This is a genomic window from Rhizobium sp. G21, from assembly GCF_014158035.1.
Taxonomy (GTDB): Bacteria; Pseudomonadota; Alphaproteobacteria; order Rhizobiales; family Rhizobiaceae; genus Rhizobium_E.
Genome location: NZ_JACFXW010000001.1, coordinates 965505 through 1023175 on the forward strand (window position 1 = coordinate 965505; position 57671 = coordinate 1023175).

Below are 57671 nucleotides of genomic sequence, written 5' to 3' on the forward strand. Positions count from 1 at the left end.
GTGGTGATCGTGACGGGGCGGTCGTCGCTCGGCGAAACCGGCGCGTCTTTGACGATCGGCGAGCGCGATGTCGGAACGCTGATCGCCGTCTCCGGCGCGCAGGGGCTCGCGGTGGCTCGGATCGACAAAGTCGGCGCAGCCCTGGCGGCGCAGCAGCAGCCGACAGTGGGCGGACAGGCAGTCGCCGTGTCCCTGCCTGACTGGAGCGGACTGGACTGGCCCGCCGAGGCCGAAGACGCCCAATCATGATCGAGGCGCCTTCTCCTTCGCAACGCGCCTGGCAGCGGATGCTGTCGGGCCGCAGGCTCGACCTGCTCGACCCCTCGCCGCTCGACGTCGAAATCGTCGACATCGCCCATGGCCTGGCGCGCGTCGCCCGCTGGAACGGCCAGACGCATGGCGACCACGCCTTTTCCGTAGCGCAGCACAGCCTCATGGTGGAGGTCATCTACCGGCATGCGCATCCCGACGCCAAGCCAGCCGAACTGCTGATGGTTCTGCTGCACGATGCGCCGGAATATGTGATCGGCGACATGATTTCCCCTTCAAAGCCGTGGTGGGGGCGGCTACAAGTCGGTGGAAAAGCGGCTGGAAGCGGCGATTCACATTCGTTTCGGCCTGCCTCCGCATCCCTCCGCCACGTTGAAAGCCGAGATCAAGAAAGCGGACAAAGTATCGGCCTATTTCGAGGCCACGCAACTCGCTGGCTTCACGGCGGCGGAGGCGCGAAAATTCTTCGGCCAGCCCCGCGGCCTCACCGCCGACATGCTGCCGATCGACCCCCTGCCCGCCTTCGAGGCGCAAGCCGCCTTCATCGCGCGCTTCGCCGAAATCGATTCGTCGAGGAACGGATAATGCCCACCATCATCGTCTCTCCGCTCAAGACGATCGCCGAGATGGCCGCGCGGCATCAGGCGACGGAAATGATCAGCCTGATCGCGGAAAAACAGGATTTTCACCGCCCGGGCATCGTGCAGGCGTCTCGCCATTTGAAGCTTGCGATGAACGACATCGCCTTCGCCGGCAAGGATGGACTGATCGCGCCGCAAGAAAGCCATGTCGAGGCGATCATCGACTTCGCGCGGGGATGGGAACAGTCTGCGCCGTTGCTCGTTCATTGCTGGATGGGCGTGTCGCGCTCGCCCGCGGCCGCCCTGATCGCGGCGTTGGCCGTTTCGCCCAGCCTGGACGACGACGCGCTGGCGCAACAACTCAGAAAGGCCTCGCCACAAGCGACGCCGAATTCGCGATTGATCGAGATCGGCGACGCCGCATTGTCACGAGATGGTCGCCTCGTCGCAGCCGTCAGAAACATCGGCCGCGGAGCGGAATACAAAGGCGATGCGCCATTCGTTTTTTCTTGGAACGACGATTGATACTGCACTCCTTTTTGTTTAGATGAGCGCGCATACGTTGCAACGAGTAGTATTAATGCACCCTTATACAAGCCTTCCTGCATCTTCGTTCTGGCGTCCCTCTGTTGCCGATCTCAATGCGTTCGAGATAAAGGGCCTGTGGTCGCCAAAATTCAACATCAAGCCCCAGCACAAAGTTGCGACCTATGGTTCGTGCTTTGCCCAACACATTGGAAATGCGCTGCAAAGTCGAGGGTTTAATTGGCACATTGCTGAAAAACCCATCAGCAATATATCTCGTGAGCTTTCCAAGAAATATAATTATAACATTTTCAGCTCGAGAACGGGCAATATTTATACGACTTCCATTCTCAATCAGTGGGTTTCTTGGGCGAGTGGAGACGCTTCGCCGCCGGAGGAATACTGGAGTTCCGAGGGTCGAATTTACGATCCTTTTCGACCTACTGTCGAACCCGGTGGTTTTGAGTCCGTGGAAGAGATGCGCCTTTCGCGGGAAGAGACCATAAAGCGCTTCCGCGACTCGATCGTTCAATCTCAATTTTTCGTATTCACTTTGGGGTTGACCGAAAGCTGGGTGAACGCGGAGGGCGGCTATGAGTATCCGCTTTGCCCCGGCACGGTGAAGGGAGAGTTCGACGCCGACCGGCATGTATTTCGCAATCAGGATTACATGACAGTCCGCAACAATCTTGTTCAGGCGATTACCGCAATGCGGTCCCTCAACCCAAAATTGCGTTTTATCTTGACGGTTTCGCCCGTCCCATTGACTGCGACAGCCTCTGGGGAACATGTCGTCACGGCGACTATGTATTCAAAGTCTGTCCTGAGGGCCGTTGCGGGTCATATTTCAAATGTCCGACCCAACGTCGACTATTTTCCCTCTTATGAAATCATCAACAGCCCCGTCTTCAAGGGCGCTTTCTTCGAACCGAATATGCGAAGCGTCAGCGCCTTCGGCGTGGGTTTCGTGATGGACTCGTTTTTCCAGTCACTCTTCGAAAAATTCGGTGAAGTGGTCACGACCGCTGAACAGGACACGCGCGAAACAATTTCTGCCGATGTCGTTTGCGAGGAGCAACTGTTGAGCGCCTTCGGGGACAAGAAATGAAAATCGCTATCATCGGCAACAGCCATATCGCCGCGCTGAAAATGGCTTGGACCGAAGTGTCCACGGAATATGGCAAGCACAACATCACGTTCTTCGGCCATCGCGGCAATCGGATCGCCAATCTCGTTTTGCAAGACGGGATGCTTGTCGCCGAAGAGCGGAGCTTGCGACGCGGGCTCAAATTCACCTCCGGCGGAATCGGCCGCATCGATTTGAAAGCGTTTGACGCGTTCGTCGTGCATGGTATCGGCGTAGAGCCGTTTTATCTTCCTCCGGATCAATTCTTCAGCAACGGTTTCCGGACGCAAGCGGCCCATGACGTCATGGATAAAGCGCCGGCCATGAAACTCATTCAATCCATCCGCTCCGTGAGTGACCGTCCGGTTTTCGTCGGCCATGTTCCGCTCGCTGTCGCATCCGAGATTTCGGGAGACCAAAGCCCGGACGCCTTCTTCAACGGCATGAAATTCGCGGAAGACACGGTTTTCTCGAAGCTGAAGGCGCGACTGGTTTTGCAGCCGCCGGAGACGATCGTCAACGGACGAAACACCGATCCGATCTACAAGCAGGGATCGACCAGCCTCGCCGTCGGCGACGCCTGGGACAACACGCCTCATCGCACCATCGACCGGTTCCACATGAACGGCGAATATGGAAAGCGGTGGCTGGGAGCCTTCTTCGCTATGCTGTGAGCATGGCGTTATCTGCCAAGAAGGGAACCCGAAGGCTTCAAGAGCCGCGAACGAATTTATGGAGACGGTTGCCGGATCGTCCGGCTTCCGGCCACAAGCCCTACGGACCGCCCAGCAAGTTTCGGTCAGGCGACGATAAGGTCGTTTCCGTAACTCTCGGTGACGCGCGGACCACTCGCGAGCAATTGCTGCACGATCCTTCCGTGATCCAGCAGCATCAGGCGGATTTCGCGTTCGATCATCCGCACGGCGAGTTCGGGACCGATCACGGCGTTGTCGTTCATCTCCTCGAAGCGTAGTTGCGAGACGCTGACTAGACGCAAGTGTTCGTCCGGCAGTCGCTCGATCCGTTTCAGGAGCGCGAGACGCAGGAAGTCGTGGATGAACTTGTCGCCGTAGGCGGTGTCGCCTTTCAGCATGCCGTAGCAATAATAATCCCAAGCGCTGATCTGTCGTTCACCGGCATGGATCGTCATGCGAGAGAAACGCTTGCGGCCCATTTTGATCACCTTGCCGGCAATGGTCTTGACCGAATGCTGGGCGAAATCGTCCACAAGGCCTTGTAGACGCAGGCGGCGAATTCCACATCCTTCAATAGGAAGGTCGACAAGTGATCACTCCTTTCGCCACGCCCGTCATGATTCGCTCGTTCGAGCTTGATGAATTTATGACAACTGGCGGTGTTCGTTGACAATCCTCGATCAATCCTGCGCCAAGCCTGTGCACTGGCCTCAAATCTCATTTTGTTTCGGCCGCGGCGGGATAGCGGTCCTTCAAGCCAACGGCCGCCAGAACCCTCATGCGTCTCGTCAGCTGTACAGGCGAAGAATGTTCTGTGGTTGCTCGTTGGCGATCGACAGAGCGGACTGCCCCAGTTGCTGCCGCGTCTGCAGCGCGCTCAGCCGCGCCGAGACTGCATTCATATCCGCGTCGACCAGTTTGCCGACGCCGCGGTCCATCGCCTGGCCGAGATCGGCGTTGAATTCCGTCTGCAGATCGATTCGCTGTTGAAGCGCGCCCAGCGTCGCGGCGCGGCCGATCATCTTTTTGGTCATCGCGTCGACGACCGAAATCATATCGTCAATGTCGGCGTCGTCCGTCGCATTGATATCTCGATTTCGGCATGGCCCGCGCTGTTGACGCCGTTGAACAACACCCAATCCGTCGCGAGGCCCAGGCTGTCGGCGAATGCCGAATTGGTGACGATTCCACTCTCGCCCGTGACGTCGTCGACGATGTAGAACACCTGTTCCGTATCGGGCGCAGACGTCATGTCGTAGTCGATGGTGTTGACCGAAAGACCCATATTCAGGCTGCGGGTCAGCGATGCGATCACCTCTTGCGGCTCGTCTTGCCCCGCTTGGGTCATGTGCAGCCAGTTTTCGCCGGCGAAGGAGGATGCTTCCGCGATGCTGCGTACCTGGGCGCGCAGTTCGGACAGTTCCGCATTCACCTTGTCGCGATCTACGCCCGGTTCTCGCGCTGCGACGAGCTTCTGTTTGATGACGTCCATCACCTCTATGGCCTGCGCAAACCCCACGGACGCCGTATCGATCACCGCCGAACCGAAACCCAGTCCCTCCTGCACCGCCGTCAGGGCCCGGTTGTCCGACTTGATCGTGGTGGCGATCGACCAGTATGCGGCATTGTCGGACGACGTCGAGATTCTCAAGCCGCCGCTGGTTTGCGACTGCGCTCGCGCCAGGTCGACATCATTGGTTCTCAGCGCCCGCTGCGCGCCGATGGCGGCAGTATTCGTATGTAAGCTATACATGTTTTACTCAAATAATGGCGACGAAATACATTATGCTCGTAGTAAATTTTTATCGTGAATACCGTCTTAACGGTGGATTGCGATTAATCATATCCATTGGCCGTTTGCGCCGTTAAATGCGTGAATTGTGGGAATTTTGCCCCGACGCTTCCATTTTGCCCGTTCATGACTATGGTCCGCCCATCCCAAATAAGGACGAGAACACGCCATGCCCGCAGACATGAACCGCCTAGCCGCCACGATCGCTTCCGAGATCAACGCAAGGCCGCAACAGGTGCAGGCAGCCGTGGGTCTGATCGACGAAGGGTCGACCATTCCCTTCATCGCCCGCTATCGCAAGGAAGTGACGGGCGGGCTGGACGACACCCAGCTCCGCACGCTTTCCGAACGGCTGGTCTATCTGAGGGAAATGGAGGCGCGACGCGACACGATCCTCGACTCCATTCAAACCCAGGGCAAGATGACGGACGAACTCCGGCTCAAGATCCTGCAGGCGGACACCAAGGCGGTGCTCGAGGACATCTATCTTCCCTACAAGCCCAAGCGCCGCACCCGCGCCCAGATCGCCCGGGAGCGCGGCCTCGGTGCATTGGCGGAAGCGATCCTCGCCGATCGCGCGGCGACGCCCGCCAAGCTTGCCGAAGCCTTCGTCAAGGACGAGGTGACGGATGTGAAAATGGCGCTCGAAGGCGCGCGCGACATCATCGCCGAAGACCTGTCGGAAAACGCCGAACTCATCGGCCGGCTCAGGGGCCATATGCAGGCCCGCGCCGTGCTGGTGTCCAAAGTCGCCGACGCCAAGAAGGATAATGCGGAAAAATTCTCCGACTATTTCGACCACAAGGAACCCTGGGCCAAGGCGCCCAGCCATCGCGTGCTCGCCATGCTGCGCGGCTGGAACGAGGAAGTCTTGTCCGTGACGCTCGAGGTCGACGCCGACGATCTCTCGCCGATCAAGCCGGCTGAAGCGATCGTGGCGGCGGCGCTCGACACGCGCGGCAGCGGGCCAGGCGACCAATGGCTTCGCGACGCCGCGGGCTGGACCTGGCGCGTGAAGCTGTTCTCCTCGCTGTCGCTCGAACTCATCCGGGACATGCGCGAGCGCGCCGAGGAAGAGGCCATCCACGTCTTCGCCCGCAATCTCAAGGATTTGCTGCTGGCTGCGCCCGCAGGCATGCGCCGCGCCATCGGGCTCGATCCGGGCATCCGCACCGGCGTGAAGGTGGCGGTGGTCGACGAGACGGGCAAGCTGCTCGACACATCCACCGTCTACCCGTTCCAGCCACGCAACGACTTGATGGGCGCGCAGACCGAGATCGCCAGCCTAATCCGCAAGCACAAGGTCGACCTCATCGCCATCGGCAACGGAACGGCAAGTCGCGAGACCGAAAAGCTGGTGGCCGACCTGCTGGGAAAATTGCCGGCGCCCAAGCCGACCAAGGTGATCGTTTCGGAAGCCGGCGCGTCGGTCTATTCGGCGTCGGAACTGGCGGCAAAAGAATTTCCGCAGCTCGACGTGTCGCTGCGCGGCGCGGTCTCCATCGCGCGGCGCCTGCAGGATCCGCTCGCGGAGCTGGTCAAGATCGAGCCGAAATCGATCGGCGTCGGCCAGTACCAGCATGACGTCGACCAGGGCAAGCTCGGTCGATCGCTGGACGGCGTCGTCGAAGACGCGGTGAACGCCGTGGGCGTCGATCTCAACACCGCATCGGCCCCTCTGCTCTCGCGTGTATCCGGCCTGAACCAGACGCTTGCGACACTGATCGTCGCCCATCGCGACGAGAACGGCGCGTTCAAAAGCCGTAAGGAGTTGATGAAAGTGCCGCGGCTCGGCGCCCGCACGTTCGAGCAATGCGCGGGCTTTCTCCGCATCGCCAACGGCAAGGAGCCGCTCGACGCCTCCTCCGTGCACCCGGAAGCCTATGACGTCGCCCGCAGGATCGTCGCTGCCTGCGGCCGCGATCTGCGCAGCATCATGGGCGACAGCGCAACGCTGAAAAAGCTCGATCCGCGCCAGTTCATCGACGACAAATTCGGCCTTCCTACCGTCAAGGACATCATCGCCGAACTGGAAAAGCCGGGTCGCGACCCGCGCCCGGAATTCAAGACCGCGACATTCGCCGACGGTATCGAGGAAATCAGCGACCTCCGGCCGGGCATGATGCTGGAAGGCACGGTCACCAATGTCGCCGCCTTCGGCGCCTTCGTCGATATCGGCGTGCATCAGGACGGGCTGGTGCATGTGTCCGAACTCGCCGACCGTTTCATCAAGGATCCGCATGAGGTCGTAAAAGCCGGCGACATCGTCAAGGTGCGGGTGGTGGAGGTCGACGCCAAACGCAAACGCATCGCACTGTCGATGAAGAAGGAGGCGAGCGGCCCGCGCGAACCGCGCGAAGACCGCAATCGCGGCGGTTCGGCCGGCGCCAATTACCGGCAGGCTGCGCCGAAGCAGCCGCAGCCGAGCCAGGGCGCCTTCGGCGCTGCGTTGATGGAAGCGATGAAGAAAAATGATGCCGGAGCGGGCGGCGGCCGCGCCGCCCACCCCGGAAAGTTGCCGGCCGCGCGCACCTACACGGGGCCGTAAATGTTCCGAATTATTGGCGAATCGTCGTCCTCGCTGCGGAACGATCAGCCGACGTCGTGCGTTTCCTCGCCGTCCATTAGCGGACACTTAAGAGGAGATTTTTCCATGGCGGACACGATGACCCTGCACACATATAGGGACGGAGACGGCATTGTCGCCGCTCAGCCCGCAATCAACAAGGTTTCCTGGGGCGCGGTTTTCGCAGGCGTGGCGATTGCCCTGACCGTGCAGTTGCTGATCAATCTCCTGGGAGCCGGCGTCGGGGCGGCGATCATCGACCCCACGACGACGGACAATCCCGGCGCCGGCGCATTCTCGACCGGCGCGGCCGTCTGGTTTGTCGCCAGCGGCCTGATCGCCTCCTTCCTCGGCGGTTATGTCGCAAGCCGCATGTCAGGACGCTCGCTCCGCTCGATCGGAGGCCTGCATGCCCTGACGAGCTGGGCCGTGACGACGCTGGTGATCGTCTATCTGCTGACGACCTCGGTCGGCGCCTTGATCGGCGGGGCGTTCACCGGGCTGAGCTCGATCGTCTCGGGCGCCGGCTCCACCGTGTCGGCGGCGGCAGGGGCCGCGGCTCCGGCAGCGCTCAACACGGTCGCCAATCCGATGGCCGCGATCGAGCAGCGCATCCGCGAGGCGAGCGGCGGCAACGATCCCGCAGCGCTACGCGACATGGCGGTGACCTCCATGCAGGCGCTGTTGACGGGTGATCAGGCCAAGGCCGAGGAAGCCCGCGAACAGGCGGCGAATGCCTTGGCCCGCGCCCAGAACATCCCGGTCGAACAGGCCCGCCAGCAGGTGCAGACCTATGAAACCCAGTACCGGGACGCCATGGCGGCCGCCAAGCAACAGGCCGCGGACGCAGCCCAGACGGCGACCAAGGCGATTTCGGCCGGAGCGGTGCTCTCGGTGATCGCGCTCGCCCTCGGCGCCCTCGCCAGCTGGTTTGGCGGGTTCATCGGCGCCGGCGCCAATCGTCGGCTGGAAAACGACATGGTCGTGGTTCGCTGAGAGCCTGTCCTGATGAGGGAGGCCGCGCTCGTCGCGGCCTTTCTCTTTATATGGAAGATATGCAGATCAGCGCCGCCAGACGCCTTTGCCGGAAAGCCTGACGCGGTCATGCGGTCGGGTAAAGTCAATCAGCGGGCCCTTCGGCACTATACGCGTCGGATTGACGTGGGCGATGGAATAATAGCCAGCCTTGATGTCGGTAATCGACACGGTCTCGGCAATGCCGTCCCATTGATAGAGTTCGCGGGCATAGGCGGCGAGGTTGGGATAGTCCTCGATCCGGCGCAGATTGCACTTGAACGCGCCGACATAGGCGACATCAAAACGGATCAGCGTCACGAACAGCCGAATGTCGGCCTCGGTCATAAACTCTCCGGCCACGTAACGATGTTCGCCGAGATGCGCTTCCAGCTTGTCCAGCGTCTCGAACAGCGCCGTGACGGCGGCGTCGTAGGCGCTCTGCGTCTTGGCGAATCCCGCTTTGTAGACGCCGTTGTTGACGGTGTTGTAGATGAGCGCGTTCCAGCGGTCGATCTCGGCCCTGAGCGGTTCCGGATAGAAATCCAGGCGATTGCCGGTCAGCCCGTCGAATGCGGTGTTCAGCATGCGGATGATGTCGGCGGATTCGTTGTTGACGATCCGGCCTTCCTTGCGGTCCCAGAGCGCCGGCACCGAGACCTTGCCGGAATAATGGGGATCGGAAAGTGTATACAGCTGGTGCTGATAGGAGATGGCGGGGCTGCCCTCGCCCGTATCCTGCGGTTCGGGATATTCCCAGCCATTGTCAGTCATCGCGCCTGCGGCGATCGAGACCGGCATCAGTTGCCCGAGACCTTTGAGATTGCGCATCATGAAGGTGCGCGACGCCCAGGGGCAAAGCCGGGAGATGAACAGCTGAAACCGGCCCGGCTCGGCTTTTACGCCACGCTGCCCTTCCGGCCCCGGTCCGCCATCGGCGGTCAACCAGTCCCGAAATTTGGTCGGTTCGCGATGGAAGACGCCGTTTTTCATCTCGTTGGCGGCGACGTCGTCATTGACCCATTTTCCGTCGATCAGCTGCGGCATGATCCAATCCTCGCATCGGCGCACGGCGCCGTTGATGATACCAGCCTGCAATGGACGCAAATGCACCGGCGGACAAGCCGGCGGACGGTTGACGCTTCGTTGCGAAAAGCGAGGCTTATGGGGTATCGGGAGGGTAGAGCTGGGCGGCGTGGAGGAGGTTGGCGATAACGACAGTGGCGCCATCGATTCTGTACACAACGATATAGGACGTTCCAGTGACACCAAGTTCCCGGGTGTCGCGCGTTTTGCCATTCGGTCCCAATTCAGGAAAATGCCGAAGCTGACGTACTCCTTAATATTCTGGCCCTCAGCCTAAGCGCCGCGGCGCGATCAATGCGGTAAACATACGCGGTGAGTTGGGGAAGTTCCGAAGAAGCGATATCGGACCACCGAATACTCACTTCAATCCGGCTCCACGATCGAGGCGGTCAATCAGTTCTTCAACCATAGCCTCGACTTCTTCCTGAGTATGGAAAATCGCATCGGGACGGCGAATGTAATCCAGCCCCTCGTGCACTTTGCGCCGGAACCAGGCGTCATATTCCGCCTGCTCCTCGGCGGTCAGCGTCTCCTGCGGCCCCCACACGGCTTCATCCCAGGCCTCGTCATCCTCGGCAGGCGCGCGCGAGAGGCGATTGCGGTTCTTCGTTGAAACCATCGGACCGGGCATGGCTTGATCTCCCATTCGGCCACTATAAGCCATCATGCAGCGGAGGCAAAATACGCGCCCAGATTGTCCCTGGCGCTATTTGGTGAAGTCGAGACCCATTTCGCGGAAGCGCTCGGGGTCGTCGCCCCAGTTTTCGCGCACCTTGACGAACAGGAAGAGATGCACGGGCTGTTCGAGGATTTCGGAGATCTCCTTGCGCGCCGCCGTCGAGATGGCCTTGATGGCCTCGCCGCCCTTGCCGAGCGCGATCTTCTTCTGGCTGTCGCGCTCGACATAGATGACCTGCTCGATGCGCACCGAGCCATCCTTGCGCTCTTCCCACTTCTCCGTCTCGACATGCGAGGCGTAGGGCAGTTCCTGATGCAGGCGCAGGAAGAGCTTTTCGCGGGTGATTTCCGCCGCCAGCTGCCGCATCGGCAGGTCGGAGATCTGGTCTTCGGGATAGTACCAGGGGCCCCTCCGGCAGCGCCGCGGAGAGATAGTTCATCAGGTCGTCGCAGCCGGCGCCTTTGAGCGCCGAGATCATGAAGGTGGCTTCGAAATCGACCATTTCATTGGCGGCCTGGGTCAGCTCGAGAAGGGCTTCATGGCGGACCTGGTCGATCTTGTTGAGCAGCAGGATTTTCGGCTGTTTGACGTCCTTCAACGCTTCCAGGATCTTCTCAGCGTCGCCCTTGATGCCGCGTTCGGCGTCGATCAGGAGCACGATGATATCGGCGTCCTTGGCGCCGCCCCAGGCGGTGGTCACCATGGCGCGGTCCAGCCGACGACGCGGCTTGAAGATGCCGGGCGTGTCCATGAAGACGATCTGGGCATTGTCATGGATGGCGATGCCGCGGATGATGGCGCGGGTGGTCTGGACCTTGTGCGACACGATCGACACTTTGGCGCCCACCAGGCGGTTGACGAGCGTCGATTTGCCGGCATTGGTGGCGCCGATCAGGGCGACGAAGCCGGAGCGGGTCGGGGCGGCGGTCTCCGCAGCGCGTTCAGAGTCTTCCATTATTTTTCCAATCCGTTGAGAGCGGGCTCCGGAGCCCAGACGCCTTCACGCTCCAGCATTTTGCGCGCGGCGACCTGTTCGGCGGCGCGCTTGGAGCGATCCACGCCTTTTTCGGGAGCGAGATCGCCGATTTCGACGAGCACCGTGAATTCGGGGGCATGATCGGGGCCGCTGCGGTCCTCGATCCGATAGGTGGGGGCGAAACCGAATTTCTGATGCGCCCATTCCTGCAACTCGGTCTTGGGATCGCGGCGCATGGGTTCGGCGCGCGTCGCCCGGTCGCTCCATTGCCGCAGGACGAAGCCGCGCGCGGCCTCCAGTCCCCCATCGAGATAGATGGCGGCGATCAGGCTCTCCACCACGTCGGCGCGGACGTTCTTCATCCGCTCCCCTGTGATCTTCTTGAGGTCGGCGCCAGTGCGGATATAGCGGTGTAACTCCATGAGATCGGCGATTTCGGCGCAGGCTTCGGCGGAGACGAGTTTGTTCAGCCTGACCGACAATTCGCCCTCGGCGGCAGTCTTGTAGGTGGTGAACAGCAATTCGGCGATGCACAGGCCGAGCACGCGATCGCCGAGAAACTCCAGCCGCTCGTAATTGCCGCCCTTGGCGACGCGGGCGCTGGAGTGGGTCATCGCCCGCTCCAGCCGGTTCTTGTCGTTGAAGCTATAGCCGATGAGGGCTTCCAGCCTGTCGCGTTCGTCAGGCGAGATGACCGACTTCCGGCTCATTTGATCGCCTTGAAGAAACGTTCGTAGCGGAGATTGGCCGGCCATTTCCAGACATGCAGGAACGGGGTGCGGTTGGCGATGGAGAAGATGATGAAGCTCGCGCGACCGACCAGATTTTCTTCCGGCACGTAGCCGACGCCGAAACGGCTGTCGGCGGAGTTGTCGCGGTTGTCGCCCATCATGAAATAGTGCTTGGCGGGAACGGTGAAGACCTGGGTGTGTCGCCCTCGCCGGTCGGCGTCAGGTCGAGCGTATCGAAGCTCACGCCGTTGTCGAATGTTTCACGGAACACCGGCACGCCCTGATAATCGCGGCTATACTGCACGCCCACGCCTTCGGTGTCTTCCTCGTCGGTGGTGAAGGTGCCGTCTTCCTTGCGCTCCACCGGCTTGTCGTTGATGAAGAGCACATCGCCCTTGACCTGGATACGGTCGCCGGGCAGGCCGACAACGCGCTTGATATAGTCGATCGACGGATCGCTCGGCAGGCGGAAGACGACGACGTCGCCGCGCGCCGGCTCGCCGCCGAACAATCGTCCCTCGAACCAATCCGGGTTATAGAGCGGCAAGGAGTAGCGCGAATAACCATAGGAAAATTTATTCACCAGCAGGTAGTCGCCGATCAGCAGGGTCGGCATCATCGAGCCGGAGGGGATGGTGAAAGGCTGGAGCAGAACCGTACGGATGACGCCGGCCAGCAGAAACGCCTGGAACAGGACGACAATGGTTTCCCAGAAGGCGTTTTTCTCTTCCGGCTTGCGATGTTCGGTCACGCTCATTCATTCCTCTTGACATCCGCCCGCCCAAACCTGGCGTCGGTTTTTGCTCTGTCTAGCTCTTTCCCCCGGCGGCGGCAAGCTTTGCACCCCATGGCGGCGCGTTCAGGCTGCTTCCGGCACGGCTTCGATGATCACGAAGGCTTGAGCCAGGGGAAAATCGTCGGTGATGGTGATGTGGATGACCGGTGTGTGTCCATTCGGCACAAGCGTCGCAAGTCGTTCGGCCGCTCCGCCGGTCAGCTTCATGGTCGGCTTGCCGCCGGGAAGGTTGACGACGCCCATGTCTTTCCAGAGAACACCCTGGGCGAGGCCGGTGCCGAGCGCTTTCGAGCAGGCCTCCTTGGCGGCGAAACGCTTGGCGTAGGACGCGGCGCGATTCTTGCGGCCATCCGATTTCGCCCGCTCGATATCGGTGAAACACCGTTTGACGAACCGCTCTCCAAATCGTTCGAGCGTCTTCTCCACCCGCCTGATGTCGATCAGGTCGCTGCCGATGCCGATGATCATTGTCCGTCCTTCTTGCCGTTCGCGCGGTGTTTCCTCGCGACAGGACATAGGCGCGGAACGGGGCGCATGCAACGCGCCGGCAATTTCGAACGGCGAAATTCCTCACGCGACAGCCGATCGGACAAAAAATAAGGCCGGCGCGGGCGCCAGCCTGATGTCGTCGGGAGACTTGCTCCCAGCCTCGAACTTCACTCAGAGGAAGTTGACGGCGCGGTTGCGGAACATGCCGCGGTCCACCTGGCGCTGGCGGTATTCGAGATCGATGCGGTCCGCCGCAGCATTCAGGTAAGCCATTTCGCGATCTTCCACCGAGGGACCACGCAGACGATTGGCAATCTTAGACATATAGCCGAACATTGGAAACTCCTTTGCTTCCCGTTGTTCCTCCCTATCGAAGACTAAGATAGTTCATCTGCTGCAGCGCACAAGTTTCCTTTCATTGACGCTGCCATGCAACAAAAGCATGCCTGGTTAAAACTGATTAAAATACGCGCGATATCCGCTCGACAACGGGGCAGAATGCCGGTTTTTCCGGCGCTCCGCCCTGTATCTCAGTCGAAGACCCGCTTGACGGTCGAGACGCATTGAAGATCCTTGAGCTGCGCCAGGAGATGGCTGAGCTGCCGCAGATCCCAGACCTCGACGTCGATCGCCATTTCGGTGAAGTCGGAGGCGACGCGGACCATGGACATGGTGCGGATATTGACATCCGCCGTGCCGATCGCTTGGGCGATGGTCGCCAGCGTGCCGGGCTCGTTGATGGCGTTGATCAGGATGCGGGCGACGAAGCGCGCCTTGTTGGCTTCGTCGAGATCCCAGCGGATATCGATCCAGCGCTCGGGCAGTTCGTCGAACTTCTGAAGCGCAGGCGACTGGATGGGATAGACGGTGATGGCGTGATCGCCGTCGTGAATGCCGACGATTCTATCGCCGGGCACCGCGCCGGATGGCGCAAAATGTACTTCGATGTCACGCGACAGACCCCGGAACAGTTCCGGACCCGGCTCGTTGCCGTCGGATGCGGCGTCCACGCGTTTCTTCTGACCCTCCGGGATCTTGAAGATCATGCCTTGGGCGCTGCGAACGTTGAACCAGCCTTCTTCGTTGCTTTTGACGGTGACGCGTTCGTCCTGGTAATCCGGGAAACAGGCCTTGAGCACGTCGAGCGACGACATCTCGCCGCGGCCGACGGCGGCGATGGCGTCCTCGACCTCCTTATGGCCGAGGCGATGCAGCGACGGCTTCATCACGTCGCGCGAGAAGACCTTGCCGGCGCGCTCGAACGTGCGCTCCAGGATACGCTGACCGAGACCCGCATATTGCTTGCGAATGGCGAGACGCGTCGCGCGGCGGATGGCCGAGCGCGCCTTGCCGGTGACCACGATCTCCTCCCAGGCGGCGGGAGGAACCTGTACGCCCGAGCGGATGATCTCGACCTCGTCGCCATTGGCGAGCCTCGTCACCAGCGGCATGATGCGGCCGTTGATCTTGGCGCCCACGCAGGTGTCGCCGATATTGGTGTGGACCGCATAGGCGAAATCGATGGGCGTCGCGCCGCGCGGCAGGGCGATGAGCTTGCCCTTCGGCGTGAAGCAGAACACCTGATCCTGGAACAGTTCGAGCTTGGTGTGCTCGAGGAACTCTTCGGGATTGTCGCCTTCCGCCAGCGATTCGATCGTCAGGCGCAGCCAGGAATAGGCGTTGGACTGGCGATTGGCGCCCTCCCCGCCCTGGCTGTTGGCTCCGTCCTTGTAGAGCGTGTGCGCGGCGATGCCGTATTCGGCGATCTCATGCATCCGCATCGTGCGGATCTGCAGTTCGATACGCTGGCGGGCGGGACCGACGATGGTCGTATGGATCGACTGATAGTCGTTCTGTTTGGGCGTCGAGATATAATCCTTGAACCGGCCCGGCACGACGCGCCAGCGCGTATGGACGATGCCCAGCGCCTTGTAGCAGTCCGGCACCTGATCGACGATGACTCTGAAGCCGTAGACATCCGACAGTTGCTCGAAAGACAGCGACTTCGACTGCATCTTGCGGAAGACCGAATAGGCCTTCTTCTGACGACCCTTGACGTAAGCCTTGCCGAGGCCGTTGACGTTGAGGAGTTCCGTCAGCTCCTGTTCGATGCGCTGGACGAGATCGGCATTGCGTTCCGACAGTTCCTCCAGTCGCCGCGAGATCGTCGCATGCGCTTCCGGATTGATATGGCGGAAGGACAGCTCTTCGAGCTCTTCGCGCATGTCCTGCATACCCATGCGGCCGGCCAGCGGCGCATAGATGTCCATCGTCTCCTCGGAAATGCGGGCTCGCTTTTCCTGGGTCATATGGTCGAGCGTGCGCATATTGTGCAGGCGGTCGGCCAGTTTGACCAGCAGAACGCGCACGTCGTCGGAAATGGCGAGCAACAGCTTGCGCAGATTTTCCGCCTGCTTTGCTTTGCGGGAAACGAGATCGAGTTTCTTGATCTTGGTCAGTCCCTCGACCAGACGACCGATGTCCTCGCCGAACATGCGATCGATTTCGTCACGGGTCGCCGAAGTGTCTTCGATCGTGTCATGCAGAAGCGCGACCGCGATGGTCGATTCGTCCAGATGCATGTCTGTCAAGATGGCGGCCACTTCGAGCGGATGCGAGATATAGGGATCGCCGCTGGCGCGCTTTCTGCAGGCCATGCTTCTGCATGGCGTAGACATAAGCCTTGTTCAGAAGCGCTTCGTTCACATCCGGCTTGTATTTCTGGACGCGCTCGACGAGCTCGTATTGGCGCATCATGAAGGGCGGCTCCCGCAAAAACAAAGATAGCGCCGATCTCGAGACCGGCGCCTGATTCTATAAACACAACGCATGTCGCACGGGCCTTTATTGCAGGCCGATGGCTAGCGAAGGATTAATAGTCGTCGTTCTTCTCCGGCGGGACGAGACCTTCGATGCCGGCGAGCAGCTCTTCTTCCGACATCTGGTCGAAATTCAGCGTATCGGGCTGATCCTCGTCCTCATCGCCGACATCGGCGGCGCTCTCGGTCGACAGCAGCGACGACGCATCGGGTTCCGGCTCGTCGACTTCCACATGCTTCTGAAGCGAATGGATGAGATCTTCCTTCAGATCGCCCGGAGAGAGCATCTCGTCGGCGATTTCACGCAGAGCCACCACAGGATTCTTGTCGTTGTCGCGATCGATGGTGATCGGCGCGCCCTGAGAAATGAGGCGGGCGCGATGGCTCGCCAACAAAACCAACTCGAAACGATTGTCGACCTTGTCGATGCAATCTTCTACCGTGACGCGGGCCATTGCCTGTCCTTATTCGTTTTCCACAGATGTCAAGCCCGTGGCGTTACAGTTTTTACGCGGCGATTTCAAGATGGCCGGTTGAGGACGCCGCATATTTTGTGAAATCCTAAAAAAGCTCGATTCCAGCGCAATCAAGGTTCAGGTCAGGTAGATCTCCTGTTTTTAGACCTGCATGAGATCTTCAGCGCCCCGACGAGAAATCTCTTTTCGCCCGATACGCCGACGCCGTCGTCTCCACCGGGAAAAAATACCAATATAACGGAGAATGAACCACCACCCTTACTCTCGAAACAATGATGATTTCATAACCCGGAGGCCTCTATATTTTAGTTCCTATCTGATTTGCGATGGAGTATTGTGAAAGAGACACGACTTGCGGGTCTGCCGTTTTCTCAGCTCGCGCAGTTCACAAAACTGCGTCTTCCGGATTTCGCGCGCCAAGAGCAAAAGAAAGGATGCTCTCGGCCCGGCATAGGCCAAAAGTTTATCGAACCCAGTTCCCCGACGCCAAATAATCCTTGGAAAGCGGCTGTTAATAAATTAAAAAGACTCTTATATGAATGATTCATAAAATACTTGAATTATTCAGAGGAAGCTATAGGGCTGCGGTCTATCAGGTAGATCGTTGCGATGCTGCAACCGAACAGGAATAAACATGTTTGATCCGCGCGAAAAAATTGCGTTATTTATCGATGGAGCCAACCTTTACGCCGCCTCCAAAAGTCTCGGATTTGATATCGATTATCGGAAACTCCTCAAGGCTTTTCAGAAACGCGGTTACCTCTTGCGGGCCTATTATTATACAGCTCTGATCGAGGATCAGGAATATTCCTCTATTCGCCCGCTGATCGACTGGCTCGATTACAATGGCTACAAAGTGATCACGAAGCCGGCCAAGGAATTCACCGACTCGCTCGGCCGACGCAAGATCAAGGGAAACATGGATATCGAACTGGCGATCGACGCCATGGAGCAATCCGAAGTCGTCGATCACCTGGTGATTTTTTCCGGCGACGGCGATTTCACCACGCTGGTCGAAGCCCTTCAGCGCAAGGGCCGCAAAGTTTCGGTCGTTTCGACCATGTCCACCCAACCGCCGATGATCGCCGACGATCTTCGCCGCCAGGCCGATCATTTCATCGATCTTGTGACGCTGAAGGCCGAAGTGGGCCGCGACCCCTCCGAACGCGCGCCGCGTCCGGCTCCGGAGCCGGTCAACGAGGATGTCGACCTCTAAACCGGACACACCGTGTCATGACGAAAGGGCGCCGAGGCGCCCTTTTCCATTCCTAACCTATGCGCGACGATACGGCGACGGGAAGCTCACCCGATCAGCCGTGATCGCGCAGCAGACGGCCCTTCTGACGGTCCCAGTCCCGCTGCTTTTCGGTTTCGCGCTTGTCGTGAAGTTTCTTACCCTTGGCCAGCGCCAGTTCCAGCTTCGCCCTGCCCTTGTCGTTGAAATAGACCTTCAACGGAACAAGCGTCATGCCCTCGCGAGTAATGGCGATGCGGAGCCGGTTGATCTCCTTGCCCGACAGCAGGAGTTTACGCGGCCGGCGCGGCGCGTGATTGAAGCGATTGGCTTGCAGATATTCTGGAACGTAGGAATTGATCAGCCAGATCTCGCCATTCTCGTCGCTGGCGTAGGATTCGGCGATATTCGCCTTGCCCTCGCGCAAAGACTTGACCTCGGTGCCGGTCAGCATCAAGCCCGCTTCATAGGTATTGACGATCTCGAAATTGAAGCGGGCCTTGCGGTTCTCCGCCACGATCTTCTTGATCGGCGTGGGTCTGCCTTTGTGTGTCATCTCACGCCATCAGATCGGCATGCCGCAGCGCGTTGTCAAGGGCAGCTTCTGTGGCCGGTTCGAGCGTCGGCACCAATGGCGAGCGCACGGCGCGGCTCATGCGGCCGAGCTTGGACAGCGCATATTTTGCGCCGCAGACACCGGGCTCCATGAAGATGGCCTTGTGCAGCGGCATCAGCCGGTCCTGAAGCTCGAGCGCGCGGGCGTAATCACCGGCCAGCGTCGCCGCCTGGAACTCGGCGCAGAGCTTCGGCGCGACATTGGCGGTGACGGAAATACAGCCGACGCCGCCATGGGCGTTGAAGCCGAGCGCGGTCGCGTCTTCTCCGGACAGTTGGATGAATTCCTTGCCGCAGGAGATGCGCTGCTCGGACACGCGTTCGATCTTGCCGGTGGCGTCCTTGACGCCGACGATGTTGTCATAGGCGCCAGCGAGATGGCCCATGGTCTCGGGCGTCATGTCGATCACCGAGCGGCCGGGGATATTGTAGATGAAGATCGGCAGGCTCACCGCTTCGGCGATCGCGGAATAATGCGCGATCAAGCCTTTCTGGGTGGGCTTGTTGTAATAAGGCGTGACGACGAGAAGCGCGTCGGCGCCGGCCTTTTCGGCATGACGCGCGAGTTCGATCGCCTCGGTGGTGTTGTTCGATCCCGCTCCGGCAATGACCGGAACGCGGCCCTTGGCGATCTCGACACAGAGTTCCACCACCCGCTTGTGTTCCGCATGGCTGAGCGTCGGCGATTCGCCCGTCGTGCCCACGGGCACGAGGCCGGCGCTGCCTTCGGCGATCTGCCATTCGACATGCGCTGCGAAACTGGCTTCATCGACGCCGCCATCCTCAGCGAACGGCGTCAAAAGTGCGGGAATGGAACCCTTGAACATCTACTGAACTCCTCATCGGCCGACCGGCCCATTCTTTAGCCGCAATCGCTTTTTACGGGTTGTCGGACCATATAGAAGCTGGCACATCGCAGCAAGACGAATAGGCGCGCCATAACCGGCTTTTGATGTCGCAGAAAGTTGATTTCATCGGCATTAACCAAGGATTTACCAGACTGACGGCTGATAGATCTCAGCAAGTCCGATACGGACGTCGGACGCGGCGGAGCCAGTGACATGAAGCGCGCCTTCATCGCCATTCTCGTTTGCACGGCCGGCGCCGGCGCCGTGGCCGGCCTCATCGGCGGGCGGGTGAAACCAGCGGCCGCGCCGCCCGACGAGATTTCGACGACGCTTTCGCTCCCTCATCCCAAGACAACTCCGCCGGCGGTGAAATCCGAACGCATCGCCCCGGCAAACCCTCTCCCGCAGATCGATGAACCAGCAAGCGCGACGGCACCGGACCTGTTCGTCGGGTCGGCCAGCGACATGTTGCGCGCGGGCTTTCGCGCCCTGCAAACGCGCGACACCCTTTCGGCCATCGCTTTTCGCGACCGCCTGGCCACCGGCGGCGTCGAGTGGAAGACGCTGACATGGGCCATTGCGGTGTCCGGCCAGACGGCGACGCCGAGTTCGGAACTGGTCATGGCGAAGTCTGCGCTGAAGGGATGGCCAGCGCTGGACGACATCGAAGAAAACCTCGAAAAGGCGTTGTTTCGCGAGAATGCTCCGCCTCGACGGGCGGCCGAGATGATCGGCGCGGAAGGTCCGAAGAGTATCGAGGGCGACATTCTGGTGATCCGAGCCAGGATCGAGGCTGGCGACGAGGCAGGAGCACGGACCCGGCTGCAGGCTTTATGGAGCGACCGTGTTTTCGATGTCGAGACGGAGGATCGACTTCTCAGCGAATTCGGCGACCGTTTGAACGTCGGGGATCACAAGGCCAGGCTGGTCAGGCTGCTCTATGCGGAAAAATTCGGCCAGTCCGCCCGCTTCGCCACCTTGGGAAAAGCGGAGCCGCTCGCCAAGGCGTTTATCGCCGTGATCCGGCGCGACAAGAAAGCGGGCGACCTGCTCGAACAGGCGCGCGGCGGCTTCGACAAAGAGCCAGCGTTTCTGTTCGTGGCCGCCAAGCAGGCTCGGTTCGAACGCCGCTTCCGCGAGGCGGCCCGCTTTTGTCCACCGCGCCGAAGGATCAGGCTCGCCTGGTCGATCCCGGCGCATGGTGGGTGGAGAGGCGCATCGTCAGCCGCATGCTGTTCGAACAGGGCCGGCCGGCGGACGCCTATGAACTCGCCGCGGCGCATCCGTCCGTACAGCCAACCGATATCGTCGAGGCGGAATTTCATGCAGGCTGGTACGCCCTACGGGGACTGAAGGACGCCCGGAAGGCAAAGCCGCACTTCAACGCCATTCTCGCCGCCAGCCCGAGAGCGCATGATCAGGCGCGGGCCTATTACTGGCTCGGACGCGCCGCGGAAACCGCCGGCGACAGCGACGCCAAAACCCTGTTCGCAAAGGCGTCCGACTATCCGGCAACTTTTTACGGTCAGTTGGCCGCCTCACGCATCGGCGTCGCCATACATCCCCAGCAGCGGTATCGTCCGCTGGCGGACATCGTGTCCCTGATGAAAAGTCGGCCCGAAATGCAGGCGATCGACCTCATGCTGCAATGCGGCCAGGACGGGAGGGCGCGCCGGCTCTATCTCGCCTTGGCCCGGACGCTCGAAAGCCCGACCGAATTGCAGGCGTTGGCCGACTCGGCATTGAGCGCGCAGGGGCCGGTCTTGGCGCTGGCGATCGGCAAGGCGGCGCTCAATCAGGGGCACGATCCGGGAATGGCCGCCTTCCCGCTCGGCGCCATTCCCGACAGCGCCGATATCTCCGGGGCCGGAAAGGCGCTCGCCTATGCGATCGCCCGCCAGGAAAGCGCCTTCAACCCCAAGGCCGTCTCGCCTGCCGACGCGCGCGGACTGTTGCAAATCCTTCCGTCCACCGCCAAGACGCTCGCCGCCCGGCACCAACTCGCCTGGGCGGAGGAGAAACTGACCGAAGACGCAGGCTATAACGCGACGCTCGGCTCGCATTATCTCGGCGAGCAGATTGACAAGTTCAGGGGATCCTACATTCTCACTTTCGCCGCTTACAACGCCGGCCCGGGGCGAATTCCGCAATGGATCAAGCGTTACGGCGACCCGCGCAAGATGAAGCTGGACGAGGTCGTCGACTGGATCGAAGCGATTCCATTTCAGGAGACGCGCGATTACGTGCAGAAGGTGATGGAGAACTATCAGGTTTACAAGGCGCTGCTCAACCAGCCGGCGGATATCGGAATCGACCTCACGGCGGGTCGAAAATAAGGCCATCGCCAACTGTGGCGCCCGGCTAAACTCTCGCGTTTCTCTCTCGACCAACAGCTTCTGGCCTGCATGAACAACGGGCCATCGTCCTCGGCGATGGTCTTCATACGAAACACGCTTCAGACTCGTATCAAAGCAGGTCAGGTGGAGGCCGGCTGATCGCCTCTTTGCGGAGGCTGCCATCCTCTTGCAGCATATCGGCATCCACAGCGCCTCGGACCTATGTCCAATTCAATTCCGGATGCATGACGCGCACGACCGCGGCCTCACCGCTCCGCCCATTCAAAAAAACAAAAACCCCGGCGTGAGCCGAGGGTTTCGAGACCGACCTTGCGGCCGGCCTGAAAGTCCAATCCCAGAAGGATTAGAACGTGCGCTGGAAGCGGATCATGCCGTTCCACTGGTCGCCGTCGGCGAGACGGTTGTCGAAGGACGTGTAGGTGACTTCCGGCTGGATCAGGAGACCAGCAACCGGGTTCCACTTGACGTTGGCGGCGATCGCCAGGGTGTCCTTGTCGGTGCCAGCAACCTGAGCGTTGAAGCCGAGGTCGTCGGAAACCTTGTAGCCGACGCCGGCCCAGGCAGCCCAGTCACCCCAAGAAGCGCCGGAAGCGTCGCCAGGAGCGTAGTTGTTGACGTTCTTGCCCGAAGACGACCAGGCGGCCATCACGAAGGCAGAGAAGGCGCCGAAGTTGCCGTCGACACGACCCTTGATCGCACCTTCGTCACGACGCTCGTCGTAACCGCCGACCACGGTGACGCCGAAGGAGCCAGCCGAGTAGCCGACGCCGCCGGTGACGTTCGGGATGTAGTCTTCGCCGTTGCGAACGCGAGCGCCAACCAGGATGTCGTCGGCTTCGAGACCGAGGCCGACCTTGAGGCCAGCGCCGTTGTCGTAGACGTAGTTGATCTGGTTGACTTCGAACTGGCCGTAGGAGACCACGTCGTCGTTGATGATGTCGCCAGCGTAGCCGGTCATCGTCGTGAAGAGCGAGTCAGCCAGACCGACGGTGAAGCCGGCGATCGAGATGTTAGCGGCAACGAGGCTGGTGTTGGTGCCGACGCCGTCATTGTAGGTGCCGTCGAAGTCGAGGCGACCAACGAACTGGGTCTTGAGCGGGCCGTATTCGGTGTCCGAGGCGGAATCCATGTAGATTTCGCCGCGCGAACGAGTGCGCCAGCCCTTGTCGCTGTTCAGAGCGTAGGAGTTGGCAGCCTGAAGGTCGAAGCGGACGCGGCCGCCGATCTTGAGGCAGGTTTCGGTGCCGGGGATGTAGAAGTAGCCGGTGCCGTAAGCATCGCAGACCTTCACGTATTCCATGGGTTCCGGTTCGGCGGCGACGACAGCGTCGGCAGCCTGAGCGCCGGAAACAACTGCCAGAGCAGCTGCGGAGCCGAGAAGAAGGCTCTTAATGTTCATTTCTGACCTCCAGTCAAAATGTTTCATTCGGGTGTGGGTTCTATCGCCTGAGGCGTTCCCTGCCCCACTCCCATTCAGAAGACATCGGGCATCCCCGCCGCTTCGAGGGTGATCATAGTGACAGGCGCAGCCGACGCAATCGGGAAACGCCCCCGACAGGTTTAATCGGTCGCGTTCAAATTCCGTTGTTACAGAAAAGACACACAATCGACAGCGAGCCCGTCATAATTCTATAGAATTTTAACAAACCTTACCCAAACCTTAACAAAGTCAGACACATAGAAGCTGCGCAATAGTCTTCAGCGAAGCCGAAGCCGGTCTGCTTTCCCCGTCTCCGGCGTGAAAATGGCGGCCTGCGCACCTTATATGCTGGAGCGGTCTTGCCTTCGGCTCCACGACAGCCGCGCCATGCCGGCCGGTTCGAGAGCGTTTTGGAGCAGAATCGATCAAACGATTCGAGAGCCCGGCTTGGGTCGTTCGTCACACGCTTGGCCATCGCCCTTCGCTCTGCGCGTCGAAATCTCAAAAATTCGAAATCTGAAAAAATGTGCGGCAAGGCGGAATACGGCTTGATCAGCCCCATCATTGTGAGTATCCACGCCCTCAACGGAGAGGTGGCCGAGTGGTCGAAGGCGCTCCCCTGCTAAGGGAGTATACCCGGAAGGGTATCGTGGGTTCGAATCCCATCTTCTCCGCCATATGACCTCACCCAAATTCCACCAGATCACACTCCCGGTCGTTCATCGCCTTCGCGCGATCGGTCTTATCGCATCCGTCAGGAACACGCCTCGCGCGATGGCGTTTAGCCGTCATTGCCGCTCTTCGGAGAGGCGAGAGCGCGAGGTCGGATGGAAAAGCGGGTTTCACTTCTGGTGTTCGGTCTGGGCATCGCGATCTTGACAATTCTGGCGCCTGGGGCGTTGTTCGTGGTTTTCGCGGGCGTCCTGCTCGCCATTCTGTTTCGCGCCTGCGGCGATGCGTTGGCCGGCGCGGCGCGGATCGCGCCGATCTTCGGTCTCGTCGTCTTCTTCGCGCTGCTGCTTGCTGCGCTGGCGCTTGCCGTCATATCCGCCGCGCCGGCCATTTCCGAACAGACTGCCGCCATCACCGAAGCGCTGCCGAAGGGTCTGGCCAAGCTCAAGGAGCGGATCGACGGTTTCGGCTGGGGCGAAAGGCTGCTCGATCGCGATTTTACCGAAGCGATTCGCTGGCCCGCAGCCACCAATGTCACCACCGGCGTGCTGTCCACGACGTTCGGAGCCTTGGGCGACCTCGTGATCATTCTGTTCATCGGGCTCTACGGGGCCTTCGATCCGCAGCGCTATCGAGCCGGACTGATCCTGATGTTTGCGCCATCTATTCGGCCCGACGCCGAAGAGGTGCTCGACCGGTCGGTCGACGCCCTGCGCAACTGGCTCGTCGGTCAATTGATTGCCATGGCGCTCATCGGCCTCCTGACCGGCCTCGGCTTGTGGCTGATCGACATGCCCCTTGCTCTGTTGCTCGGGCTGATCGCCGCCTTTTTCGCCTTCGTGCCCAATATCGGGCCCGTGCTCGCGGCTATCCCGGGCATATTGATCGCGCTGCCAGACGGCATGAACAAGGCGTTTCTGGCGATCGGCATCTATGCCGGAGTGCAGGCGCTGGAAAGCTATGTCGTCACCCCGCTCATTCAGCGACGGCGCGTCAAGTTGCAGCCGGCCTTCGTGATTTCCACGCAGATCCTGTTCGGATCTCTGTTCGGACTCATGGGCCTCGCTATCGCCACGCCTTTCGCCGCACTCGTCAAGACGCTCACACAGGAGCTCTATATAAAGCGGTACCTGGAGCGAGAGCCCGCGCCGAAGCGGGGGAAGACGACCGGCCCGCCGCCTTGGCGCGTCACGCGCCGGTCCGCGACGCGCGGCGCTGATTGAACGCGTGTGATCTCTTTCGTCCCCTCTTCTGTAGAAGACGTCGCGAAACACGGAGACGGCGGCATGGAAATTTATGGCGTGGACTTCACCTCCAGCCCGAGCCGCCGCAAACCCATCGTCGCCGCCCGCTGTAGGCTGGACGACGCGCTCGACGCCTTGATCGCTGCGGCGCAGGCCTCCTGGAGTTGGCTCGAGCGCGACAATGCCTTCGGCATCCCCGCCGGGACGGATTGCCTGGAGGGATGGATTTGCGCCTATCCACCGTCATAGCCAGCGCCGCTCGGCCGATCGCTGTGCGGCAAGCGGTGGAAATACAGACTTTCGCCGTTTTTCTTAATGCCCTTTTAGTCCCCCTGATGCATTATCCAGTTACCTTTCGTCGGGAGCCTGCATGCTACAGACGCTGCAAAACACGATCCTGGAACTCATCGCGACCGGAGCGCCGCTGAAGCCGACGATCGATCGGCTGTGCGTCATGGTCGAAGACATGGTTCCCGAGGTGGTGTGTTCGGTCGTGGAAGTGGATGCGGAAGGCCGCCTCCGTCCGCTGTCGGCGCCGTCGCTGCCGGATCATTACTCGCAAGCGCTCGATGGCATCCAGTCCGGCCCCAAAGTGGGCTCCTGCGGCACCGCCGTCTATCGCAAGAAGCCGGTCATCGTCACCGACATCGCCACCGACCCGCTGTGGGAGGATTACAGGGCTCTGCCCCTGCCGCTCGGCCTGAAAGCGTGCTGGTCTTCGCCGATCTTCAGTCAAGGCGAGGTGGTCGGCTCATTCGGCTTCTACTTTCGAGACACGAGAGGGCCGACCGATTTCGAAATCAAGATCGTCACCGCCTGCACGCATCTCACGGCGATCGCGCTGGAGCGCGAAGCGCGAGTGCGCGAGCGTCAGCGTCTGGCCTTCACCGACGCGCTGACGGGCCTGCCCAACCGAGCCTGTTTCAATGCACGCTTCGACGACATGCTGGCGCAATGCGATCGCGATTGGGGCCTCATCCTCGTCGATCTCGACAATCTCAAGCTCGTCAACGATACGTTCGGCCATTCGGCCGGCGATGCGTTGATCCGCGCAGTGGCCTCGCGCACCACCCCGATCGTGGGCGACGGCAAGCTCTTCCGGCTCGGCGGCGACGAATTTGCGGTGATCGCGTCGCTCGACGACGAGGGCGGCCTGCATACCTCGGCCCATGCCATCATCAACGCCATGGAGGCGCCCTGCGATTGCGCCGGCCATGTCGTCCATCCCTCGGCCACGATGGGCGGCGCACTGATCGCGCCAGGCCAATCCCCGGAGACCATCCGGCAGAATGCCGATCTCGCGCTCTATCACGCCAAGGAGAGAGCGCGGGGCGGCTTCATCACCTTCCAGGACGGGATGGGCACCGCGATCAGCGAGCGTTACCGCGCCGTGCGCGAGGTGACGGCAGCCCTGGCGGAACAACGCATCGAAGCATTCTACCAGCCGGTCGTCGACATGAAGACCGGCTTGGTGGCCGGGCTCGAAGCGCTGTGCCGCATGCGCAACCCCGACGGCTCGATCACCCCGGCCGCAGCCTTTCACGAGGCGACCAAGGATGCGCGGGTGGCGGCCAAACTCACCCGCGTCATGCTCGACAAGGTCGCCGCGGACATGGCGAACTGGAGCGGCATGGGATTGAACGGCTTCAATGTCGGGGTCAACGTATCCAGCGCCGACTTTCACAACGGCAATCTGCGCAACGGGTTGAACGAGGCTTTCGCCCGGCCCGGAGCCTCTCGCGAGCGGCTGGTGATCGAAATCACCGAATCCGTCTATCTTGACCAACGCGATCGCGCCATCGCCGACGAAATCGGCCGGTTGCGGAGCGATGGCGTCAAAGTCGCTCTCGATGATTTCGGAACGGGTTTCGCCTCGCTGACGCATCTGATGTCGATCCCCATCGACACGATCAAAATCGACAAGTCCTTCACCCGCGGCGTCACCGAACCCGGGCCGAGCCGCGTCATCACCGAAGGGCTGGTGCAGATCGCGCAGCGCTTGGGGCTGAAAGTGGTCGCCGAGGGCGTGGAAACGGTCGAACAGGCGGAGCAATGCGTCGAGATCGGCTGCTGTTACGGTCAAGGATATCTCTATGCCCGCGCCGCGCCTTTCGTGATCGTCACGGAGATGATCCGTCGACGCGCCTTCGATCTGTCGATGTTGCAACGCAGCGCGTAGAAATTTTCGCGACAATTCCTCATCCTGCGGGTTACCCATCGCAAGCGAGTCGGCGGCGCTCATAACCGTCTGCAACGCGCCGATCGAGCGAGATCCGAGGAGCATCATGAAAGCCTACGCCCGCGAAGAATTCATCCTCATCGTGCCGGCGCTCGCCGCGGTCGCGGCATTTTCCGGAGAAAGCTGGTTTCTCGGTCTGGGTCAGGCGGCGAGCCTGATCATGGCGGCGCTGCTGGTGGCGGCGATCGTCATGGCTTCGGTGCGCGTCGCCAAACATGCCGAACACCTCGCCGTGCGCGTCGGTGATCCCTATGGCACGATGATCCTGACTTTGTCCGCCGTGGCGGTCGAGGTGATCATCCTCGCGATTCTCATGCTTGATTCCGGCTCCAAGACGCTGGTGCGCGACACGATTTATTCGGCGGTCATGCTGGATATCAACGGCATTCTCGGGCTGGCGGCGCTGCTCGGCGGGTTGCGCTACGGCGAACAACCCTACAACAATGATTCCGGCCGCACCTATGGCGTGATGATCCTGACCGCCATGGGCATTTCCATGATCGTGCCCGAATTCATCCCGGCGGCGAAATGGCATTATTATTCCGCCTTCACCATCTTCGCGATGGTGACGCTCTATGCGCTGTTCCTGCGCATGCAGGTCGGCCAGCATTCCTATTTCTTCAGCTACGCCTATACATCGTCGGACCGCAAGCAGGCGCAGCCCCACGAAGAAGAGCATGATGGCGACGGCGTGCCGATGGCGTTTTCCATCGGCGTCATCATTCTCGGCGTGGTGCTGATCGGCGCACTGGCCGAGATCATGTCGGCCTTCCTCGATCATGGTCTCGAAGGCACGGGCGCGCCGCCGGCCCTGATGGCGGTGCTGGTGGCGGCGATTTCGGCGGCGCCGGAAATCCTCACCGCGCTGCGGGCGGCGCTGCGCAACCGGATGCAGGCGGTGGTGAACATCGCCATGGGCGCCTCGCTCTCCACCGTCATTCTCACCGTGCCGGTGATGGAGGCGATCGCGCTCATCAACGGGCAGCCGCTGACCATGGCGATGACGCCGGTGCAGACGGTGATGGTGGCGATCACGCTGATTGCAGCCGCCATCAATCTCAATGACGGCGAGACCAACGCCATCGAGGGCATGACGCATTTCGTGCTGTTCGGCGCTTTCGTGATGCTGACCATGCTGGGGCTGTAGAAGACGGATGAGCGCTTGCGCTGGAAACATCGCGCGCCCATCTGTGTTCTGTCAGTTCCTGAGCCTCGAAAGCCGCCCCATGCTCGATTTCGTCAACACCTATGCCGCCCTGCCCGACCGGTTTTATGCCCGGGTTCATCCGTCCGGCGCGCCGAGCCCACGGTTGATCGCCTATAACCGTGATCTCGCCCGCGAACTCGGGCCGTCCTGGGAAGCCATGGACGAGGCGACGGCGGCGGCGGTGTTTTCCGGCAATCGGGTGCCGGATGGATCGATGCCGATCGCCATGGCCTATGCCGGGCATCAGTTCGGCGGCTTCTCGCCGCAACTCGGCGACGGCCGCGCCATCCTGCTCGGCGAGACGGTGGACCGTGACGGCGTCAGGCGCGACATCCAGCTCAAGGGCGCGGGCCGCACGCCCTATTCGCGCGGCGGCGACGGCCGGGCGGCGCTCGGCCCCGTCATCCGCGAATATATCGTCAGCGAAGCCATGCATGCGCTGGGCCTGCCGACGACGCGGGCGCTGGCGGCCGTCGCCACCGGCGATCAGGTCTATCGCGAGACGTCGCTGCCGGGCGCGGTGCTGACGCGGGTGGCCAAAAGCCATGTGCGGGTCGGCACCTTCCAGTTTTTCGCCGCACGCGGCGACACGGACGGCGTCAAGGCGCTGGCCGATTATGTCATCGAGCGGCTCTATCCCGATCTCGCCGGTGAGGCCAATCCTTATCTCGGTCTGCTCCGGCGCGTCGCCGATCGGCAGAGCGCGCTGGTGGCGCGCTGGATGCAGATAGGCTTCATCCATGGCGTCATGAACACCGACAATTCCTCGATCTCCGGCGAGACGATCGATTTCGGCCCCTGCGCTTTCATGGAGGCCTATGATCCGGCCACCGTGTTCAGTTCGATCGACCGGAACGGCCGCTACGCCTATCACAACCAGGCCGGCATCGCGCAGTGGAACCTCGCAAGGCTGGCCGAAACGCTGCTGCCGCTGCTCGCCGATGAACTCGACGCCGCGGTGGAGATCGCCAATGCCGAGGTGCAGCGCTTCGGCCCGCAGTTCACCGGCCATTGGGTGGCGGGGCTCAGGCGAAAGCTGGGTTTGACGACCGAGCGCGAGGGTGATGAGCCGCTGATCCAGGGGTTTCTAGACCTGCTGCAATCAGGGGAAGTGGATTTCACCCGCGCCTTCCGCCTGCTTTCGGATGCGGCGGATGGAGGTGACGACCCCTTGCTCTCCCTCTTCGTCGATCCGGATCCTGTCACAGCCTGGCTGACCGAGTGGCGGCAGCGTCATGCGGGCGAGGAAATCACGGTTGCCGAGCGCGCCGCGGCGATGCGGGCGGTCAATCCCGTCTATATTCCGCGCAATCACCTGATCGAAGAAGCGATCGTGGCGGCGACGGAGCGGGAGGATTTCGGCCCCTTCGAGCGGCTGCATGCGGTGCTGGCGCATCCCTATGAGCGGAGGGCCGATATTCCCATCCGTTATGAACTCCCTGCCCGGCCCGAGGAGCGGGTGCTGCGCACCTTCTGCGGCACCTGACCGACGGGAACCTCCCTGCCCCGCCCGGCGTTGTTAGAACGAACCGAACAGGAGGTTTTCACATGGACAATGTCGAATCGCAGGTCATTCCCGAACGCGGCGGCAAACAGGGGTATACGGTCGAATTCGTCAGCCCAGCCGGCGACATCGTTTCCGTCTTCATGCCGAATGGCGATGAAAGCGATCTGAACCGCCTGAACGCCGAAACCCGGGCGCGCCAGGTGATGGCCGAGATCGCCGGCATGGATGCCAGCCAGTTGCGTGACGTAACCGACAAGCCGGCCTCCGAACGGCTCTCGGCCCGGCATTCCGGCGATACCGGCGAGTTGGAGGACCAATTGCAGGAAGGGCTGGAAGGATCTTTCCCGGCAAGCGACCCCGTTTCCGCCACCAGCAGCACAGTGTCGGGCAGCGGGCCGAGCTCGAACGCCGCCTGATCAGATCAGCACCGTCCGGATCGCCAGCCCGACCAGACTGACTGCGGCGACGCCGGCGATCCACAGGCCGAAGAACCAGAGGAGGCGCTTCCCCGCGGAAGCGCCTTTTTCGTTGCTTTCCAGCCTTTCATCCATCAGTGATATCCTTCTTCCGGATCGACCTTGCCGCGAAACACCCAGTAGGAATAGGCGGTGTAGCAGAGGATCATCGGCACCAGCACCAGCGCGCCGACCAGCAGGAAAGCGAGGCTCAGATCGGCGCCGCCGCATCCCAGATGGTCAGCGAAGGCGGCACGATGTAGGGATAGAAGGAAATGCCGATGCCGGCATAGCCGAGGATGAACAGGCCGAGCGCCGCCAGAAACGGCAGCGTGTCGCGATGCGCCTTCAGCCCGTAGAGCATCAGCGCGAAACAGCCCGCGACCAGAACCGGCACGATGACGCTGAAGGCGGCGGTCGGCCAGGCGAACCAACGGCTGAGATAGACGTCGCTGAGGAACGGCGTCCACAGGCTGACCGCGCCCATGGCGACGAGCGTGGCGACCGCCGAAAGATAAGCCAGCCGCCGCGCCTTGGCGCCGAGTTCGCCATGCGTCTTCATCACCAGCCAAGTGGAGCCGAGCAGCGCATAGCCGATGACCACGGCGACGCCGGTGGCGATGGAGAACGGCGTCAGCCAATCCCACCAACCGCCGGCATAGGCGCGGTTTTCAATGCGGATGCCCTGCACCAAGGCGCCCAGCGCGATGCCCTGGCAGAGCGCTGCGGTGAAGGACCCGGCGAAGAAGGCCTTGTTCCAGAAACCCTGCCAGCGATGGGTGCGCCAGCGGAACTCGAAAGCGACGCCCCGGAAGATTAGCCCCAGCAACATCAGGATGATCGGCATGTAGAGCGCCGGCAGGATGGTGGCGTAAGCGAGCGGGAAGACGGCGAGCAACCCGCCTCCCCCAGCACCAGCCAGGTCTCGTTGCCATCCCAGACGGGGGCGACCGAGTTCATCATCACATCCTTGTCGTGCTTGTCGGTAAACAGCGGATAGAGGATGCCGATGCCGAGATCGAAGCCGTCGAGAATGACATAGGCCAGCACGGCGAAGGCGATAATGGCCGCCCAGATGAACGGATAATCAATGGGCATGGGCGGGCTCCTTCATCTGCGCCGGGCCGGGATGGATGCCGGCGGAGCGGATCGGCCCGCCGCCGAGATCCGGCATGGGATCGCGCGGCAGACGGTGCATCAGCCGGAGGATGTAGAAGACGCCCGCGCCGAAGACGAAGAAATAGACGACGATGAAGGCGATCAGCGAAGCCGCCACCGCCGGCGCGGCGATCGGCGAATGCGATTCTGCGGTCAACAGATGGCCATAGACTGTATAGGGCTGGCGGCCGACTTCGGTGGTGATCCAGCCGGCGAGCACGGCGACGAAGCCCATGGGACCCATGACGAGCGCAGAGCGCAGGAACCATGTATGGGTGGCGAAATCGCCCTTCCAGCGCCGCCACAGGCTGAACAAAGCCAGCCCCAGCATGGCGAAGCCGAGCGTCACCATCACCCGGAACGACCAGAACACCACCGCCACCGGCGGCTGGCGATCGCGCGGGATCGTATCGAGGCCGGCGAGCGGGGCGTTGAGATCATGTTTCAGGATCAGGCTCGACAGTTTGGGGATCTGGACGGCGTAATCGACCCGCTGCTCATCCTGATTGGGCAGGCCGAACAGGATGAGCGGCGCGCCCTCGGGATGGCTGTCGAAATGGCCTTCCATGGCCATGACCTTGGCGGGCTGATGCTCCAGCGTGTTGAGCCCATGGGCGTCGCCGGCGAGGATCTGCAAGGGCGCGACCACGGTGATCATACCCATGGCCATCGACAGCATCTTGCGCGAGCGGATCGGCGCATGCCGCCGGAGCAGATGCCAGGCGCCGACCGCGCCGACCACCAGCGCCGTGGTGAGATAGGCGGCGAGCACCATATGGGTGAGCCGGTAGGGGAAGGACGGATTGAAGACGATGGCCCACCAGTCGGTCGGGATGAACTGGCCCTTGTCGTTGATGGCGAAACCCTGCGGCGTCTGCATCCAGGAATTCACCGCGAGAATCCAGGTGGCCGAAATCAGCGTGCCCACCGCCACCATCAGCGTGGCGAAGAAATGCAGCCCCGGCCCGACCTTGTTGCGGCCGAACAGCATGACGCCGAGAAAGCCCGCCTCGAGGAAGAAAGCGGTCAGCACCTCATAGCCCATCAAGGGGCCGATGACCGGGCCGGCCTTGTCCGAGAACACCGACCAGTTGGTGCCGAACTGATAGGACATGACGATGCCCGAGACCACGCCCATGGCGAAAGCGATGGCGAAGATGGTCTTCCAGAAATCGAAGAGTTCGAGATAGACCCGGTCCTTCGTCCACAACCACAGGCCTTCGAGCACGGCGAGGTAGCTCGCCAGCCCGATCGAAAAGGCCGGGAAGATGATGTGAAAGGACACGGTGAAGGCGAATTGGATGCGCGCGAGAAGAACCGCGTCGAATTGGTCAAACATGGCGCCAACTCCTTTTTGTCGCGCCCTCAGGACGGGCGCTTGCTATATTACGCTGGCGTCATGAAATGTGTAGCTGCAACTGACGTTTCTCAATTGGACAAGACGCCACGCGGTGTGTCGCCGCAGGCGGAACGGGAGGGGTGGGGATTATTCGGGGGGGATTACCCAGCAGAGCCATAAGACGCGACACTTAACCTGATGTAAACGCCTTAGTTGCAATCTTTAAACGCGCGCGGTACCGAACAGTATCGAATAGATTACCGTGATTGAAAACGATCACTACCGTGCACGGCCTACTGCCCTACGCAACAAATTAAACATGAAAATCGGTTGTGGTGCAGCATTAGGATACAGCATTGATAAACCGTTTCTTTAGGCATTAGAACGTGATCGATCTCCCTCAAAAAGCGTTGAAACGCCGAGCTGGTGAACTCGCCAAAGCTGCAGGTGAAGTGACAAACGAAAACTCTCGTGCTCTGCTGCTTTTTTATGCCGCCGAATGTGGATTAAAGGCTATATACATGGCAAGAAACGTGTTGCGCACCACGTCCTCGTCGCACTCAGCTAGGGCTGCAACGTATTTCGTTCATCGCCTAGATGAACTCATTGTTGAACTAAAAATTCCAGCTTCTACGATTGCACCGCGTCCGGCTAGCTGCGTATTTGCTGGCAAAGCCGTCCCCGTGGGAGAATTGAACCAAGTTTGGAGATATGGTGGCACGCTTGAAGACCAACCTGCTGTGCTTAAATGGCTGGAAATTTTGGTTGCCTACGTGAAGAAAGAATTGTCATGACAATTAACGACTCAGGCTCAGCTGCGGTAACGCAGCCACCTATTACGTGGGTGGATGTTGCTCGTCGACTATCTATTTTGGAGCCAACTGACCCGCTTTGGAAGTCTAAACCGACAGATTTGCTTCGAGTCGATGTCGATTGGTTGTCGGCTACATTTTATGTTACTGACCTTAATAGCAAAGATGCAGTGCTATCTTGGCTTGCTGAAATTTTTCCAAGCCGAGTAAATAGTGGCCAACACCTGCTACTCGATGGACCAGGTACCTCTAGTCGATTAGCTATCGATTTTGAGGAGATAGAGCAGCATTCTGCACGACCACGTATCAGCCTCGGGAACATTGAGGGCAAGGTTAGCTTTGAAAGCGGAAATTTTCTAAACGCATCACGAGCAGTACCACTGATCGCTTGCCATAGTGTCAAGGGTGGCACTGGGAGGACGACAACAGCAATTGCTCTAGCAACGCTTCTTGCGAAACGCACAGTTAAACCTATACTAGTCGTTGACGCAGATTTAGAGGCACCAGGACTTAGCTATCTGTTTCGGGCAAGTCGTACAGAAGCATTAGTGTCACTGGAAGATGTCGTAGCTCTGGCACATGCTGAAGGTGACATCGACTATCCGCAAACTGTTGCTTGGACTGCTAACCTTCTGCAGGGACACAGGCTCGGAGAACTCGTTATTCTTCCACTCAGGAGGATGTTAGGTGAATTGGCCAGCTCTGCTATTCGTGCGGAGCACCTAACATCAGAAAAACGTCCGTTCGCGTTAGCCGACCTTCTTGAAAAGATTGCGATTACGATAGGTTGCGGTGCCGTTGTTATAGACGTTCGAGCTGGACTTGTGCCTATTGCCGCGCAACTCGTCCTTGATCCTTCGGTTTCGCGTGTTTTTGTCACTTCATTGGCCGGGCAATCTCTGGAAGCTACGGAAGGATTAATAGCATTTGTGGCAAGAGAGATGCGAAAATCTCAAGTTTCAGCTTCTCCACCGCTCTTGGTAGTAAATCGAATACCGGGAATATTAAGAGATTTGGGGCAAGATGAAGGAATTCTGGCACCGGTTTTGGAGCAAATCGAAAGAAGTCTGCTTGCAGAGTACACGCAGGAGGCAGCTCCCGATGAAGCTGTTCTCGACAATGCGGTTGAACTGAATCCTCTATTCGTCGCCAAGCTAGGTGAGGTTAGTGACCTGCAAACACCTTCCAGTCGCTGGGAGGGATTCTCTAGCCAATTAGCAAGTTCTGGCTTTATACAACGCCTTGAACCACAAATTGAAGCATGGTTGGACTTAGTATTCGAGGGAAAAGATCAAATTTCGCCTGCGTTGCCCCCCTCCCAACGCAACCTACCGATAGCGTCGATGCTCGAAGGAAGCTAGAAAGTTTTGCTGCGAACCTAGTTGAGGCGGAGAATGCGGACGAGCCTGTTAATGATCCGCTTATAACACGTCCGATACGGGCACTCGCGATGGAAACTGCGCAGTTACCGATTGTGGTAATCGAAGGAGCAAAAGGCACCGGTAAAACACTTACTGCCCGGTTTCTTATAGCTAGATCCACACTAAGTGGACTTGCCCTAAGCGCGGATGTTAGCACCCCTAAATTAGACGCCGATCTATTACCCATATTGGGATCTATACAAGCAAGCGAAAAATATTTGGGTGAAATTGATAACGCACGGCGATCTATTGCTATGAATATGGGAAACGGCGACCCCCAACTTGCTGGAGATAGCCGAGCCTACATTCGCGAGAACTTGCGAAATAACCTTTCTGAACGTGAGTGGACTGAAACTTGGCTTGATGTTATAGGTTGGTCAGCAGGAGTAAATCCTGGGAAACAGGGCAGCGGCGCGTTGCTTATTGAACAACTGCGAAAAACCAACAGACGCATCGTAGCTGTTATAGAGGGGATAGAAGAAACATACGAGTCCATATCTACTCACAGCGTGGCGACGATGTTGCGCTCTGTATTAATTGATTTACCGATTAAGCTGCGAAGCGAACCGGGACGCCCACTGGGTTTGCTGGTTTTTGCGAGAAGAGACAGTGTAGGCTCTGGTGTCCAACAGAACCTGAACCAGTTCAGGTCACAGTACAAGGAGTTCGCGCTGACGTGGAATGAAGGCGATGTTCTGGAGCTTGCCGCTTGGATAGCTACCAAATCTGGCGCTTTGAAGTTATGGGACCGTAATTTTTCATCCTTGCCTCAGGATGAAAAGGAGCGACTTCTGTTCAAACTTTGGGGGAGGAAGCTTGGTCCAGACGATCAACCAGGACGCGAGCGTGTGAAGGAAGCATATACAGCTGGATGGGTAATCGCAGCCTTGTCCGACCTACAGGGACGTCTTGTCGCACGTGATTTGGTTCGGTTCTTGCAGTACGCCGCAGGCATCCCGGTTACGTCGGATTCCTATGCAGAACGACTTCTCGCCCCTTCTGCGTTAAAAGCTGCGATCGGCCCAACTAGCAAGCGCAAAGTCGCGGAGACAGAAGAAGAAATAAAGGATCTCTCGGCAGTATTTAAGAAATTTCGCGAAGCACAAAACTCAATCAAGGCGCCAATAGACCAAGGAGCCATAACTGATCTCCAGCTATCAGCTGAAGATATTGATCTACTTAAACTTCATGGAATAATTTTGGGTGATTCTCCGCCGTATGAGGTGCCTGAATTATTTAGAATGGGACTGGGTCTTCGACATGCCGGAGCAAGGCATTCTGTACTTGGCACTAGACGACGGGCTAGGCAGAGGCTGAAGGATACAGGCTGAACTGTCAGCTTAAGTCTGTATCCATGTCTAGGTACGTGCAGACGGGATAACAGGCGAACAAAGCACGGTTTTGCCTCAATGAAAATTCCTCCCCGACGGCATCACCTTCCTCGCCATCTCGGCCTGCTGCCTCAGATCCTCCTTCAGATCCGGCATTTCCTTGAACAGCGCGGTCACCGCGGCGCCGGGTTTGGCGCGGGTGCGGCTTTCGGGCACAGGGCGGCGGACTTCGTCGGCGTTGGCGAGGCTTTCGATCAGGCGGCCGTCGTCTGAGAGTTTGGCGAGGCAGTCGGTGAGGTTTTCGACACTTTCGGCCACGACTATGGATGACGCTGTCGGCCTTCTGGACGCGGCCGCGCACGCCCGCCAGCCGCGCGCCCATGACCACGGGCCTGTAGGCCTCGAACACCTTTGGCCAGACTATGGCGTTGGCGACGCCCGTCTCTTCCTCAATGGTCATGAAGATCACGCCCTTGGCCGAGCTCGCGCGCCTCTCCAAACCCGCCCGCGCCCTCACACCTACCGCCTCTTCAGCGACCGCTGGAAATCCTTCACTTCGGTGCGGTAGAGCCAGGATTCGTCATAGCCGATAGGGCCAGAGGTTTCGGGGCCTGCGGGCGCGGTGTCCGTGGCGCGGAAGCGCTGGCGGTATTGGCTGGGGGTGATGCCCAGCCGGGTCATGAACACTTTGCGGAGATTGGTTTCGCTGCCCAGCCCCGACAGGCTTGCGACTTCCTTCTGCTCGCGATCGGTGTCTTCGAGCAGGCTGCAGGCATGGCGAAGCCGGGTTTCGGCGACGAATTTGCCGAGCGTCAGGCCGGTCTGCTCCTTGAAGACGCGCAACAGGCTGCGCGAGCTCATCGCGGCGCGCGCCGCCAGCGTTTCGACGCGCAGGTCGGATTGCGGATTGTCGATGATCCATTGCTGCAGCCGGCCGATGGCCGGCAGGTCGGAAAACTGCGCCTTGAGATGCATGCTGAATTGCGACTGGCCGCCGGACCGCCGGAGATAGAGCACCATGTGGCGGGCGACTTCCATGGCGAGGGTGCGTCCGCAATCCTCCTCGATCAGCGCCAGCGCCAGATCCATGCCCGAGGACATGCCGCCGGAGGACCAGACCTTGCCGCTTCGCACATAGATGGCGTCGTGGTCGACATCGACATCGGGATGCAGCCGCGCCAGCTGATCGGCAAACAACCAGTGGGTGGCGAGCTTGCCCTGATCTGCGGCCCCGAGCGCCGCCAGCACGAAAGCGCCGTTGCAGATCGAACCCACCCTCGTCACCTTTTCAGTGCGGCTGCGCAGCCAGGCGGTGATCTCGCTGTCTTTCGACAGAGTGAAGGCGGCGGGGCCGCCGGGGATCAGCAGCGTGTCGACATCCTCGGGCAAACTGTCGAAACTGTGGGTCGGCTGCAGCGTCAGCCAGGAGCCGGCCGCCGCCACGGGGGCGCCATCGGATGAAAATGTGCCCAGCGTATAGATGCCGTTGCCCGAGATGTAATTGGCCAGCCCGAAGCATTCCATCGGCCCCGCGACGTCGCTGGCCGACACCCCGGGATAGAGCAGCATGGCGACGGAGTGCTTGGGATGCTGCTTCATGACGTCTCCTGCGCTGTCCTGGATCCGGTTAGACACGATTTGACCATTCGGCGATAGTCGCAAGACCAGTTTGCGCGCGATCCTGCCAATCTTCGCAACGATCCCGCCAAACTGCCTGTCGGCGACTGGGCGCCGCTTCCTGTCAGGGCCGCTTAGCCCTAAGCTTTTCAGCAACATAACAGCAGGTCGACAGGAAAGTGGCGGCAGCGATCATTGTCGCACGCCGCTGTCTGCCTGCGCCTCGAGGCCGTGGAATCGTCATGAAGAAATACGCGCTCAACAGCAATATCGCCAATCAGCTGAACATCGCCGAATCCAATGCGCAATGGACCGTCGCCAAGGGCGTGACGGTGTCGGCCGGCAGCGGCTTTTACGGCATCTATGAATCCAGCGGCTATACCGACAACGCCTTCATCATCAAGGGCGTGGTGACGAGCGCACAGCAGACCGGCGGCGGCCTCTATCTGGGCGGCGCGGGCGATGTGGTGACGGTGGCCAGCACCGGCGTCGTCAAGGGTTCGGTCAGCATTTCGCTCCAGGGCGACGACCAGACCATCAACAATGACGGCCTGCTGAACGGCCAGATCTCGCTGGGCGCCGGCCATTATGAGATCAACAATACCGGCACGATCAAATCCAGTTATGCGGGCGTGATCTGAGAGGCGCGACGATGTCGACTTCCACAATGACGGCGTCATCAAAGCAGCGGCGACAGCCGTATCTCTGACCAATGTCTCCACCACGATTTCGCTCGGCGACAACAGCGTCATCTCCGGCAAATACGGGTTCAGCCGACAGAACGAAGCCGGGCTGGACTCGAGAACCATCAACAACGGCTCGCTGACCGGCGCGACATTGTCCTTCAGCGGCGACGCCGGCAACGAGACGCTGATCAATCGCGGCAAGATGTCGGGAGAGATCCGGCTCTACGAGGGCGACGATGTGTTCGACACGCGCGGCGGCGTCTTTGCCGGCGTCGTGTCGGGCGGGGACGGCGACGACAGGTTCTATGTCAACAGCCAGAAAATCACCGTCGTGGAATACACGAACGCATCCGATAACGACGTCGACACGGTCTACGCCACCGTCAGCTACGCGCTCAACACCTCCTATGGCGTGGAAAAGTTGTTTCTGTTGGGAAGCAAGAGCATCAACGGCGCGGGCGACAACAGCGACAACGTCCTTGTCGGCAACAGCGGTCGGAACCGCCTGTCCGGCCTTCAGGGCGACGATACGCTGACCGGCAAGGGCGGCGCGGACATATTCGTGTTTTCCGACACTTTCGGCGATGACACGATCACCGATTTCAAGAATGGCGTCGACAAGATCGATCTGTCGGGCTGCTCGGATTTCGCCAACTTCAAAGCGTTGAAATCCGGCCATCTGACATTCGAGAAGGGCGGCGCGCTGATTTCCAACAATGACGACACGCTGTTCGTGGCCGATCTCACCAAATCGGAACTCGACGCGTCCGATTTCATGTTCTGAGACCCCGCGGCGGCGGTTTCTCCCTGCCCGATGCCGTCGCCAAATCGGCAGGCGCGCAAGCGCCTGCCGATATTCATTCAATGAAAATTCCGCCCCGACGGCATCACCTTCCGCGCCAGCTCGGCCTGTCGCCGCAGATCCTCCTTCAGCTCCGGCATTTCCTTGAACAGCGCGGTCACGGCGGCGCCGGGCTTGGCGCGCGTGCGGCTTTCGGGCACGGGGCGGCGGACTTCGTCGGCGTTGGCGAGGCTTTCGATCAGGCGGCCGTCGTCAGACAGCTTGGCGAGATGGTCGGTGAGGTTTTCCACGCTTTCGGCCACGACATGGATGACGCCGTCCGCCTTCTGGACGCGGCCGCGCACGCCCGCCAGCCGCGCGCCCATGACCACGGGCCTGTAGGCCTCGAACACCTTCGGCCAGACGATGGCGTTGGCGACGCCGGTCTCGTCCTCGATGGTCATGAAGATCACGCCCTTGGCAGAACCCGGCCGCTGCCGCACCAGCACGAGCCCCGCCACCATGACGCGGGCGCCATTGCGGACATGGTCGAGATCCATGGCCCTGATAATGCCCAGCCGTTCGAAATCAGGCCGCAGGAACGAGATCGGATGCGCCTTCAGCGACAGCGACTGGGTGCGGTAATCATGGATGACATGCTCGCCCTCGGGCATTTTGGGCAGGCAGGCGCACATCCTGTTCATGGGCGAGCAGGTCGGCGCCCTTGTTTTCAAACAGCGGCAGGCGTTCGGCGGCGCTCTTTTCATCGAGCGCGCGCACGGCCCAGAGGGCGGCGCGGCGGTCGAGCCCGATGGAGCGGAAGCAATCGGCGTCCGCCAGTCTTTCGATCACGGAGCGGGTCAGGCCCGAGCGCAGCCAGAGATCGCGCACCGACGTGTAACCCTCCCCCTTCGCTCGACCAGCCTGAGCATATCGGCCTCGGCCAGCCCCTTGACCTGGTGAAAGCCGAGCCGGACGGCGAAGCGCGTGCGGATGACGCCGGCCATGGAGCGGTGGCGCGGATGGATGCGGGCAGGATCGAAAGCCTGCGGCTCGAGATCGCTCGCCCAGTTGGAAAAATTCACATCGGGCTCGCGCACCTCCACCCCATGTTCGCGAGCGTCGCGCACCAGCTGCGCCGGCGCGTAAAAGCCCATCGGCTGGGAATTGAGGATGGCGGCGCAGAACACATCCGGATGCCGCGCCTTCAGCCAGCAGGAGGCGTAGACCAAGAGCGCGAAGGAGGCGGCGTGGCTTTCGGGGAAGCCATATTCGCCGAACCCCTCGATCTGCTTGAAGCAGCGCTCGGCGAAATCGGCCTCATAGCCGCGCGCGACCATGCCCTCGACCATCTTCTTCTGGAAGGTGTGGATAGTGCCGACGCGGCGGAAAGTGGCCATGGCGCGGCGGAGTCTGTCGGCCTCCGACGGGGTGAAGCCGGCGGCGACAATGGCGATCTTCATCGCCTGTTCCTGAAACAGCGGCACGCCGAGGGTGCGGCCGAGCACCTCTTCGAGCTCCTTGCTGGGATAGGCGACCGGCTCCTTGCCCTGGCGGCGGCGGAGATAGGGATGGACCATATCGCCCTGGATTGGCCCGGGCCGGACGATCGCCACTTCGATGACGAGATCGTAGAAGGTTTGCGGGCGAAGACGCGGCAGCATGCTCATCTGCGCCCGGCTCTCGATCTGAAAGACGCCGAGCGTATCGGCGCGGCAGATCATGTCATAGACCTCATAGCGCTCCTTGGGGATGGTGGCGAGCGTCAGTTCCCCCTGATAGTGGCGCTTGATCAGGCCGAACGCCTTGGCGATGCAGGTGAGCATGCCGAGCGCGAGAATATCGATCTTGAGGATGCCCAAAGCATCGAGATCGTCCTTGTCCCACTCCACCTGCGAGCGGCCCTCCATGGCGGTGGGGGTGACGGGGACCACCTCGTCGAGCCGGTCGCGGGTGATGACGAAGCCGCCGACATGCTGGGAGAGATGGCGGGGAAAGCCCATCAGGACCGAAGCGTAATCCAGCACGCGGCGGGTGGTGGGATCTGACGTGTCGAGGCCGGCGGCGCGCGCCTCGCGCTCGTCCAGCGCGGCCGACGACCAGCCCCAGACGGCGCCCGACAGCGCCGATTGCTGGTCTTCCGACAGGCCAAACGCCTTGGCCGTTTCGCGACCGGCCGAGCGGGCGCGATAGCTGATGACGGTGGCGGCGATGCCGGCGTGCTCGCGGCCATATTTGCCGTAGATATACTGGATCACCTCCTCGCGCCGTTCATGCTCGAAATCGACATCGATATCGGGCGGCTCCCGTCGCTCCGGCGAAATGAAGCGTTCGAACAAAAGATCGGTCAGCGCAGGATCAACCTCGGTGATCCCAATGCAGAAACAGACGGTGGAATTGGCCGCCGACCCCCGCCCCTGGCAGAGAATGCCTTGCGAGCGGGCAAAGCGGACAATGTCCCAGACGGTGAGGAAATAGGGCTCGTAATCGAGTTCGCGGATCAGCGTCAGCTCATACTCGATCTGACCGCGCACCTTGTCGGATACGCCATCGGGATAGCGCGCGGCGGCGCCCTCATAGGCGAGCCGGCGTAGCGTCTCAGCCGGCGTCTCGCCCGGCACGGCCTCGTCGGGATACTGGTATTTCAGCTCTTCCAGCGAAAAATTGAGCGCGTCGAAGAAGGCGTTGGCGTTGGCGATGGCTTCGGGATGGCGGCGCAACAGCCGGGCGATTTCAGCAGGTGATTTCAGATGGCGCTCGGCATGGGCGGCGAGCCGGAAGCCCGCGGCCTGCACCGTGACATGCTCGCGAATGGCGGTGACGACATCGGCGAGCGGCCGCCGGTCCGCCTCATGCATCAGCGCGTCATTGGTGGCCATAAGCTTGGCGCCGGTCTGGCGGGCGATGTCGGCGAGCGCGTGGTGATGGCGGCGGTCGAAGCCGTCATAGCGCGGCGTCAGCCCGAGATGGACATGATCGGCGAAGGCCGCGCGCAGGCGGGCGAGCAGGTCCGGCAGGCGTTCGAAATCGGCAAGGCCCGGCATGACGGCCAGCATCATCCCCTCGCCCCACTCCAGGAGATCGGCCTCATGCAGCAGGCAATTGGCCTTGCCGCCGCGCTGGTTGCCGAGGCTGAGCAACCGGCAGAGCCGCCCCCAGGCGCGGCGGTCGCGCGGATAGACGAGAATGTCGGGCGTCTCATCGGCGAAGCACAGGCGCGCGCCGGGCCGATAGGCCAGGCTGGCCTCCTTGGCGGCGAGATGCAGCCGCACCACGCCCGCCACCGTGTTGCGATCGGCCAAACCGATGCCCGACAGTCCCAGCCGGGAGGCGGCTACAGTGATTTCTTCCGGATGGGAGGCCCCTTCCAGAAAAGAGAAATTGCTGCGAAGGCCGAGTTCGCAGAAGCGGATCATCAGGAAAACACCCCTGAATGAACCAGCGCGGATCGTGATTTTCGCGCTCATAGAGCCCTTCGCGATAGAGCCAGTAGCGGCGGCCCGCCTCGTCCTCGATGCGGAAATAATCGCGCGACGGCGCGGTCTCGCCATCGATCCACCATTCGGGCGCGATGCGTTCTGGCCCCTCGGCGCGGGCGACGCGGAAGAAGCTCTTGCGCCAGCGGAAAGTCTTCGGCGGACCATCCGGCACTTCCGCCGTCGTCTCCACCGGTTCGGGGTAGGTCAGCATACGCAGGGGACGGACGGGCCGGTCGGCGGGCCAGACGGGCGGCCTCTCCTCCATCGCGAGCGCCGGCATGAAGCGGCCGGCGCGTTCAGGCATATGGCTTTCAAACAAAGCAGGCCGCGTGATCAGGTCGGGACCGAAGCGGGCGGCCATTTGGTCGATGAACTCCGTGAGACTGTCATCCGTTCGGCCGCGACCGTCGAAATCCGGCTGCGCCTCGTCGAACGGCGCAGACGTCAGTACGTTGAGCCGGAGCGTCTCGAAACCATAGCCGGCGTCGAGATCGTCCTGGGCGGCAGCCAGCCGGGCGCGAAACAACGCGGCGATGCGGGCAGGATCGCGAATGGGCAGCGCCGCGCCGGCGCGGATCGGGAAAACCCTGCCATCGACGCGGAACAGCAGCAATTCGAACAGCTTGCCGCCCTCGCCGCGCGCTTCGAACAGGCTTTTGAGACTGTCGCCGAGATGGCGGAGCATAGCGAGAATCGCGTCCTCGTCGGCGATCGGCTCCGCGAGGCGCCGTTCGGCGGACAACGTCGCCACAGGCCGGCGCGGCGAGATCGGCTCCTCCTCGAGCCCGAGCGCCTGATCGAGCCGGAGCAGCAGCTTTGGACCGAAACGGCGGGCGAGCGGCGCACGCGGCTGGCCGATGAGATCGGCCGCCTGTTTCAGCCCCGCCTTGATCAGCAGCGCCACCGTCTCCTCCTGCAAGCGCAACGCCTTGACCGGCAAGGGCGCGAGCGCCTCCTCCATGGCCTCGGGCATGACGATGTCGCGGCGGCTGTAACGACACAGCGCCGAAGACAGGCCGGGCGCCGACGAAATCGCCGCCCGCGCCTCGAAGCCCATATGGAAGAGCCGCGCCAAGAGATCGCCGAGCAGCGCTTTTTCGCCGCCGAACAGATGCGACGAGCCGGTGATGTCGAGGAAGAGGCCGTCGGCGCCGTCGAGCGCCACCAGCGGCGTGTAGCGGTCGCACCAGTCGGCCACCGCCTCGATCAGCGCGCGATCGGCGGCGGGATCGGCCTCGACCACGTCGAGATCGGGGATCATGGCGCGCGCCTCGGCCGCGCCCTGGCCGGGCTTCAGCCCCACCAGGCGCGCCTCTTCATCCACCGCCGTCAACCGCACGGCGTTGCGCTGGAGTGCGGCGCAGACGACGGGCGGATGCTCAGGACGCCCGTGAGAACGCCACGACCTGCCCCATCGGATCCGGGCGAGCCGATCGGTCGCCAGACAGGGAAACCAGAGCGCCAGAATCCGCTGGCTGGTCTGCGGGCCGAACAGCGATCCGGCCGGGCTCGATTGCGAGAAAGAGACAGTCATCGGCGTTCCACTCCAGGTAAAAGTCGGGCGACAGGGGATTGCGGCTCTTTTCAAGCGTGACATGGAAGACGGGCCGGCCGAGCCCGGCCTCATAGGTCCGGCCACTGGGCATGCGCACGGGCGAGGACGGCGCGGGGCGAACGAGCAGCCGGCTTTCGGCGCTGGAGGCCTCCTCCCCGCCCCGCTCGCGCAGCAGGAAGACCGGCTTCTTGTGCGCCTTGGCGCGCAGGCTGATGCGGCGGCTTTCGGTCAGGCCGAAGCGGGCGGGATTGCCATAAACCTCGAAAACCACGGCGGCGAAGGAGGAGACGGTGAGCGCGGCCTCCGCCACCATCAGCGCATCCTTGAGCTTGCGCGGCGCGGCATGCAGCAGGCCAGCGGGCGGCAGGCCATGCGACATAAGGCCGGGCGCATAGAGCCTACCGCTTTCGCGCGCGCCCATGGGATCGGCGATCCACAGGATGAGCCCCGGCCCGCGCCCTAGCGCCAGCCGCGACAAGGCCAGCGCAAAACCGCTCGCCGCGCCATTGTCGGCGGTCGCCTCGGTGCGGATCTCATGCAGCGCCGCCCGCGCCAACCCGCCGCCGAGCGCGGCGTCGAAAGCTTCGGCGCTGGTTTCCACTCTCTCATAAACACTAGCTGCGGCCGCCCGATCCCAGGCGGCCGCGCGCCATCCGTCCCAGATTAGAGACATCGGCGCTTTCCAGTCGTTCGATCTCGCTTCGCAGGGCGCACAGGTCCCCACGCGCCAAAGCCGGCTCCGCCATGGCGTTGCATCCTCGTTTTTGTTCTTGTTATGTTCCTATTGAATCCAGAAAATGGAACGAGAGTCAACGGTCCTAGGCTTCAGACAAGGAGAGATTATTTTCCTAGACTGATTTCAGGAAAATATTAACCAATTCGGGAGGATAACTTTCAATCCTGGGGAGTGTGATCGGATTGTTTCAACGAGAGGACCAGAGTCATCGGTTGAGTGGCCGTCGCGACGAAGCCATAATGTTCATAAAAGACTTTGGCCTCAGGCGAAATGGCGTGAACGAGAACGCCGCGAATGCCGAGGATGTGCGCCGCCTGCCTCACGCGCAGAACGGCATCCTGCAAAAGCGCTGCGCCCAGGCCTTTACCTTGCCATGTTCGATCAATCGCGAGGCGTCCAAGGATGGCCATCGGAACGGGATCGGGCATATTGCGACGCAAGCCGCCTGGCGCTTCACGAAGAGCAAGCCCGCCTGAAGAAATGCAATAATAGCCGATCACGCGGTCCTGCACACAGCACACATAAGTCCGCGACGCGCCGCTTGCCTGATTGGCGCGGGCGCGACGACGCAGCCAGTGATTAAGAGCGTCTTGTCCGCAATCAAAAAGCTCGATCTGATGCCGCCCCTCCAGAAGGCTCGGAGACGAGATCATCTCAGCCCCAGGGCTTGGCGACATTCATCAGGCGCGTAAAACCCTCGCCCTCAGGAGCCTTGTCCAGAATTTCCATATAGCGGCGAAAGCTTTCATCATCGACCTGCACGAAGGTTTGGTCGAGCAGAGCGTCCTCCGCTGCCCGGCGCGATGCGTCGATCATGAATTCGGAGCGGGTCTTGCCGTTGACGCCCGCCGCTCGATCAATCAGATCGCTGATATCCTTGCGGATACGCAACTGAATCGGCTTTGTCGTCCCGCTTCGATCCGCTGTGTTGGCCATCATCAATCTCCAAAAGATGAGATATACATTGTATACCACGCATCCTTCGACAGAACAATCCGGGCGCTAGATCTGAAGCTTTTCAAGAAAGGCTCACTCCTTCTCCGCCTCGATCTGCCGATGGCCGTGCTCCAGCCGGCCGAGGACGTAGAGCACGAAGAAGGCGGCAGAGGTGACGAAGAGGCCGATCATCCAATGGCCGAAGCCGAGCGCCAGACCGATCGCGCCGGACAGCCAGAGGCTCGCGCCGGTCGTCAGCCCCTTCACCTCGCCCTTGGAGAGAACGATGGTGCCGGCGGCGAGAAAGGCGACGCCGGCGGTCACCGCCTCGACGACGCGCAGGGGATCAATCCTGACCGCATCCTGGTCGAGGCCCGGCATATGCACGCTTTCGATGGAGATGATGGCGAAGAGCGCCGCGGCGAGCGACACCATGATATGGGTCTTGAGGCCAGCCGGCCTATCCTGCGTTCACGCTCCAGCCCGATGACGGCTCCGAAGAGGATCGCGCCGATGAATCGGGCGAAAATCACCGGATAGGCGATCTGGGTGGGCGGAAACATGTCTGCGACGATCTGGTCCATGGCCCTTAAAAAACCCGAAAACGGATTTCGTTCCGTCACGCCCAGGTCCAAATTCGCCATCAAACCGTTCGGTGTCGCCTTTTGGCGTTCGCGGGGATCATCGGCAAGCCGATGGAACAACCGTCGCCACCATGACTTATAGGCGACGGCAGGGCCTCGCCAAGATGAACGCCGGATTAACGCGCTTTTCAGAGGCGGTTCAGTCCGGCGCCATTACAAAACCCTCATACGGAGATTAAGGAAGACATCCGGATCTCCAGATGAAAATCTCTCACGATTCCAGCAGGGAGCCGGAGAGGGAATACAAGGAAGGACAAAAACATGGCCTATATCTATTACGGCGACAACGGTCGCGACGACGTCAGCCAGAGCGCAAACCGTCCCTATGACGAGATATACACCCGCGGCGGCAACGACACCATCCATCTGAAGGCCAACAACACCTATGTCGAAGCCGGCGCTGGCAACGACTATGTCCACAGCACCATCGAATGGGGCAACGACGTCTATCTCGGCGATGGCAATGACACCTATGTCGGCAACGGCTTTTCCGGCGACAGCGACCTTTATGATCGCGTCTGGGGCGGCAATGGAGCCGACACCTTCAAGATTTCCACCTGGGCATCCGATTATTACGGCGACGCGGGTAACGACACCTTCTATTCGGTCGGCTTTTATAATCTGATCTCCGGTGGTTCGGGGACCGATACGGTCGATTATTCCCGCCAGAACAGTGATCCGGATCTGGCCGGCGCCGGCATCAAGGTCGATCTTTCCCAGGAATACGCCACATCTGGCGACGGCACCGAAGAGGTTCTGTACTCCATCGAGAACGCCAAGGGCACCAATTACAAAGACACCTTGATCGGTGATTCCGGCGCCAACGGTCTCTGGGGTCAGAATGGCGACGATATCCTCAAGGGTCTCGACGGCAACGACAAGCTCTACGGCGGCTCGGGCGACGACGACCTCTATGGCGGCAGGGGCCTCGACCGGCTGACCGGCAACAGTGGCGCCGACTTCTTCATCTTCCAGTCGACGTCGGACAGCCCCAACAACTCCAATCGCGACGTGATCGTTGATTTCAGCCGCTCGCAAGGCGACCAGATCGATCTGATGGACATCGACGCCGTCAAGTCGAGCAGCCGTGACAACGCTTTCGACTTCATCGGCAGCGCGGCCTTCTCCGACACGGCCGGCGAATTGCGCTATTCCGGCGGCATCATCCGCGGCGACGTCAATGGCGACGGCCGCGCCGACTTCTCGATCGAAGTCGACAACATGGCCTCGCTGCGCGCCGGCGATTTCATTCTCTGAAATCGATTGGCCAAGCCTCATTCGCCACAGGAACCGCCCGCCGCATCGGCGGGCGTTTTCGCGTCAGGAGTCCCGGCCCGCCAATTTGTCGATCGCCCGCGCCGTCGTCGCGCCGAACACGCCATCGAGAGGACCGGAATAGTACCCGCGCGATTTCAACTCCTTCTGCAGACCGCGGCGGAACGCGGCTGAAAAGTCTTTCGCTCCATCCTTCACATCGCGAATAAAATCCGTCTCGCCCGCCGCGATACTGGCGACCGCGAGCTCCACGGCCTTGACCGCATCCTCTTCGACGCCGAGACCCTGATCGTAAAGACGCGCGAGATTACCCTGGGCGTAGGAACTGCCAGCCTCCCCGGCCTTCTCATACCATTGCGCGGCGAGCTTATAATCCTGCTCGACCCCCTCGCCCGCCTCATAGAGCCAGGCGAGCGAACCCATGCAATAGGCGTCGCCGCGTTCGGCCCCGGCCTCGTACCAGAGCTTGGCTTCGACGATATCCACATCGGTTCCCACGCCGTTCTGAAGCGCATAACCGAGCGAGCCGATCGCATTGATTTCTCCCAGTTCGGCGGCGCGCCGATAGGCGCGCAGAGATTCCTTGTCGTCACGCGCGACGCCCAGCCCCTCGCGATAGAGCCAGCCCATGGCGGCGAGCGCGTTGGGATTGTCCTGGGCGGCAGCCTTGCGATACCATTCGACGGCGGTGCGGTAGTTTCGCGCCACCGAGCCGTAACCTTCGCGATACAGCCAGCCGAGCGAAGCCTGGGCGGCGGGATTGCCCTTGGCGGCGGCGGCCTTCAGCATCCCAAATCCCTTGTCGACATCCGCGTCTTCACCTTTGCCATAGATCGACAGCCAGGCGCGGTTGACGGAAGCGAAGCCGTTGCCCATGCCGGCCGCCTTGTCATAGGCCTCGCGCGCGGCGATGTAATCCTCGCCTGCATCATGGGCGCGACCGAGCATGTTGAGCAGCATGGAATCGTCGGGAGATTCGGCGGCGGCGCGGCCGCAGGCGTCGGTCGCGGCCTGTATATCGATCTGGGAGAAGTCGACGCCGCCGAAATTCGGCTTCGAGCCCGGCTCGCCGGCAAGCTCGTAACATTGGGCGCTCAGCGTCTGCGCAGCCTCGCCATCCTCCGCTGAAGCCTTGGCGGACATGTCCGCCTCCGTCTCCGTGCGGGCGCTCTGCATGAGATTGCCCAACCTGCCGGAAGCGCCGACCGCGCTTTGTTCCTGCTCTTCGTTGACGTCGGGCGCGGTCTCTTCGGCGGAGCTGTCCTGCATGTCCGCTCCGGTCTTGCCGGCGGCAAGATCGTCGATCGCCTTCGACGTGTCGGCACCAAACTCTCCGTTCGCCTCGCCCGCAAATACGCCCTGTTCCTTCAGGGCCTCCTGGAAGCCTTTGCGAAACAACGGAGAGAAATTGTCGGGCGAGGTCTTGAGTTCGCCGATCTTGGCGCTGTCGCCGCGCGAGACGGCGGCGATGGCCCAGCGCACGGCCTCGTCGGGATCCACCGCCGTGCCGAGGCCCTGGTCGTAGAGGCGGGCGAGATTGCCCATGGCGTAGGCGCTGCCTTCATTGGCGGCCTTTTCATACCAGTAGCGCGCCTCGACATAATCCTGCTTCACCCCGGCGCCTGTGTCATAGAGAAAGCCGAGGGACGCCATGGAATAAGCGTCGCCGGCATTGGCGCCCTTCTCATACCATTGGCGCGCCTCCTCATAGTTGCGCGCCATGCCGAGACCGTTCTGGGCAGCGTAACCGAGGCCCGCGATCGAGGCCATATCGCCGGCCTCCGCGCCGCGCCGGTAATAGTCCACCGAGCGGGCGTAATCCTGGGAGACCGTCACGCCTTCCCGATAGAACCAGCCGAGATTGCCGAGCGCATTGGCGTTGCCCTTGTCGGCGGCCTGGCGATACCAGTCAAAGGATTTGGCGTAATCCTGCGCCTGGCCGGCCAGGCCATCGCGATAGATCTGTCCCAGAGAGGCCTGAGCGAAATGATTTCCGGCGCGGGCGGCGGTCTCGAAGGCCTCCACACCCTTGGCGGGATCGGCGCCGTCGACGGAGCCGTTGACCTGCAGCCAGCCGAGATTGGCGAGCCCAAACATATCGCCGAGATCGGCCGCCTCGCGATAACGCTTCGCGGCTTCCACATAATTCTTGTCGGCTTCATAGGCGCGGCCGAGCAAATTGACATAGAGCCCCGCAGACGGCTTCTCGTTGACCGCCTGGGCGCAAGCGGTCAACGCCCGCTTGGCGTCGATGCGATCGAGATAGACGCCGGCGAAGCCGCGCGCGCCCTGCAATTCGCCGGCCAGCAGCTGGCAATCACGCTCGGAGGCCGACAACGTATCCGTCGACGAAGCGACCGGAGGCGGCGAGAGTGCGGCGAGCGAAGCCTCCGCCTCGCGCCGGAACGGGCTTTGCGGGTAGCGTTCGATAAAGCGCTTGAGGGCTGCGGGATCGGTCGATCCCTTCAACGCCTCCCAGGCGATCTGGTCGGCGGCCGCCTCGGTCTTGGCCTGCGTCGCCTGCAATTGCTTGATCTTCTTCTCCGCCAGCATGCGATAGACCGGATCGCCGCCATGCTTGGAAATGAAGGCCTCCAGCAATTCCTTGTCAGCGAGATCCTTGATGTTCTGCCAGTCGGCGGCGGCCGACGCGGTCTCGATCGTCTCTTTATCCTGCGCCGGGCCTGTATTGATGGTGATGTCGATCTGCTTGATCGACAGAAAGATCTGCGCGCCGCCGAGCGAACCGTAGACGAAGGGCTCCTGCTGGCGGTTGGTTGCCTTCATCACGGCATCGCGCACCTGGCCGAGCGCGATGCGGATATCGACGCCGGGCTGGGTGATGTAGCGCGCCAGCGCTTCGGCGAAGGGACTGTTGCCGCCTTCGCCATCCAGCGCGACGGTGCCGGCGCGCGAGGCGTAGGCGACCAGCGTGTCGACGCTTTGCGGTTCGACGCGCGCGAGGCCGCGCGACACAGCGCGCGTGCCGGCCGAGCGCGTCATCGTGTCGAGGAAGGGATTGTTGCGGCAGGCGTCGAGGATCATCAGCTTCAGCCGCGTCGCGCCATTGAGCGAGCGCTCGGCGCGAGACAGCGACAGCGCCTCGTCCTCGACATCCTTGTCGGAGGCCAGCACGGCGTCGATGGGGATGAGATAATTCTCGCCGTTCATCTCCATGCCGTGACCGGAATAATAGAGCACGGCCACTTCGGCGCCCTCGGCCTTGTTCTCGAAGGTCCTGAGCGCCTTGCGCATGCCGGCGAGATCGACGTCCTTGGCGACCATGACATCGTCGAAACCCGCTTCGGTGAGCGTGTTTCGCATCAGTTCGACGTCATTGGCGGGATTGCGCAGCGGTGTGGTCCGCTCGTAATTCTGATTGCCGATCAGCAGGGCCACGCGCCGGGCGGCCTCGGCCGACCCTTCCGTCGCGAGGAGAAAGACGGCCAAACACAGCCCGAAAAACCACCAGCCCCTCGCCTGAAACCCCGCCATTTCCATCCCCTTGCAACAGCAGTCGCGGATAATACGAATGAGCGGCCCGCTTTCAATGCACCCATTTTGGTTTTTTCTCTTCAAACGACTGCATTCGGGATCGACGCAGATCTTCGAACAGAATATTCATTCCATTCTTCACTTTTTGTGAAACGGCAGGATGACGCATGGACGATATGACAAAGGCGCCGCCGCCCGGGATTTCGACGCTGCGCGCCGCGATGATCGAGCGGAAGGCGGGAATGCCCAAGCGTCTCGCCCAGATCGCCGCCTATTGCCTCGCCAATCCCGACGAGATCGCCTTTGGGACGGCGGCCAGCATCGCCGGCGCCGCGGCGGTGCAGCCTTCGACGCTGGTGCGGCTCGCCCACCATCTCGGTTATGAGGGCTTTTCCGATCTGCAGCGGATTTTCCGCGAGCGGCTCAAGGAGAAGACGCTTTCCTATGAAGAGCGGCTCAACATGCTTGAGCAGAGCAACGCCCAGGCGGCGGAAACCGAACTGCTCGGCGGCTTTCTGACGGCAGCCAGTCAATCGATCAATCGTTTCGCAGCCAGCCTGGAAATCGAGAAACTGGCGCAAGCCACCGAGATCCTGGCGCGGGCCGAAACCATCTATCTCATCGCCAAACGCCGCTCCTATCCGCTCACTGCGCATATGGCCTATGCCTTCGGCAAGCTCGGCATCCGCTATGTCATGGTCGCCACGCCCAACGGCGTCGAGGCGGAGATGGCGCGGTTTGCAGGTCCGCGTGACGCGGCCTTCGCGGTCAGCTTTTCGCCCTATGCCGCCGACACGATCGCGCAGGCGCAATCCTTTGCGGAGCGCGGGACCCCGATCGTTTCCGTCACCGACTCGGTGTTTTCTCCCTTGGCCGCATTCTCCGCCTGCTGGTTCGAGGTGGTGGAATCGGATTTCGCCGGCTTCCGCTCGCTGTCGGCCTCCATGGCGCTGGCCATGGCCTTGCCGGTGGCGGTGGCGGAAAAGAGGCGGCGGATGGAACGCGAAAGGGATGGATATTCCAAAACGGAATAGAAATTCCATTTGACTTTCATTTGAAATCGTTGTTTCAAATGCAGCGAATTTGGACCATGCAAGCGGGAGAGAGACATGGCGCAAGCGGATGCCAAGACGTTGGACGTGATCACCATCGGGCGGTCTTCCGTCGATCTCTACGGCCAGCAATCCGGCTCGCGGCTCGAGGACATCGCCTCCTTCGCCAAATCCGTTGGCGGCTGCCCAACCAATATTTCCGTGGGCTCCGCCCGTCTCGGGCTGAAATCGGCGCTGATCACCCGCGTCGGCGAGGAGCAGATGGGCCGCTTCATCCGCGAACAACTCGAGCGCGAAGGCGTGGCGACCGACGGCATCGTGGCCGACAAGGACCGGCTGACGGCGCTGGTGCTTCTATCGGTGGAATCCGAAGGCGTGTCGCCGATGATCTTCGTGCGCACCGATTGCGCCGACATGGCGCTCTGCGAAGACGACATCGACGAGGCCTTCGTCGCCTCCTCGCGCGCCGTGCTGGTGTCCGGCACGCACTTCTCCAAGCCCAACACCGAGGCTGCGCAGCGCAAGGCGATCCGCATCGCCAAGGCCAATGGCGGCAAGGTGATCTTCGACATCGACTACCGCCCCAACCTCTGGGGCCTTGCTGGCCATGCCGAAGGTTTTGAGCGCTATGTGAAGTCCGACCGCGTCTCGGCGCTGATGAAATCGGTGCTGCCGGATTGCGACCTGATCGTCGGCACGGAAGAAGAAATCATGATCGCTTCGGGCGCCGACAGCGTGCTCGCCTCGCTCAAAGCGATCCGCGCGCTCAGCCCTGCGACCATCGTGCTCAAACGCGGCGCCATGGGCTGCGTGGTCTATGACGGCCCGATCAGCGACGATCTGGAAGACGGCATTGTCGGCCAGGGTTTCCCGATCGAGGTCTATAATGTGCTCGGCGCCGGCGACGCCTTCATGTCGGGCTTCCTGCGCGGCTGGCTGAAGGGCGAAAGCCACAAGACCTCGGCCACCTGGGCCAATGCCTGCGGCGCCTTCGCCGTCTCGCGTCTGCTCTGCGCGCCGGAATATCCCACCTGGGAAGAACTCAGCTATTTCCTCAAGCACGGCTCGAAATTCAAGGCGCTGCGCAAGGACGAGGATATCAGCCATATCCATTGGGCCACGACGCGGCGCAAGGAAATCCCGCTGTTGATGGCGCTCGCCATCGACCATCGCTCGCAGTTGACCGACATAGCCGACCAGCACAAGGCGCCGCATGCCAAGATCAACGCCTTCAAGCGTCTCGCCGTCGCTGCGGCTGCGCGCGTCAGCCAGGGCCGCGACGGCTACGGCATGCTGATCGACGAGCGTTTCGGTCGCGAGGCATTCTTCGACGCCGCCAAGAAGGATTTTTCCTGGGTCGGCCGGCCGGTGGAGCTGCCGGGCTCGCGCCCGCTGCGGTTTGAGTTCTCGCAGGACATCGGCTCGCAGCTGGTGGAATGGCCTGTCGACCACTGCATCAAATGCCTGTGCTTCTATCATCCCGATGATCCGGAGGCGCTCAAGAAAGAGCAGCAGCAGAAGCTGCGGGCGCTCTACGACGCCGCGCGCAAGGTCGGCCGGGAACTCTTGGTGGAAATCATCGCCGGCAAGCATGGCCCGCTCGACGACACGACGATTTCGCGCGCCATGACGGAGCTCTACGCGCTCGGCATCCGCCCCGACTGGTGGAAACTGGAGCCGCAGCATTCGGCGACAGCCTGGAAGAACATCGAAGCCGTGATCGCGGAAAACGACGCCTATTGCCGCGGCATCGTGCTGCTCGGACTCGAAGCGCCGGCCGCCGATCTCGAAAAAGCCTTTGCCGCCACCCGGGTCGCGCCGATGGTCAAGGGTTTCGCCGTCGGCCGCACCATCTTCGCGCACGCCGCCAATCAATGGCTCGGCGGCCGCATGACGGATGAAGAAGCGATTACCGATATGGCCGGCCGCTTCGAAGAGCTGACAAAGGCCTGGCTGCGCACGCGCGGCCTTTGAGATAAAGACCGGGGCTGCGCCGAAACGCCACGCGGAGGCTGCAGCTCTATTTGATCTCGCCTCTCCCCGAAATTGGGAAGAGGGATTAAGACAACGAGGCGCGGGCGCAGACCTGCGAAAGGAATGCGGGAGGATAGCATGGCGAAGACGATCCGGCTGACGATGGCGCAGGCTATCGTGCATTTCATGAAGGCGCAGAAGACTGTGATCGACGGCGAGACGCTGCCGATCTTCGGCGGCGTCTGGGCGATTTTCGGCCATGGCAATGTCGCGGGCATGGGCGAAGCGCTCTATCAGGTGCGCGACGAGCTTCCGACCTATCGCGCCCACAATGAGCAGGGCATGGCGCATGCCGCCGTCGCCTATGCAAAAGCCAGCTTCCGCCAGCGCTTCATGGCCTGCACGACCTCGATCGGCCCTGGCGCGCTCAATATGGTGACTGCCGCAGGTGTGGCGCATGTCAACCGCCTGCCGGTGCTGTTTTTGCCGGGCGACGTCTTCGCCAACCGCGCGCCGGACCCGGTGCTGCAGAGATCGAGAATTTCGGCGACGGCACCATTTCGGCCAATGACGCGTTCCGGCCGCTGTCGCGTTATTTCGACCGTATCACCCGTCCAGAACAGATCATGCCGGCGCTGAAGCGCGCGATGCAGGTGCTGACCGATCCGGTCGATTGCGGCCCGGTGACGCTGTCGCTCTGCCAGGATGTGCAGGCCGAAGCCTTTGATTATCCGGAAAGCTTCTTTGCCGAGAAGGTCTGGAGCTTCCGCAGGCCGCAGCCGGATACGGATGAGCTGGCCGCCGCCATCGCCGCGATCAAATCCGCCAAGTCTCCGGTGATCATCGCCGGCGGCGGCGTGCTCTATTCGCGCGCCACAGAAGAGCTGAAAGCTTTTGCTGAGAAGACGGGGATTCCTGTGGCCGTCACCCAGGCCGGCAAGTCGGCGATCGATGAGCGCCATCCGCTATCGATGGGCTCGGTTGGCGTGACCGGCACCTCCGCTTCCAACGCGCTGGCCGAAGCCGCAGATCTTGTGATTGCAGTGGGCACGCGCATGCAGGATTTCACCACCGGTTCCTGGGCGCTGTTCAAGGGTGACGGCGTTCGTTTCCTCGGCATCAACACCGCAGCCTTCGACGCCGCTAAGCACAATGCACTGCCGCTGGTGGCCGACGCGAAGGTTGCGCTCACAGCCATCACCGCCGCGCTGTCCGGCTGGTCTGCGCCGGCCGATGTCAAGACAAAGGCCGAAAGCCTGAAGGCAGAGTGGATGCAGGCGGCGGACAAGGCCATGGCGCCCACCAACGCCCTGCCCTCGGATGCGCAGGTAATTGGTGCCGTTGCGCGCAATCGCGCCAATGAGAACTCGGTGCTGCTCTGCGCTGCGGGCGGCCTGCCGGGCGAACTCCACAAACTGTGGCCCGCCACCAGCCCCGGCAGCTACCATATGGAATACGGCTTCTCCTGCATGGGCTATGAGATCGCCGGCGGTCTGGGCGTGAAGATGGCGCGGCCCGACGCCGATGTCGTGGTCATGGTCGGCGACGGCTCCTATATGATGCTCAACCAGGAACTCGCCACCTCGGTGATGATCGGCAAGAAGATCACCGTCGTGCTGCTTGATAACAGGGGCTATGGCTGCATCAACCGGCTGCAGATGGGCACCGGCGGCGCCAACTTCAACAACCTTTTGAAAGACGCCTATCACGAGGTGATGCCGGAGATCGATTTCGCCAAGCACGCCGAAGCCATGGGCGCGATTGCGCTGAAGGTCGCCTCGATTGCTGAGCTGGAACAGGCGCTTGAACAGACCAAGACAAATGACCGCACCACGCTGATCGTGATCGACACCGACCCATTGATCACCACGCAGGAAGGCGGACACTGGTGGGATGTGGCGGTGCCGGAAGTCAGCCCGCGCGAAAGCGTCAACAAGGCGCACGAAGCCTATGTGAAGGCTCTCGCCGCCCAGCAGATCGGCTGACCGGATCAGTTTACGAGGCTCGATGAGCGCCTCGCTGCATGTCAATGTTTTCCCGGAAGTACGACTTCCGGACCAAGACTCTGAGGAGACCTCTGATGAAAGCCAAACTCGGCATGTCGCCCATCGCCTGGTGGAATGACGACCTTCCGGATCTGAGCGACGACGTGTCGCTCGAGGAATGCCTGCGCCAGTCGCGCACCGCCGGCTTCACCGGCATGGAAAAGGGCCGCCGTTTTCCCGATGATCCCGACGTGATGCTGCCGATCCTGCGCGCCGCCGACGTGACGCTGTGCGGCGGCTGGTTTTCCGGCACGCTGACCATCGAGGATCTCTCGGCGAACAAGGACCGCATCGCGCCGATGATCGAGCTGTTCAAGGCGGTCAACGCGCCTTGCATCGTTTATGGCGAAGTCGGCCTGTCGATCCAGGGCGACCGCTCCAAGCCGCTGGCGACCAAGCCGCGCCTGTCTGACGACGAGATGAAGGTCTATGCCCGCAAGGTGACCGAGTTCGGCGAATGGTGCGCGGAACAGGGCATGCCGCTGTCCTACCATCACCACATGGCCGCCGTCGTGGAGACCGAGCCGGAGCTCGACGCCTTCATGAAGAATTCCGGCGAAGGCATTCCGCTGCTTCTCGACGCCGGCCATCTGGCCTTCGCCGGCGGCGACGTGCTGCGCGCCATCGACAATCACCATGCCCGCATCACCCATGTGCATGTGAAGGACATCCGCCGCTCCGTGGTCGATGGTCTGGACCGCTCCAAGCAGTCCTTCCTCGACGCCGTGGCGCTCGGCGCCTTCACCGTTCCGGGCGACGGTTCGCTCGATTTCGGCGCGATCGTCCAGCGTTTTGCCGATTACGGCTATGAAGGCTGGTTCGTGGTCGAAGCCGAGCAGGACCCGAAGACTGCGCCGCCGCAGAAGATGGCGGAGATCGGTCATGCCGAACTGATGCGCGTGATGACGGCCGCCGG

Annotated in this window: 43 protein-coding genes, 1 tRNA gene and 12 pseudogenes (2 of these 56 cut by a window edge); 27 read left to right on the top strand and 29 right to left on the bottom strand. The window is 61.4% G+C overall.

Features of this window, described 5'->3' with window-relative positions; all coding sequences use genetic code 11:
• The 5 genes and pseudogenes from H2O14_RS04925 to H2O14_RS04945 all read left to right on the top strand — a co-directional run.
• A protein-coding gene (locus H2O14_RS04925) for a YgfZ/GcvT domain-containing protein (RefSeq protein ID WP_182826751.1) crosses the window boundary here: on the top strand, window positions 1-249 show its end. It extends 591 nt beyond the left edge of the window; 249 of the gene's 840 nt are visible here — the last part of the coding sequence; its start codon lies beyond the left edge, outside the window; its stop codon occupies window positions 247-249.
• Window positions 246-855: pseudogene (locus H2O14_RS04930) on the top strand (hydrolase). Before H2O14_RS04925 ends, H2O14_RS04930 begins: the two are co-directional and overlap by 4 nt.
• Complete coding sequence (locus H2O14_RS04935) at window positions 855-1376, top strand: tyrosine phosphatase family protein (RefSeq protein ID WP_182826752.1); 522 nt, start codon at window positions 855-857, stop codon at window positions 1374-1376. Before H2O14_RS04930 ends, H2O14_RS04935 begins: the two are co-directional and overlap by 1 nt.
• Window positions 1377-1431: 55 nt before the next feature.
• Window positions 1432-2484, top strand: coding sequence for a GSCFA domain-containing protein (locus tag H2O14_RS04940; RefSeq protein WP_182826753.1), 1053 nt, complete (start codon window positions 1432-1434; stop codon window positions 2482-2484).
• Complete coding sequence (locus H2O14_RS04945) at window positions 2481-3176, top strand: hypothetical protein (protein WP_182826754.1); 696 nt, start codon at window positions 2481-2483, stop codon at window positions 3174-3176. The genes H2O14_RS04940 and H2O14_RS04945 overlap by 4 nt, the downstream gene beginning before the upstream one ends.
• 125 nt (window positions 3177-3301) lie before the next feature.
• Here H2O14_RS04945 and H2O14_RS04950 read toward each other — a convergent pair whose 3' ends face one another.
• From H2O14_RS04950 to H2O14_RS04960, 3 genes are all read right to left on the bottom strand, one after another.
• Window positions 3302-3730, bottom strand: coding sequence for a hypothetical protein (locus H2O14_RS04950; RefSeq protein WP_182826755.1), 429 nt, complete (start codon window positions 3728-3730; stop codon window positions 3302-3304).
• A 255-nt stretch (window positions 3731-3985) separates the two neighbouring features.
• Window positions 3986-4252 carry a flagellin gene (locus tag H2O14_RS04955; RefSeq protein ID WP_182826756.1) on the bottom strand — a complete coding sequence of 89 codons (267 nt, stop codon included), beginning with the start codon at window positions 4250-4252 and terminating at the stop codon, window positions 3986-3988.
• The gene (locus tag H2O14_RS04960) at window positions 4249-4950 is read right to left on the bottom strand and encodes a flagellin (RefSeq protein ID WP_182826757.1); all 702 of its coding nucleotides are present in this window, start codon (window positions 4948-4950) and stop codon (window positions 4249-4251) included. The genes H2O14_RS04955 and H2O14_RS04960 overlap by 4 nt, the downstream gene beginning before the upstream one ends.
• A 208-nt stretch (window positions 4951-5158) precedes the next feature.
• Between H2O14_RS04960 and H2O14_RS04965 the strand changes: the two are divergent.
• Window positions 5159-7318 (top strand): annotated as a pseudogene (locus tag H2O14_RS04965) (Tex family protein); the annotation flags it as partial.
• Window positions 7319-7642: 324 nt separating this feature from the next.
• Window positions 7643-8551 (top strand): PhnA-like protein, encoded by a 909-nt coding sequence (locus H2O14_RS04970; protein ID WP_182826759.1) that lies wholly within the window; start codon window positions 7643-7645, stop codon window positions 8549-8551.
• A 66-nt stretch (window positions 8552-8617) separates the two neighbouring features.
• Here the strand turns inward: H2O14_RS04970 and H2O14_RS04975 are convergent, their stop codons facing one another.
• The 10 genes and pseudogenes from H2O14_RS04975 to rpoZ all read right to left on the bottom strand — a co-directional run bounded on the left by H2O14_RS04975 (window position 8618) and on the right by rpoZ (window position 16600).
• The gene (locus tag H2O14_RS04975) at window positions 8618-9616 is read right to left on the bottom strand and encodes a glutathione S-transferase family protein (RefSeq protein ID WP_182826760.1); all 999 of its coding nucleotides are present in this window, start codon (window positions 9614-9616) and stop codon (window positions 8618-8620) included.
• A 115-nt stretch (window positions 9617-9731) separates the two neighbouring features.
• Window positions 9732-9893, bottom strand: a pseudogene (locus tag H2O14_RS29255) (type II toxin-antitoxin system RelE/ParE family toxin); the annotation flags it as partial.
• Between the two features lie 120 nt (window positions 9894-10013).
• Complete coding sequence (locus tag H2O14_RS04985; protein ID WP_182826762.1) at window positions 10014-10286, bottom strand: hypothetical protein; 273 nt, start codon at window positions 10284-10286, stop codon at window positions 10014-10016.
• Window positions 10287-10361: 75 nt separating this feature from the next.
• A pseudogene (era, locus tag H2O14_RS04990) lies at window positions 10362-11289 on the bottom strand (GTPase Era).
• Window positions 11289-12020 (bottom strand): ribonuclease III, encoded by a 732-nt coding sequence (gene rnc, locus H2O14_RS04995; RefSeq protein WP_182826763.1) that lies wholly within the window; start codon window positions 12018-12020, stop codon window positions 11289-11291. The pseudogene era and the gene rnc overlap by 1 nt, the downstream one beginning before the upstream one ends.
• Window positions 12017-12798 (bottom strand): annotated as a pseudogene (lepB, locus tag H2O14_RS05000) (signal peptidase I). Before lepB ends, rnc begins: the two are co-directional and overlap by 4 nt.
• A 102-nt stretch (window positions 12799-12900) precedes the next feature.
• Window positions 12901-13305, bottom strand: a complete 405-nt coding sequence (gene acpS / locus H2O14_RS05005) for a holo-ACP synthase (protein WP_182826764.1) — start codon at window positions 13303-13305, stop codon at window positions 12901-12903.
• A 192-nt stretch (window positions 13306-13497) separates the two neighbouring features.
• On the bottom strand, window positions 13498-13662 hold the full coding sequence (locus tag H2O14_RS05010; RefSeq protein WP_182826765.1) for a DUF3563 family protein: 165 nt from the start codon (window positions 13660-13662) through the stop codon (window positions 13498-13500).
• Window positions 13663-13856: 194 nt separating this feature from the next.
• Window positions 13857-16083, bottom strand: a pseudogene (locus H2O14_RS05015) (RelA/SpoT family protein).
• Window positions 16084-16198: 115 nt separating this feature from the next.
• Window positions 16199-16600, bottom strand: coding sequence for a DNA-directed RNA polymerase subunit omega (gene rpoZ, locus H2O14_RS05020; protein WP_182826766.1), 402 nt, complete (start codon window positions 16598-16600; stop codon window positions 16199-16201).
• A gap of 655 nt (window positions 16601-17255) precedes the next feature.
• Between rpoZ and H2O14_RS05025 the strand changes: the two genes are divergently transcribed.
• A complete protein-coding gene (locus H2O14_RS05025; RefSeq protein ID WP_182826767.1) occupies window positions 17256-17837 on the top strand; it encodes an NYN domain-containing protein in 582 nt (193 codons plus the stop codon).
• A 94-nt stretch (window positions 17838-17931) separates the two neighbouring features.
• Here H2O14_RS05025 and smpB read toward each other — a convergent pair whose 3' ends face one another.
• Window positions 17932-18411, bottom strand: coding sequence for an SsrA-binding protein SmpB (gene smpB, locus H2O14_RS05030; RefSeq protein WP_182826768.1), 480 nt, complete (start codon window positions 18409-18411; stop codon window positions 17932-17934).
• 1 nt (window position 18412) lies between these two features.
• Window positions 18413-19297 (bottom strand): 4-hydroxy-tetrahydrodipicolinate synthase, encoded by an 885-nt coding sequence (gene dapA / locus H2O14_RS05035; protein ID WP_182826769.1) that lies wholly within the window; start codon window positions 19295-19297, stop codon window positions 18413-18415.
• A 234-nt stretch (window positions 19298-19531) separates the two neighbouring features.
• On the opposite strand from dapA, the gene H2O14_RS27085 reads away from it, so the two are divergent.
• Together H2O14_RS27085 and H2O14_RS27090 are read left to right on the top strand one after the other, a co-directional pair.
• Window positions 19532-20671, top strand: coding sequence for a hypothetical protein (locus tag H2O14_RS27085; RefSeq protein WP_246697293.1), 1140 nt, complete (start codon window positions 19532-19534; stop codon window positions 20669-20671).
• Between the two features lie 254 nt (window positions 20672-20925).
• Window positions 20926-21654, top strand: a pseudogene (locus tag H2O14_RS27090) (lytic transglycosylase domain-containing protein); the annotation flags it as partial.
• 364 nt (window positions 21655-22018) lie between these two features.
• Here H2O14_RS27090 and H2O14_RS05045 read toward each other — a convergent pair.
• On the bottom strand, window positions 22019-23074 hold the full coding sequence (locus H2O14_RS05045; RefSeq protein ID WP_182826771.1) for a porin: 1056 nt from the start codon (window positions 23072-23074) through the stop codon (window positions 22019-22021).
• Window positions 23075-23682: 608 nt separating this feature from the next.
• Between H2O14_RS05045 and H2O14_RS05050 the strand changes: the two genes are divergently transcribed.
• From H2O14_RS05050 to H2O14_RS05080, 7 genes are all read left to right on the top strand, one after another.
• Window positions 23683-23772: transfer RNA gene (locus tag H2O14_RS05050), tRNA-Ser, on the top strand.
• A 150-nt stretch (window positions 23773-23922) separates the two neighbouring features.
• Window positions 23923-24990, top strand: a complete 1068-nt coding sequence (locus H2O14_RS05055) for an AI-2E family transporter (RefSeq protein WP_182826772.1) — start codon at window positions 23923-23925, stop codon at window positions 24988-24990.
• Between the two features lie 63 nt (window positions 24991-25053).
• Complete coding sequence (locus H2O14_RS05060) at window positions 25054-25260, top strand: hypothetical protein (RefSeq protein WP_182826773.1); 207 nt, start codon at window positions 25054-25056, stop codon at window positions 25258-25260.
• Window positions 25261-25381: 121 nt separating this feature from the next.
• Complete coding sequence (locus H2O14_RS05065) at window positions 25382-27190, top strand: EAL domain-containing protein (protein ID WP_182826774.1); 1809 nt, start codon at window positions 25382-25384, stop codon at window positions 27188-27190.
• Between the two features lie 106 nt (window positions 27191-27296).
• Window positions 27297-28397, top strand: coding sequence for a calcium:proton antiporter (locus H2O14_RS05070; protein WP_182826775.1), 1101 nt, complete (start codon window positions 27297-27299; stop codon window positions 28395-28397).
• 79 nt (window positions 28398-28476) lie between these two features.
• The gene (locus tag H2O14_RS05075; RefSeq protein WP_182826776.1) at window positions 28477-29943 is read left to right on the top strand and encodes a protein adenylyltransferase SelO; all 1467 of its coding nucleotides are present in this window, start codon (window positions 28477-28479) and stop codon (window positions 29941-29943) included.
• A gap of 62 nt (window positions 29944-30005) precedes the next feature.
• A complete protein-coding gene (locus H2O14_RS05080; protein WP_182826777.1) occupies window positions 30006-30380 on the top strand; it encodes a hypothetical protein in 375 nt (124 codons plus the stop codon).
• Here H2O14_RS05080 and H2O14_RS28375 read toward each other — a convergent pair whose 3' ends face one another.
• The 3 genes and pseudogenes from H2O14_RS28375 to H2O14_RS05090 form a co-directional block, all read right to left on the bottom strand.
• A complete protein-coding gene (locus tag H2O14_RS28375; RefSeq protein WP_263823298.1) occupies window positions 30381-30515 on the bottom strand; it encodes a hypothetical protein in 135 nt (44 codons plus the stop codon).
• A pseudogene (cydB, locus tag H2O14_RS05085) lies at window positions 30515-31517 on the bottom strand (cytochrome d ubiquinol oxidase subunit II). The gene H2O14_RS28375 and the pseudogene cydB overlap by 1 nt, the downstream one beginning before the upstream one ends.
• Window positions 31507-32916 (bottom strand): cytochrome ubiquinol oxidase subunit I, encoded by a 1410-nt coding sequence (locus tag H2O14_RS05090; protein WP_182826778.1) that lies wholly within the window; start codon window positions 32914-32916, stop codon window positions 31507-31509. The pseudogene cydB and the gene H2O14_RS05090 overlap by 11 nt, the downstream one beginning before the upstream one ends.
• Window positions 32917-33302: 386 nt before the next feature.
• Between H2O14_RS05090 and H2O14_RS05095 the strand changes: the two genes are divergently transcribed.
• From H2O14_RS05095 to H2O14_RS05105, 3 genes are all read left to right on the top strand, one after another.
• The gene (locus H2O14_RS05095) at window positions 33303-33710 is read left to right on the top strand and encodes a hypothetical protein (RefSeq protein ID WP_182826779.1); all 408 of its coding nucleotides are present in this window, start codon (window positions 33303-33305) and stop codon (window positions 33708-33710) included.
• Window positions 33707-35089 (top strand): ParA family protein, encoded by a 1383-nt coding sequence (locus H2O14_RS05100; protein ID WP_182826780.1) that lies wholly within the window; start codon window positions 33707-33709, stop codon window positions 35087-35089. The genes H2O14_RS05095 and H2O14_RS05100 overlap by 4 nt, the downstream gene beginning before the upstream one ends.
• 89 nt (window positions 35090-35178) lie before the next feature.
• Complete coding sequence (locus H2O14_RS05105) at window positions 35179-36480, top strand: hypothetical protein (RefSeq protein WP_182826781.1); 1302 nt, start codon at window positions 35179-35181, stop codon at window positions 36478-36480.
• Window positions 36481-36555: 75 nt separating this feature from the next.
• Here H2O14_RS05105 and H2O14_RS28765 read toward each other — a convergent pair whose 3' ends face one another.
• Together H2O14_RS28765 and H2O14_RS05115 are read right to left on the bottom strand one after the other, a co-directional pair.
• Window positions 36556-36798: a hypothetical protein gene (locus H2O14_RS28765; RefSeq protein WP_182826782.1), complete on the bottom strand. Its 243-nt coding sequence runs from the start codon at window positions 36796-36798 to the stop codon at window positions 36556-36558.
• Window positions 36799-36999: 201 nt separating this feature from the next.
• Window positions 37000-38079: a GlxA family transcriptional regulator gene (locus tag H2O14_RS05115; protein WP_182826783.1), complete on the bottom strand. Its 1080-nt coding sequence runs from the start codon at window positions 38077-38079 to the stop codon at window positions 37000-37002.
• Window positions 38080-38339: 260 nt separating this feature from the next.
• Between H2O14_RS05115 and H2O14_RS05120 the strand changes: the two genes are divergently transcribed.
• The gene (locus tag H2O14_RS05120; RefSeq protein WP_182826784.1) at window positions 38340-38738 is read left to right on the top strand and encodes a hypothetical protein; all 399 of its coding nucleotides are present in this window, start codon (window positions 38340-38342) and stop codon (window positions 38736-38738) included.
• Between the two features lie 196 nt (window positions 38739-38934).
• Entirely contained in the window at window positions 38935-39567 is a 633-nt protein-coding gene (locus tag H2O14_RS05125) for a M10 family metallopeptidase C-terminal domain-containing protein (protein ID WP_182826785.1), read from the top strand.
• Window positions 39568-39644: 77 nt separating this feature from the next.
• Here H2O14_RS05125 and H2O14_RS05130 read toward each other — a convergent pair.
• The 6 genes and pseudogenes from H2O14_RS05130 to H2O14_RS05150 all read right to left on the bottom strand — a co-directional run bounded on the left by H2O14_RS05130 (window position 39645) and on the right by H2O14_RS05150 (window position 46854).
• A pseudogene (locus H2O14_RS05130) lies at window positions 39645-42980 on the bottom strand (error-prone DNA polymerase).
• A 4-nt stretch (window positions 42981-42984) separates the two neighbouring features.
• Window positions 42985-44538, bottom strand: a pseudogene (locus H2O14_RS05135) (Y-family DNA polymerase); the annotation flags it as partial.
• Window positions 44423-45271 (bottom strand): ImuA family protein, encoded by an 849-nt coding sequence (locus H2O14_RS27100; protein WP_246697294.1) that lies wholly within the window; start codon window positions 45269-45271, stop codon window positions 44423-44425. The gene H2O14_RS27100 and the pseudogene H2O14_RS05135, both read right to left, overlap by 116 nt.
• A gap of 221 nt (window positions 45272-45492) precedes the next feature.
• Window positions 45493-45987, bottom strand: coding sequence for a GNAT family N-acetyltransferase (locus H2O14_RS05140; protein WP_182826786.1), 495 nt, complete (start codon window positions 45985-45987; stop codon window positions 45493-45495).
• Window position 45988: 1 nt separating this feature from the next.
• The gene (locus H2O14_RS05145) at window positions 45989-46270 is read right to left on the bottom strand and encodes a DUF1778 domain-containing protein (protein ID WP_182826787.1); all 282 of its coding nucleotides are present in this window, start codon (window positions 46268-46270) and stop codon (window positions 45989-45991) included.
• Between the two features lie 93 nt (window positions 46271-46363).
• Window positions 46364-46854: pseudogene (locus H2O14_RS05150) on the bottom strand (MgtC/SapB family protein).
• 321 nt (window positions 46855-47175) lie between these two features.
• Between H2O14_RS05150 and H2O14_RS05155 the strand changes: the two are divergent.
• Window positions 47176-48171, top strand: coding sequence for a calcium-binding protein (locus H2O14_RS05155; RefSeq protein ID WP_182826788.1), 996 nt, complete (start codon window positions 47176-47178; stop codon window positions 48169-48171).
• 63 nt (window positions 48172-48234) lie between these two features.
• Here H2O14_RS05155 and H2O14_RS05160 read toward each other — a convergent pair whose 3' ends face one another.
• Entirely contained in the window at window positions 48235-51684 is a 3450-nt protein-coding gene (locus tag H2O14_RS05160; protein ID WP_182826789.1) for a caspase family protein, read from the bottom strand.
• A 52-nt stretch (window positions 51685-51736) separates the two neighbouring features.
• Window positions 51737-51934 carry a hypothetical protein gene (locus H2O14_RS05165; protein WP_182829467.1) on the bottom strand — a complete coding sequence of 66 codons (198 nt, stop codon included), beginning with the start codon at window positions 51932-51934 and terminating at the stop codon, window positions 51737-51739.
• Between H2O14_RS05165 and H2O14_RS05170 the strand changes: the two genes are divergently transcribed.
• The 4 genes and pseudogenes from H2O14_RS05170 to iolE form a co-directional block, all read left to right on the top strand.
• Complete coding sequence (locus H2O14_RS05170; protein WP_182826790.1) at window positions 51852-52718, top strand: MurR/RpiR family transcriptional regulator; 867 nt, start codon at window positions 51852-51854, stop codon at window positions 52716-52718. The two genes, H2O14_RS05165 and H2O14_RS05170, sit on opposite strands and share 83 nt — an antisense overlap.
• A gap of 75 nt (window positions 52719-52793) precedes the next feature.
• Window positions 52794-54710 carry a bifunctional 5-dehydro-2-deoxygluconokinase/5-dehydro-2-deoxyphosphogluconate aldolase gene (gene iolC / locus H2O14_RS05175; protein WP_182826791.1) on the top strand — a complete coding sequence of 639 codons (1917 nt, stop codon included), beginning with the start codon at window positions 52794-52796 and terminating at the stop codon, window positions 54708-54710.
• 138 nt (window positions 54711-54848) lie between these two features.
• Window positions 54849-56695 (top strand): annotated as a pseudogene (iolD, locus tag H2O14_RS05180) (3D-(3,5/4)-trihydroxycyclohexane-1,2-dione acylhydrolase (decyclizing)).
• 95 nt (window positions 56696-56790) lie between these two features.
• Window positions 56791-57671, top strand: partial view of a myo-inosose-2 dehydratase gene (gene iolE, locus H2O14_RS05185; RefSeq protein ID WP_182826792.1) — the 5' portion only. It continues 37 nt past the right edge of the window; only the first 881 of its 918 coding nucleotides appear in the window; its start codon is at window positions 56791-56793; its stop codon lies off the right edge, out of view.

Bases quoted from the DNA above. Each gene is read 5' to 3' on its own strand.
- H2O14_RS04985 (WP_182826762.1), bottom strand. From the start codon at position 10,286: ATGCCCGGTCCGATGGTTTCAACGAAGAACCGCAATCGCCTCTCGCGC.
- H2O14_RS27100 (WP_246697294.1), bottom strand. From the start codon at position 45,271: ATGTCTCTAATCTGGGACGGATGGCGCGCGGCCGCCTGGGATCGGGCG.
- H2O14_RS05010 (WP_182826765.1), bottom strand. From the start codon at position 13,662: ATGTTCGGCTATATGTCTAAGATTGCCAATCGTCTGCGTGGTCCCTCG.
- H2O14_RS04975 (WP_182826760.1), bottom strand. From the start codon at position 9,616: ATGCCGCAGCTGATCGACGGAAAATGGGTCAATGACGACGTCGCCGCC.
- H2O14_RS05160 (WP_182826789.1), bottom strand. From the start codon at position 51,684: ATGGCGGGGTTTCAGGCGAGGGGCTGGTGGTTTTTCGGGCTGTGTTTG.
- dapA (WP_182826769.1), bottom strand. From the start codon at position 19,297: ATGTTCAAGGGTTCCATTCCCGCACTTTTGACGCCGTTCGCTGAGGAT.
- H2O14_RS05065 (WP_182826774.1), top strand. From the start codon at position 25,382: ATGCTACAGACGCTGCAAAACACGATCCTGGAACTCATCGCGACCGGA.
- H2O14_RS05145 (WP_182826787.1), bottom strand. From the start codon at position 46,270: ATGGCCAACACAGCGGATCGAAGCGGGACGACAAAGCCGATTCAGTTG.
- H2O14_RS04940 (WP_182826753.1), top strand. From the start codon at position 1,432: ATGCACCCTTATACAAGCCTTCCTGCATCTTCGTTCTGGCGTCCCTCT.
- H2O14_RS05070 (WP_182826775.1), top strand. From the start codon at position 27,297: ATGAAAGCCTACGCCCGCGAAGAATTCATCCTCATCGTGCCGGCGCTC.
- H2O14_RS05140 (WP_182826786.1), bottom strand. From the start codon at position 45,987: ATGATCTCGTCTCCGAGCCTTCTGGAGGGGCGGCATCAGATCGAGCTT.
- H2O14_RS05060 (WP_182826773.1), top strand. From the start codon at position 25,054: ATGGAAATTTATGGCGTGGACTTCACCTCCAGCCCGAGCCGCCGCAAA.
- H2O14_RS04960 (WP_182826757.1), bottom strand. From the start codon at position 4,950: ATGTATAGCTTACATACGAATACTGCCGCCATCGGCGCGCAGCGGGCG.
- H2O14_RS05120 (WP_182826784.1), top strand. From the start codon at position 38,340: ATGAAGAAATACGCGCTCAACAGCAATATCGCCAATCAGCTGAACATC.
- H2O14_RS04955 (WP_182826756.1), bottom strand. From the start codon at position 4,252: ATGATTTCGGTCGTCGACGCGATGACCAAAAAGATGATCGGCCGCGCC.
- smpB (WP_182826768.1), bottom strand. From the start codon at position 18,411: ATGACACACAAAGGCAGACCCACGCCGATCAAGAAGATCGTGGCGGAG.
- H2O14_RS05090 (WP_182826778.1), bottom strand. From the start codon at position 32,916: ATGTTTGACCAATTCGACGCGGTTCTTCTCGCGCGCATCCAATTCGCC.
- rpoZ (WP_182826766.1), bottom strand. From the start codon at position 16,600: ATGGCCCGCGTCACGGTAGAAGATTGCATCGACAAGGTCGACAATCGT.
- rnc (WP_182826763.1), bottom strand. From the start codon at position 12,020: ATGAGCCGGAAGTCGGTCATCTCGCCTGACGAACGCGACAGGCTGGAA.
- H2O14_RS05155 (WP_182826788.1), top strand. From the start codon at position 47,176: ATGGCCTATATCTATTACGGCGACAACGGTCGCGACGACGTCAGCCAG.
- acpS (WP_182826764.1), bottom strand. From the start codon at position 13,305: ATGATCATCGGCATCGGCAGCGACCTGATCGACATCAGGCGGGTGGAG.
- H2O14_RS05100 (WP_182826780.1), top strand. From the start codon at position 33,707: ATGACAATTAACGACTCAGGCTCAGCTGCGGTAACGCAGCCACCTATT.
- iolC (WP_182826791.1), top strand. From the start codon at position 52,794: ATGGCGCAAGCGGATGCCAAGACGTTGGACGTGATCACCATCGGGCGG.
- H2O14_RS28375 (WP_263823298.1), bottom strand. From the start codon at position 30,515: ATGGATGAAAGGCTGGAAAGCAACGAAAAAGGCGCTTCCGCGGGGAAG.
- H2O14_RS04945 (WP_182826754.1), top strand. From the start codon at position 2,481: ATGAAAATCGCTATCATCGGCAACAGCCATATCGCCGCGCTGAAAATG.
- H2O14_RS05055 (WP_182826772.1), top strand. From the start codon at position 23,923: ATGGAAAAGCGGGTTTCACTTCTGGTGTTCGGTCTGGGCATCGCGATC.
- H2O14_RS05075 (WP_182826776.1), top strand. From the start codon at position 28,477: ATGCTCGATTTCGTCAACACCTATGCCGCCCTGCCCGACCGGTTTTAT.
- H2O14_RS04935 (WP_182826752.1), top strand. From the start codon at position 855: ATGCCCACCATCATCGTCTCTCCGCTCAAGACGATCGCCGAGATGGCC.
- H2O14_RS27085 (WP_246697293.1), top strand. From the start codon at position 19,532: ATGAAGCGCGCCTTCATCGCCATTCTCGTTTGCACGGCCGGCGCCGGC.
- H2O14_RS05170 (WP_182826790.1), top strand. From the start codon at position 51,852: ATGGACGATATGACAAAGGCGCCGCCGCCCGGGATTTCGACGCTGCGC.
- H2O14_RS04970 (WP_182826759.1), top strand. From the start codon at position 7,643: ATGGCGGACACGATGACCCTGCACACATATAGGGACGGAGACGGCATT.
- H2O14_RS05025 (WP_182826767.1), top strand. From the start codon at position 17,256: ATGTTTGATCCGCGCGAAAAAATTGCGTTATTTATCGATGGAGCCAAC.
- H2O14_RS05045 (WP_182826771.1), bottom strand. From the start codon at position 23,074: ATGAACATTAAGAGCCTTCTTCTCGGCTCCGCAGCTGCTCTGGCAGTT.
- H2O14_RS05115 (WP_182826783.1), bottom strand. From the start codon at position 38,079: ATGAAGCAGCATCCCAAGCACTCCGTCGCCATGCTGCTCTATCCCGGG.
- H2O14_RS05080 (WP_182826777.1), top strand. From the start codon at position 30,006: ATGGACAATGTCGAATCGCAGGTCATTCCCGAACGCGGCGGCAAACAG.
- H2O14_RS05105 (WP_182826781.1), top strand. From the start codon at position 35,179: ATGGAAACTGCGCAGTTACCGATTGTGGTAATCGAAGGAGCAAAAGGC.